Below are 57,671 nucleotides of genomic sequence, written 5' to 3' on the forward strand. Positions count from 1 at the left end.
GTCGCGATCGATCCGCTGAAATCTTGGCAGATCAATTTCGCTTGCGCCCTGATGTGACGCGCGCAGTTTTATTTAATGGTAATTACGGCCAGCACATGGCGATCTTAGCGGGCTTTCAGGCTAGTCGAGGTGATATCGTGGTCACATTAGATGCCGATCTACAAAATCCACCGGAAGAAATTGGAGCCTTGGTCGACAAAATGCGTGAAGGTTACGATTACGTCGGCTCTATCCGTCGCAAACGTCAAGACGCTGCCTGGCGCACTTACTTGTCAAAAGCGATGAATCGCATTCGCGAAAAGATCACTCGCATTAAAATTACGGATCAAGGCAATATGTTGCGAGCCTATGGTCGTAATGTGATTAATCTGATTAATCAATGCACCGAGGTCAACACCTTTGTACCCGCCCTCGCCTATACCTTTGCTCGTAAGCCGACCGAAATCGTGGTTGAACATGAGGAACGTAGTGCGGGCGAATCCAAATATTCATTCTACAGTCTGATTCGTTTGAATTTTGACTTGATGACAGGCTTTTCCATCATGCCTTTGCAGTTGTTTTCGATGATGGGCATGGTTTTGTCGGGGTTGTCTGGCGGCTTGGTGGTTTTGTTGTTGATCCGCCGTTTTTTGCTCGGAGCAGAAGCCGAAGGTTTGTTCACGTTGTTCGCGATTGCCTTCTTTATGATGGGTGTGATTTTGTTCGGTATTGGTTTATTGGGCGAATACGTTGGTCGCATTTACCAGCAAGTACAAGGCCGCCCACGCTTTGTGGTGCAAACGATCTTGGAAAATAAACCTGGAGATCAAGCTTAATATGATTGACTCCGGAATCAAGGATGCCGCTAATTCGGCAAAGCCGTCTGCAGTCGTTTTTGCTTACCATAGCGTTGGTGTGCGCAGCATCAAAACCTTGCTGGCGCGGGGTATCGATATCAAACTCGTCGTCAGTCATGAAGACAGTGCGACGGAAACTATCTGGTTTGAATCGGTCGCAGCGCTATGTGAAGAACGTGGCATTCCACGCATTACGCCGGACAATCCGAATACACCTGAAGTGATTGCACAAATTGCGGCACTACAGCCAGATTTCATCTTCAGCTTTTATTACCGCAATATGCTGTCCAAGGATATTTTGGCGCTGGCAAAACGCGGCGCTTACAACTTGCACGGTTCTCTCTTGCCAAAGTACCGCGGTCGTGTGCCAGTCAATTGGGCCGTATTGCATGGCGAAACCGAAACCGGTGCGACTCTGCACGAAATGACGGTGAAGCCGGATGCCGGTGCCATTATTGGGCAAACAGCAGTACCGATCTTGCCAGATGACACGGCATTTGAAGTATTTGGCAAATTAACCGTCGCCGCTGAGCAAACTTTGTGGAACGCCTTGCCAGCGATGATCGCAGGGACTGCGCCACGTATTCCCAATGATTTAAGCAGAGGCAGTTACTTCGGTGGACGCAAACCTGAAGACGGCCGTATCGACTGGAGCAAATCTGCACAAGACGTCTATAACTTGCACAGAGCGGTTGCACCGCCCTACCCTGGCGCTTTTACCGACATCCACGGCAAACATTTCATTATAGAAAAAGCACGCCTAATTAATCATTCCACCACAAAAGTGCCAGCAAATTTGCCGCAAGGAGTATCTGTAGTGGATAATGTCATTTTTGGCGTCTGTGGTGATGGCAAGGCGATTGAGATTTTAGCCTTGCAGCACGAAGGCAAAACACTGGACAAAGAAGCATTGAAGCTCTTTTTTGCCTAAGTCCTTGACTTCACTACAAAACGATGTTGCGTCGTTTATCTAGCGTGACGCTAGCCGAATCTAATATTCGAATCTACTACATTAATTTCTCAGAGAAACTACTATGAAAAAAGTCCTTATTCTTGGCGTGAATGGTTTTATCGGTCACCACCTGTCCAAACGCATTCTCGAAACGACGGATTGGGAAGTGTATGGTATGGATATGCAAACGGAACGTCTGGGCGATTTACTCAATCACCCACGTATGCATTTCTTTGAAGGCGATATCACGATCAACAAAGAATGGGTTGAATACCATGTAAAAAAGTGTGATGTGATCTTGCCTTTAGTCGCGATCGCAACGCCATCAACTTATGTAAAACAACCTTTGCGTGTCTTTGAACTCGACTTTGAAGCGAATTTGCCTATCGTCCGCTCAGCAGCGAAATACGGCAAACACCTAGTATTTCCGTCCACGTCTGAAGTGTATGGCATGTGCCATGACGAAGAATTCGACCCGGAAAACTCCGAATTGATTTGCGGCCCTATCAATAAACCACGTTGGATTTATTCTTGCGCCAAGCAATTGATGGATCGCGTCATCTGGGGCTATGGCATGGAAGGTTTGAATTTCACACTATTCCGTCCATTTAACTGGATCGGTGCAGGTTTGGATTCCATTCACACACCAAAAGAAGGTTCTTCACGCGTGGTAACGCAATTCTTCGGCCATATCGTTCGTGGTGAAAATATTTCCCTGGTCGATGGCGGTGCGCAAAAACGTGCGTTCACCTATATCGATGACGGTATTGACGCATTAGTACGTATCATCGCCAATAAAGACGGCGTCGCTTCCGGCAAAATCTACAATATCGGCAACCCAACCAATAATCACTCTATCCGTGAATTGGCGCACATGATGTTGGAACTTGCTGCTGAATATCCAGAATATGCTGAATCAGCGAAGAAAGTACAATTGACTGAAACGACTTCGGCAGCTTATTACGGTGGTGGCTATCAAGACGTACAAAATCGCGTACCAAAAATCACGAATACCTGTGAAGAGTTAGGGTGGGCACCAACTACGACGATGGCAGATTCCATGCGTCACATTTTTGATGCCTACCGTAGTCAGGTAGGACAAGCTCGCGCCTTGATGGACTAAATGCCATCTGTGTCAGGACTGGTGAAGAAAGCGAGTCCTGACAGTTTTAGATTCCAACTATTGTTTTCAAAAACCGATGCCCACTATCGTATTAAAGATTGATGTGGACACCTACCGAGGCACCCGTGAGGGCGTGCCAAATCTGGTGCGCATCCTCAAGCAACATCAAGCTAATGCCACGTTCTTGTTTTCCTTAGGTAAGGATCACACGGGATGGGCCTTGCGTCGCGCATTCCGTCCGGGTTTTTTCAAAAAAGTCTCTAGAACTTCCGTACTCGAACATTACGGTCCTAAGACTTTAATGTATGGTGTATTTTTGCCAGCGCCAGATATTGGTAAAGAATGTGTGGAAGAAATGCGCGCCACCAAGCGAGCTGGCTTTGAATGCGGCATTCACTGTTGGGATCATGTCGTGTGGCAAGATAATGTACGCCGTCGTGGCGAGGCGTGGACGCAAAAACAAATGTTAGCGGCCTACGAACGCTACAATGAAATTTTTGGCGCCCCGCCTAAAACTTATGGCGCGGCGGGCTGGCAGATGAATCCACATGCTTTCGCGCAATTGGATCAATTTGGTATGCACTATTCGTCCGACACGCGGGCGATGCTAAAGGAAGATGGCTCGCTGGCAAATCCGGCAGCAGGACCATATCGGCTCAGTCATGACGATCAGGTTTTTGATTGTGTGCAATTACCAACTACTTTGCCAACCTTAGACGAATTACTTGGCGTAGAAATTGATGGCGCTGTCGTCACCGAGTCAACTATTGCCTCAGTTATTTTAGGATTGACAGCTGAACCGAGAAATCATGTATTTACTATGCATGCAGAGCTTGAAGGACAAAAACTTGCCCCCATCTTAATTGAGTTGCTTAATGGATGGAGCGAACAAGGATATCTTTGCATTTCTATGGGGCAATATTTCGCCAACATTAGGGAACAAGAATTACCGGTCTATCCATTAACATGGGCTGAGCTCCCTGGACGCTCTGGAGAATTACTCGCGCTCGATGCGAAATAGCTCATCACCTCTCCAATTCACATCTTTTTTCTAGGAGATACTTGTGTCAGAAAGTCTCAATAAGGAAAGCAACGAGGCTGTAAGCGCCATTGGTTGTCAAGTTCCAACATTCTCAGCGTCGATGACTGGTGCCAGCGGTTTTTCGCTAGACACTTATCTTGGAAAGAAAGTGATTCTCTATTTCTATCCAAAAGATAACACCCCTGGTTGCACAACCGAAAGCATCGCTTTTCGTGATATTCACTCACAACTAATCGCGAATAATGCCGTCATTTTCGGAATTAGTCGCGACAGCTTGCGTTCGCATGAAGGATTCAAGAGCAAGCTAGAACTGCCATTTGAACTGATTACGGATCCGGATGAAACCCTGTGTTTGATGTTTAATGTGATGAAAATGAAAAACATGTACGGTAAACAAGTACGCGGCATTGAACGCAGCACGTTTGTTATTGACGAGTCTGGTAAGTTAGTGAAAGAATGGCGCGGAGTGAAGGTCGCCGACCATGCTCAAGCCGTGTTAGATTTTGTGAGTAGCCAAACTTAATTGAAATCAAATCATTATCAAATGAAAGCCGTTTCAGAAGACATCATGTGCTTCTCAAGCGGCTTTTATTTTTGTTATTTTCCTTTTCACATCACTATTTTTTCTAAGAGGTTCTAATGCCCCTGCCAAAAATGCCGACCAAACCGGCGGCCCTGCTTTCTCCGAAAGACTATCCTAAAGCAGATAAAGGAAAATTAAAACAAGCGGTCAGTACGGAAGTGAAGCCAACTTTGATAGCAAAACAAGCTTCGACTGCGAAAACTAGCCAACCCCAAGCGACACAAGCTAGGAAGGCTAGTGCGATAAAAACAAACGCGACGACACCAGCGATTGCCAGAAGCAAAACTGCACACAACACAGCTAGCCCGACGAGCACGGTACAGACAACAGATCACAAGCTAAAGAATAATCCAGCCAAATCACCGGTCAGTAAAGCTGCGGACAAAAAAGGCATTACGAAACTATTTGTTCTGGATACGAATGTCTTAATGCACGATCCAACCTCGCTGTTTCGTTTCGAAGAACACGATATTTATTTACCCATGATCACCTTGGAAGAATTAGATGATCATAAAAAGGGTATGTCAGAAGTCGCCAGGAACGCTCGACAGATTTCTCGCAATCTTGATGCGCTAGTCGGCGGTATCGAACATGAAGATATTGAGCTTGGCATTCCACTTTCCAAACTCGGCAATAAAGATGCCAAGGGACGCTTATTTTTTCAAACGAAATTGCAAGGCGTTACCTTGCCACAAGGACTGCCTCAAGGTAAAGCAGACAATCAGATTTTGGGCGTGGTACGCGCTTTAGAAGCCGAGTTTCCAGGACGCCCTATCGTATTGGTATCGAAGGATATCAATATGCGAATCAAAGCCCGTGCAATGGGATTGCCAGCAGAAGATTACTTCAATGATCACGTGCTGGAAGATTCCGATTTGCTTTATACCGGGATTGTGCAACTGCCTAGTGATTTCTGGAGCAAACATGGTAAAGGCATTGAAACTTGGCAAGAAAATAAAAATGGCATCAGCACCACTTTTTATCGTATTACTGGGCCGCTAATCCCTTCACTTCTGGTCAATCAGTTCGTATACCTTGAGCCCAATAACGGTGAGGCGTCTTTTTATGGGCAAGTTAGACAGATCAATGGAAAAACCGCAGTCTTACAAACCTTGCGTGACTACGGCCACTCGAAACATAGTGTTTGGGGTGTAACTTCACGTAATCGAGAACAGAATTTTGCCTTGAATCTCTTGATGGATCCTGAATGTGATTTCGTCACTTTGCTCGGCCAAGCGGGTACGGGTAAAACATTACTGGCGCTAGCTGCAGGTCTAGCACAAGTCTTAGAGACCAAAACCTACAATGAAATTATCGTGACTCGCGTAACTGTTCCAGTCGGTGAAGACATTGGTTTCTTACCTGGTACAGAGGAAGAAAAGATGTCTCCATGGATGGGCGCTTTCGATGACAATCTAGAGGTCTTAAATAAATCAGATAGCGATGCAGGTGATTGGGGACGTGCTGCGACACAGGATTTGATTCGTTCAAAAATTAAGATCAAGTCCTTGAACTTCATGCGCGGACGCACTTTCGTGAATAAATTTTTGATTATCGATGAAGCGCAGAATTTGACACCAAAACAAGTCAAAACTCTAGTCACTCGCGCTGGGCCAGGCACCAAAATTCTCTGCTTAGGCAATATTGCTCAGATTGACACACCTTACTTGACCGAAGGTTCTAGTGGATTGACCTATGTCGTTGATAGGTTTAAAGGATGGGCTCACAGTGGCCATGTCACTTTAGCGCGAGGTGAACGATCGCGCTTGGCAGATCACGCAAGCGAAATCCTCTAATTGGGATTTAGCAACAAAAAAAGCGCAATTCGAGTATGAATTGCGCTTTTTTTGTCTTAGATAGTTTGTATTTGGAAATAAACCTTACAATTGTTCTGGCCTAATGCGTACGTACTCGAGTCATTAGAACTTCAGAACTTGCAGAAACCCTCTTTGTTCATAGATGCAAATTAGTTACCTTGATTACACCTGACATTGAATGGTCGATTTCGGGCATGTGTTATCAAAATCAAGACCTAAGGACATAGAGGCGATAGCAGCGATGTTGTTTTTTTTGGTTTCAGTCTCATCCGTAGAATTCATTTATTAATATCTAACAGCCAGTGCCTAGCCCAGTTGAATCAAGTCGAAGAGCGCATGAATACTAATAACGTAGATGACACACTTCTGTTTCTGGAGGACGACACAGATGATGACCACGGCGAATCGACCGCCCGGCAAAACTGCTGGAACATTTTAATTATCGACGACGATCCGGATGTCCACTCAGCAACGATGTTTGCGCTGCAAGGTCTCAAAATACAAAAGCGCCGCCTACATTTTTTACATGCCTACACCACTGCAGAAGCCAGACAAGTTCTTATACACGAAGAGGATATTGCCGTTATTTTGTTAGATGTCGTCATGGAAAAGGACGATACGGGTTTGCAGTTAGTGACCTATGTAAGGGATACATTGGGGCTCAATGATGTTCGTATTATATTGCGTACTGGACAGGCTGGTTATGCACCCGAAATGGATGCTATTCGTGATTTCGACATCAATGATTACAAAAGCAAGACTGAACTCACACAAGCGAAGCTATTTACCGCAGTCACATCAGCAGTTCGTTCTTATGAGCAAATAAAGATTATTTCTTCGAGTAAGCAAGGCTTGGAATTGATTATCGGTGCCAGCAGTTTGCTAATGACGACGAATAACCTCAACGACTTCTCCAAACTACTGCTCGACTATATCTTTGAATTGCTTGGTTGCGAGGTAAACGCTTTCGTTTGTACAGCAAATTTCACCCAGATTCCTTTCCCGAGCAATATCGATTCTGCGCAGGGTCTCCGAGTAACCGCTTGCACAGAAATTTACCAAAGTTGGCTGGATCAACCTTTTGTGCAGGTAGCAGGTAAAGCAGAACAACAATGCATTCAGAAAGCGCAATTCGAACAGCGACACCTATTTACTGAGAACCAAACTGTCCTATATTTAAGCAATCTTGCCGGAGCCAATCTGACAATTTATTTGAATTGCGGAGTCACACAGAGTGCTAGCAAAATTCGAATTTTGGAGATGTTTTGCAGTAATGCTTCTGTCTGCCTAGATAACGTCATGCTAAATTCAAAAATGCATAATTTGGCGTTCTTTGATCCTTTAACAGGGCTAGCTAACCGACTTCAGATATTACAAAACTTGCAGCAGACTTTGAACTCACATCAACGCGCAGATAGCGTGTTAGCACTCATCGACATCGATCACTTTGCGGAGACGAATGACGCCTTAGGTCATCGATTTGGTGATTTTTTGTTGCGCTCGGTTGGCATCCGTTTGAGTAACCATTTTGGTGATAATTGCAAAATCGCACGCATCGGTAATGATACATTTGCCTTGCTTGGACATGAAGTTATCGTCTCACCTAAGCTCGTACTGAGTTTATTTTCACAGCCATTTACCGTTGATCATCAACAGGTTCAATTATCGGCAACACTCGGTTTAGTTAAATTTTCAGATTACGAACTAAGTGGCCAAGATGCCCTAAAAGACGCCAATATTGCTCTGAAGCGGGCAAAAATTTATCATCGAGCTGCCTATTGCTATTTCACCCGAGAGATGGGAGTCGAGATTCGAGAACGGGTTCGCATGATGCATGCCTTACGTACCGCCTTTGAAGATGAACGATTATTTGTGGTGTATCAACCTCAAATCGATATGCGTAACGGTAAGCCTTTTGGCGCAGAGGCGCTATTACGATGGAGAACAGAAGATGGTGATTTAATTTCTCCCGATAAGTTCATTCCCATTGCCGAATATTCAGGCCTCATTGTGAGCATCGGAGAATGGGTCTTACGGACTGCCTGCTATGAGCTCGATAAAATCTTAAAATCAGGTATTAAAGAGTTTCGAATATCGGTGAATGTCTCGCAAGCGCAATTTACTCACCCTTTATTTCTGCAAGTCATAGAGCGGGTGTTAGCTGACACGAAGATACCACCGGAATGCCTAGAATTAGAAATAACCGAATCGATGGCAATGGCAGACTTGGAAGTACTGACTTTAACCTTGGGGAAAATTAAGTCGAAAGGTGTCAGAATATCGATTGACGATTTTGGCACAGGATTTTCCTCGCTGAGTCATCTGCAGAAGCTCAACGTCGATAAGCTAAAAATTGATCGAGCATTCATCAATGAGATTACCAGCGGGACAAACGAAGGTAGCATCACCAAGATGATTATTCAATTAGCTCAAAGCTTACATCTTGAAGTCATTGCTGAGGGCGTGGAGAATCTCGAACAAGCAAATTATCTATTGCAATTTGGTTGTTATCAGGCTCAAGGTTTTCTCTATGCAAAGCCACAAAACAAAGTTGATTTCCATGCTTGGTTGCATGACCATCAATAGTGATAGCCTAGTCTTCTAGCCCTTGAAAACAAACTCGCAGCATGTTTTCGACGATGGCATTGGAGTCCATCTTGCTAAACCGCTGTAAATAGTCCACGGCAGGATCGCAGCTTCTCGCATAGTAACTAAACAAAATCACGTCGGAACTTAGCTTACTGCTCAAATCACCATTTTTTTGGGCAGCCACAACCAATTTTTCTAGTTGCGAATTGAGCTTAATCACACGCCCAACGTACTTAAGATTGCGCATCAACATTTCACGTACTGCATTGCTGGTTGATGGCAAAAATGGTAGCCCACCATCCAAGCGCACTCGCAGCGCCCATTCCAATAAGGCGGACAATTTTTCTTTTGCAGAGTATTCCGATGGAAACGACTCTAATTGCGTGGTTGCGCCGTCTAGCAAACGTATCATGGCGGCGCCCACCAAATCTTCTTTTGATTTGAAATGTTTGTATAGACTAGGTTTGGAAATGCCAATCAAATTAGCAACATCGTCCATTGTCATCAAGTCAAATCCTTTTGCTGCGAGAACATTACTTGTCGCGTCTAGAATCGCGTCTTCTCTCAAGCGAAACGCCTGATCTTTAAAATTTAGTTTGCTAAAGATACTCATAAGTATTAATATCTACCAATTAGTAGCGGTTTTTACAGGTTAGTATTAATCTTAACATTGAAGTAAAGCCCGCACAATCATTTCAAGCATCATAAGCGAGACAAGTTAGCTTCTGGTTCTTCTTTGGGAAAACGTATGACGCACAAAAAACAAAAAATCGCGGTAGTCGGCGCTGGCATTTCAGGTTTAGCCAGTGCCTATTTCCTACAACGACAACATGAGATCACATTGTTTGAGGCGAATAATTATCTTGGCGGCCATACCAATACCGTCGATATCGACTTAGATGGAAAAATATTGGTCGTTGATACAGGCTTTCTTGTGTTCAACGACCAAACCTATCCCAACTTAATCGCCCTATTTGCTGAATTGGGGATCGATAGTTATGGCACAGACATGTCCTTCGGCGTTTCATTGAATGATGGTGAATTAGAATGGGCAGGCACTAACCTAGACACTGTTTTCGCGCAAAGAAAAAACCTATTGTCGCCAAGTTTTCTAGGAATGATCAAGGATATCTTGCGGTTTAATCGTGATGCCGCGAACAATCTAAAATCGAGTATCGAGTCCGGCATCACACTCGGCCAGTTATTACGCGAACAGAAATATAATCCGGCGTTCGCCAATAATTACTTGATACCGATGGCAGCCGCCATCTGGTCAAGTTCACCAAAAGATATTTTAGAATTCCCGGCCCGTACGTTTTTACGTTTTTGTATCAATCACGCCTTACTGCAGGTGAATGACCGCCCACAATGGCGTACTGTCCAAAATGGCGCGCGCAGCTATGTTAAAAAGATCGCTGAAACACTCAAAGATATTCGACTAAAGAGCCCAGTTACCGAAGTAAAGCGCACTGAGCATGGTGTGATGGTGACGTCTAATGGCAACACCGAACTATTCGATCAAGTTATTTTTGCCACGCATGCGCCAGACACGCTGCGTATGCTGACTGATCCGAGTGAAGCGGAATTTCAATTACTTTCCAAAGTCCGCTATCAAGCAAATACGGCCTACCTGCACACTGACATTTCTCTGCTGCCACGTTCAAAAAAGGTGTGGAGTGCTTGGAATTATATTGGACATACTGGAAACGGAAAGACGACGGGGGCTTCAGACACCCAATCAGTTTGCGTGAGTTATTTGCTGAATCAATTGCAGCGATTAGATACACAGACACCAGTCATCGTTACCTTAAATCCTGTTCATGAACCACAAGCTGAAAGTGTATTTGCGCAATTTGAATATGATCATCCTGTGTTTGATCAAAAAGCGATTGAAAGTCAAGCTGACTTATCTTCCATTCAAGGTCACAATAAGGCTTGGTTCGCGGGCGCTTGGACTGGCTATGGTTTTCACGAAGACGGCCTAAAATCAGCACTTCGCGTAATCAAACAATTTGATTTGAGTCCAACTTGGGCTCGCACTGAGTAAAGCGAAAAAATGGCATCTTCCCTCATTCAAGCTTTAGTGATGCACCAGCGACTACGACCAGTGAAGCACAGGTTCGTTTATCCAGTATTCATGCTAAAGCTTGATCTTGATGCGCTAAATGATGTCGATGCCACTTCTGCTGCACTGCCAAAGGGCATGTTATTCGGCGTTAATTGTTGGAGACCCATCTCAATTCATACCAAAGACTACGGACCGCGCGATGGCTCAGATCTGAAACTTTGGATACAGAGCGTGTTACAGACGCACCAAGTTCCGCATATCGATAAAATAGAATTACTGAGTTTTCCGCGCGTCTTTGGCTATGCATTTAACCCGATCAGTATTTGGTATTGCTACGACAAGTTATCTCAGTTGATCGCCATCTTAGCCGAAGTAAACAATACGTTTGGCCAGCATCATTTCTATTTATTAAAGGCGGCTGATAATGCGGTTATCGATGCTGATACTCAGTTAATCAGCACAAAAATGATGCACGTGTCACCATTTTGTGAGGTGAAAGGTCACTATCAATTTAAATTTACTGAAACCAGTAAAAAAATCAACGTGAATATCGACTACTACGATGAGCAAGGCTTGCTGATTCAAACAGCGATCATAGGCAAACCGCAACAACTCACGACTAGACATTTAATGAGTGCATTAGCCAAGCAACCATTTTTGACCTTTGGTGTGTTCTTCAGAATTCATTGGCACGCCCTACATTTATGGCTAAAAAAAGTGCCTTTTCGGCGTCAGGTTCACTTTACTAATCAACAAATCACGACTGGCAAAACGATAAAACAGGAGCAGACAAAGTGAGTTCAATTCCAAGTACAACTAGCGAAATGACTAAGGATTCTAACGCGATTAATTCATCTGCAATGCCAGCCAGCGCCAAGCTTTTTCTCCGCATGCTTAGCAAGATTCAACACGGCAATTTGCACATAGTCACGCCCACTGGTGAGGTTCTAAAGTTCGGCGATCAACAAGTCGCACAATCGGTTATTTTGACGATTCACGATTGGCAAGCTTGCAGAAAAATTATGCAAGGCGGCGACATCGGTTTTGCGGAATGTTATGAAGCTGGATGGGTGAGTACAAGTGATCTGACCGCCCTACTTCGCTTAGCGATTCAAAATGACAGTGCCTTAGATAAGGCAATTTTTGGCGGTAAATTAATGGGCTTATGGTACAAGCTCAAACATCTACTTCGACCAAACACGCGCAAAGGCAGTCGCAAAAATATCCATGCCCACTACGATATCGGCAATTCCTTTTATCAGTTATGGCTAGATGCAAGCTGGACGTATTCAAGTGCGATTTTCTATGGCGATTATCAAATCAGTTTGCAAGAAGCGCAGTATCGCAAGTATCAGCGCATTATCGATGTACTCGGACTAAAAGAAGGTGATCGCGTTTTAGAAATTGGCTGCGGCTGGGGCGGCTTCGCAGAACATGCATCCTCACGCGGCATCCACGTGCATGGTGTGACGATTTCGCCCTCACAATTGGAAATTGCAGAGCAGCGTATTAAGCAACTTGAACGCCAAGATTTGGTGAAGCTTGAGCTTTGCGATTATCGTGATCTCGAAGGAAGCTACGATGCGATCGTCTCGATTGAAATGTTCGAAGCGGTGGGTGAAGAATATTGGCCCATCTATTTCAAGACCGTCAATCAACGCCTCAAAGCTGGTGGCAAGGCCTTGATTCAAACCATCACCATCGATGAGGCGCGCTTCGAACGCTATCGCAGCGGCACCGATTTTATTCAGCAATACATTTTTCCGGGCGGCATGCTCCCTAGCCCACCGCGTTTCGTGCAACTCGCGCAACAGCATGGCTTACAGACTCGCGACCAATATGCCTTCGGTAAAGATTATGCCGAAACCCTGCGTCGATGGAATCATGACTTTGAAAACAATATCGACGGCATTCACGGCTTAGGTTTCGGCACTGCATTCCAAAGAATCTGGCAACTGTATTTTTCCTACTGCGAGGCTGGCTTTGACGAAGGCCGTACCGATGTTTTTCAATTCCTATTACAGAAAAATTCATGATGCGCGCCTATCTTAAAATCATCTTTTTAGCGTCGGTAATGCTATTTACCGGCATTGCCAGCGCACAAACTTGGAAGCAACATTTACCGCAAGCAAAAATGCTAGGTGGAGGTGAGTTTCGTTGGTGGGGATTTTCGATTTACACTGCAAAAATTTGGCAACAGACTCCGAATAAAGATGGCGGTCTCGATCAAAGCGCGAGTTTTGCTTTGGAAATCACCTACAACAAGTCCATCAGTCGTGAACGATTTGTCGATTCCAGCATTGATGAAATCAAGCGCTTACACGGCAGCAAATACAATGCTGAAAAATTGGGCATGTGGCGCCAGTACATGGAAAAAGCTTTTATTGATGTGAAGTCTGGCGACCAATTGATTGGCGTTTATTTGCCAGGCATGGGCTGCCGCTTTTACAGCCAACAAACTCTATTGGCCGAAATTCCTGACGAGGCGTTTGCTAATGCCTTCTTCTCAATTTGGTTAGATCCGCGTACGAAAGACAGTAATCTGCGTCAACAATTATTGGGCAACAATAAATCCTCAGCGGCAATAACTGGTTCAACAATGTGAAGATCTCAGCGCTGATTTTTTATGGATTACTTGGACTGCCCTTAGCGATGGCGGCCTTGCCCGTGTATGTGCAGATTCCTAATTACTACACAGCGCAGCTTGGTCTACCTTTAGCTAGCACGGGTTTGGTGTTATTTTTCGCGCGCATGTTTGACACTGTTCAAGATCCATTTATTGGCCAACTGATCGATAAATTTGGATGCAGCAATCGCATTTGGATCATCATTTCCGCAGCCTTACTTTGTTTGACATTTACCGGCCTGTGGTTGCCGCCAGCATTTGCGCGGGATTCTAATACCATGTTACTGATCTGGTTAGGTGTCATGCTCAGTCTCGCCTACACCGCACACAGTATGCTCAATATCGCCTACTTGGCATGGGGTTCAAGTCTTGAGAGTAAAGGAACAACAGAAGATGGCGACGATAAGGCTTCATACCATCAACTACTTGGCGCATCGGCGTGGCGCGAAGCATTTGGCATGATCGGTGTGATCCTCTCAAGTGTCATCCCAAGTTGGATAATTCTGCAAGACAAAAACACTGCCGCAACACAATTAAGCCAATATGCAATCGGCTTTGCCGTTTTGGTCGGGATCGCCGTTTGTGCCCTGTTGGTCGGTGCTATCAAGCCCTTGCAGCGCAGTAAACACGCCCTCATCGCACTTCGCACTTTGCTCAAAAATCCCCGATTCGTCGCCCTTTTACGCATCTATTTCTTTAACTCTTTATCGGTTGCTATTCCAGCCAGTCTGATTCTGTTTTTTATCAATGACAGAATTCAAGCGCCCGAAAAAACTGGCCTCTTTTTATCCTCGTACTTTATCGCAGGCGCATGTGGTCTGCCGTTGTGGATACGCTTAGCGAAGCGCATCGGCGCACATCGATCCTGGCAGCTAGGTATGCTGATTGCGGTCTTGAGTTTTATTGGCGCCAGTTTGCTCGGCTCCGGTGATGATTATGCATTCTTATTGGTCTGCATCGCCTCAGGTTTTGCGCTTGGTGCGGATTTAGCTCTACCACCAGTTTTGCTCACTCTGGTGGTGAATGACAAAGACAATATGGGGGCTTATTTTGGTCTCTGGTCTTTGATAGGAAAATTCACTCTCGCCTTAGCCGGACTCAGCCTTTCCTTGCTCGCAATTCTCAGTTACCAACCCAGTCAGGTAAACCAAGCGAGTGGCTTAATGGCATTGACTTTCACTTATGCAGTCCTCCCCTGCGCTTTCAAGTTGATCGCGCTCTTTTTACTTCGTCATTTTTCTAAGAGCATTCCATCATGATCAAAAAAATCCTTCTCGCCCTTGGCGCAGTGTCATTGACATTTTTGCTCAGCGCCTGTGCCATCACCGACGTCAATCACTATAAAGACGTCAAACCTCAGCTCGACTTAGAGAAATTCTTCCTCGGCACGACCGATGCATGGGGCATGTTCCAACAAAGAAATGGGGCGGTCGTCAAACGATTTAATGTCGTCATCGACACCAAAAAAATCGGTGACGAATTAGTTCTCGACGAACGTTTTGTGTATGACGATGGCAGCAAACAACAACGTATCTGGCGCTTACGTAAAAACACAGATGGTCGCTGGATAGGCAAAGCGGATGACGTCAAAGGTGAAGCCATCGGTGAGATCGCAGGCAACGCATTGAAGTGGCAATACACTTTACTGCTACCCGTCGATGGCAGCATCTACGAAATGGCGATGGATGATTGGATGTACCTGATCGATGACAACACCATGATCAATCGCACCAAAATGAATAAATTTGGCTTTGAAGTCGGTGAAGTCACTTTATTTTTCCGTCGGAGAGGATGATGCGACTCCCATTCTTGCAGCCGCTCAATCGCCCGGTGCGTGATTGGCACAATCAAACGATTTGGATTATTGGTGCATCTAGTGGCATCGGTGCAGCGCTCGCCAAAGCACTACTAGTACAAGGCGCAAATGTAATCCTGTCCGCGAGACGTCAAGGCAATTTAGAGGCGGTGGCAAACGCGCACCCACAGGCGCACATTTTGGCATTTGATGTTGCTGACCAAAACGCCTGGCAACATGCGAGTGCGCAATTGCAAGATAAATTTCCTAGCATTGATTTGGTTATTTTTTGCGCCGCAAAATACCAACCTGAACGTAGCTGGGAAGTCGATGCCAATGACGCTGCGGACACTCTCAAGATCAATTTGGAAAGTGTTTATCACGGATTACAAACTGTTTTGCCAAACATGATTAAGCGCGGCAGCGGCGGGTTAGCAATACTTGCCAGTGTCGCCGGCTATTTGGGTTTGCCAAATGCCAGCGTGTATGGACCAAGCAAGGCAGCTTTGATCAACCTGACCGAGTTGCTATACAGTGATTTACACGAGAAAAATATCAATGTGTACTTGGTCAATCCCGGTTTTGTCAGTACCGAACTCACCAGCAAAAATGATTTCGCCATGCCGGCGTTACAAACGCCAGAGCAAGCTTCACAAGCGATACTCGCCGGAATCGCCGACGGTGATTTTGAAATCCATTTCCCCAAGCGATTTACCATGGGATTAAAGTTAATGCAGATGTTGCCCTACCGCTGGCGATTTGCGCTGATACGGCGCTTTGTGATCGCCTAAGCTAATCGCTCAAAATAACCATCACGAGTTAAAAAATGACGACACCGCAAGTACAAAACATCATGGGCTGGTACGCCAATCTCAGCCCAACTAGCCTAAAAAACATCGCCACTTTTTATAGCGAAGATGCACGTTTCAAAGATCCATTCAACGAGGTTCAGGGTATCCCTGCGATCCAAGCAATTTTCGAACACATGTTCAGCACGACGCAGTATCCTAAATTCATATTTGATGAGGTCATCGAGCAAGGATCAAAAGCTTTTCTCACATGGGAATTCCACTTCGGTTTACGCGGTAAAAGCTATATCGTCAAAGGTGGATCTATGCTCACGTTTAATGAGAATGGATTAATCACCGACCACCGTGATTATTGGGATGCTGCGGAAGAGTTGTGGGAAAAATTGCCGATTATCGGGGGATTGGTTGGATGGTTGCGGCGGCGGTTTAGGGTACAGACCTAAGACGCATAATTTTTCAAAAGAAAACGCCCTGAATGACTTGTTCAGGGCGTTTCGCTTTATCAATAATTCGTACAACTTTTTACTTCCAATCCCCACGCAATTCCTTCACCTGTTGCTGCAAACCTTCAGGTGAAATCTTGTCCGGATCTTGCGGTTCACCGACGATTAATTCCAAGCGCGAAAATGGGCCACGGCGGAATGAGCGATGAAATGGATTACCTTTATCGCGCGACAGCAGACTTCCCCACAAACCACGCAAGGCCATAGGAATCACTGGAACGGGAGTCCGTTCGACGATCTTCATCACACCGCCTTTAAACTCATTAATTTCACCATCGCGAGTCAGTTTTCCTTCTGGAAAAATGCAAACCAAATCTCCTTCATGCAAAGCTTGGGCGACGTCAATAAAGGATTTTTCCATGAGCCATGGATTCTCTTTTGCTGGGGCAATCGGGATCGCTTTTGCGGTGCGGAACACCCAAGATAGAAATGGAATCTTAAAGATATTGTGATCCATCACGAAGCGAATTGGGCGTGGGCTGTATGCCATGATGACGATCGCATCCATGTAACTGACGTGATTACAAACCAACACCGCAGCGCCTTCAGCTGGAATTTTATCGACGTTGACGCCTTTCACTCTATGCACGGTATGAATCAGAATCCATGCGACAAAGCGCATCAAAAATTCTGGCACCACACTAAAAATATAGATCGCCACCAAGGCATTTAAAATCGCGGTTGCCATGAAAATTTGTGGAATCGTGAATCCTTGCTTCAACATCAGCATTGCAGCCAATGCTGCCACGACCATGAATAAGGCATTCATGATGTTCATACCGGCAATCGTACGCGACAAATGTTGCGGATCGCAACGCGTTTGAATCAATGCAAACAAAGGCACGATATACAAACCACCAAAAATACCAATCATAAAAATATCGAACAAGATTTTATAGCTACCGACTTGATCGAGAAAACTCATCGCTGTCACTGCTGCCGTATTCGTGTACATCAAACTCGACAAATACAAATCAAATCCAAAGATCGATAAGCCGATTGCACCGAATGGAACCAAACCAATTTCAACCTTGTGTCCGGACAATCGTTCACACAACAAAGAGCCTGCGCCAATACCAAAAGAAAAAATCGTCAACAATAAAACGAAAACACTGTGATCACCGTGGAGATAATCTTTAGCGTAAAGAGGGAATTGCGCGAGCAAGATCGCACCATAAAACCAAAACCAAGAATTCGCTAATAGGGAGAGAAAAACCGGACGATTTTTTCTACTAAAACTAATGTTACGTACTGTTTCAGTGGCTGGATTCCAATTGATATTCAAATCGGGCACGGGTGCTGGTGAGGCAGGAATGCGTAAGCTAAACAACCAACCCAAAACCGCAATCAAAATACATCCGCCAGCGACCAGTTCAACGCCCCAAGGTTTATGCACGACCAACATGGCGCCTAAAATTTCACCTAAAAGAATACCAACGAAGGTGCCCATTTCAATTACACCATTACCACCGACTAACTCATCCGAACGCAAATGTTGTGGCAAATAAGCGTACTTGACGGGACCAAACAAGGTCGAATGAATACCCATGCCGGCGACAGCAGCAACCAAAATCCATATGTTTTTAGTCATCCAGCCATAAGCCGCGATCGCCATAATGACTATCTCTAGCAATTTAACGTAGCGCGCAACTTTTCCCTTTTCAAACTTATCAGCTAATTGACCCGAGGTCGCAGAAAATAAAACGAAGGGCAAAATAAACAAACCTGGAATGAGATTATTCAACAAGCCAACTTCCATCGTTGTCCAAGTCAAAGCATCGTAGGTCAAGACTGTGAGCAAGGCTGTTTTGAAGACGTTATCGTTAAATGCCCCAAAAAACTGCGTCCAAAAAAACGGCGCAAAGCGACGCTCTTTCAATAGGGTGAATTGGCTATGTTGGCTCATGTCAGAATAGACTCGCAAAAGCGACCATTAACAAAAAAGCCAATTCTAAAGTAATTAGCTTTGGAATTGGCTTATTTTTTAATGCACGAAAATTTACAGTGATTTGTTCATATGCACGTGTTGAATACCGGCTTCCATAAATAATTCGCCTTCGCGATTAAATCCTTCGCGCTGATAAAATGGTTCAGCCGAAATTTGCGCATTCAATTGCACGGCATGCATACCGCGCATTTTTGCTTGCGCCATTAACTGACGTAAGATCTCTGCGCCGACTCCACAACTGCGTGCAGTACTCAAGACAGCCATGCGACCAATGTGACCATCTGGCAAAAGACGCCCTGTGCCTATCGGCTTGCCTTGCGAATCGTAAGCAACCGCGTGCAGGCATTGTGCATCCATCACATCCCATTCGAGCTCGGCTGGGATTTTTTGTTCATCGACGAATACGGCCGTGCGCACGGCTTGCGCATCAGCCTGTAATTCTGACCATTCGCCGAGTTTTATTTGAATATTCGTATCCATATTGATCTCTTTGTCTTTTGCCAGTTATTCTGGAATCAAACGCACTAATTGTTTGCCAAGATTTTTGCCTTTCAGCAGACCGATAAACGCTTCTGGCGCAGTGGCTAAGTTAGGCGCAATACTTTCTCTAAATTTTAACTTACCTTGTGCGACCAACAAGCCTAATTCTTTCAAGCCTTGCGGCCACAAATCAAGATGTTCGGAAATAATAAACCCGCGCAAAGTCACGCGCATACTGAGTAAAATCCGCGCGTTCTGTATCGCCATGTCACCACCGTCATAGCCTGCAATCATGCCACAAAGGGCAATCCGGGCAAACGGATTCACACGGGCTAAGCAAGCATCAAAACTAGCTCCACCAACATTTTCGAAAATCGCATCAATACCATCCGGCGTTGCCGATGCGAGTTGTTGCTCCAAATCTCCAGCTTTGTAATCAACGCAAGCGTCAAAACCCAACTCATCGACCACATACCTACATTTTTCCGCACCGCGAGCGATACCAACGGCACGGCAACCACGCAATTTCGCAAGTTGTCCGACCACACTACCAACGGCACCACTTGCCGCTGAAACTACAATTGTCTCGCCCTCTTTTGCTTGCATGATTTGAGTCAATCCATACCAAGCGGTCATGCCCGGCATACCCACCGCACCGAGATAGGCAGATAAGGGAATATGCGTGGTATCAAGTTTGTGCAATAGTGCTCCGTCAGAGACTCCCATTTCTGCCCAGCCCATCATGCCGATAACCTTGTCACCAATCTGAAATTGTGGATTTTTGCTAGCGACAATTTCGCCTACCGTGCCACCAATCATGGTTTCGTTTAGGGCTTGTGGTGCAGCATAATTTTTCACGTCGTCCATGCGAACACGCATGTAGGGATCGAGCGAGAGGAAATGGTTACGGATCAGGACTTGGCCGTCATTGATCGTTGGAACAGGAACAGACTCCAAACGAAAATTATTTGGCGTTACTTCACCAATTGGACGTGAGGCCAAAACGATGCGTTGAAAATGGTCAGTCATATTTAGTTTTTCCTGTTTTTACATTCACTTCCAGGGCATGCGGAAGAAGGGTTGAAGAGTCAAAGCAAGCTCTGACGGTAATTCAGATAGAACAAAATGATCGCTTCAACTTTTGTAGAGTAGTTGCAAGCTGCGCTGATTGTAAGATGTTTACGGATACACTACGTTCTGGCGGCGCGGGTCGCACCCGCCCTAAGAAACAACAAAAAAATTCAAACTTAATCACTACCACCCATCTTCACCAAACCAGCTTTCGATTTCAGACTACGCAAATATTTGTACGTCCCCATCGCCTTTGCCACTAATTTGTCGCCACTCCAGATTTCACCATCGCAAAAACACATGGTGGTCGATTGATGAAAAGCGACACTGCGTGCTTCGAGACGCCCGCCCACAATGCCGCCAGGCTGCAGAAACGTAGTTTTCATCTCAACGGTAACCACACCTTTCTGATCATCATGTAAAGAGCGTCCCGCCATTGCCATCACGACGTCAAGCAGAGTCATTAAGACCCCGCCATGCGTGATTTGCCAGCTGTTCATGTGGTGGTGATGCAGATCCAAAGACAAATTCGCTTTGCCCTCTTTCATCTCACCTGAAACGATGCCGAGATAATCGAGGAAGGGGTTTTCAATTTGAGAAATCACACTAGAATTTTTGGTCGAATCAGACATCTTTTTAATCATCAAAATAAATTAGCTAACGCAAAAACGCGTTTATAAAACTTCAAACAGTCCAGCGGCACCCTGCCCGCCGCCGATGCACATGGTGACAACCACATATTTCACGCCACGACGTTTGCCCTCTAACAACGCATGTCCCGTTAAGCGGGCACCAGAAACGCCATAAGGATGACCAACTGCGATCGCGCCACCATTCACGTTTAAACGATCCATCGGAATACCCAGTTTGTCCGCGCAATACAATACTTGCACAGCAAACGCTTCATTAAGCTCCCATAGACCGATATCGTCCACCGTTAAACCAGCACGTTTGAGTAACCTAGGAATCGCGAGTACAGGGCCTATACCCATCTCGTCAGGTTCACAGCCCGCGACGGCAAAGCCACGAAATACGCCTAATGGCTGCAAGCCTTTGCGCTCGGCCACTTGGGCATTCATGACGATGGTCATTGCCGCGCCATCTGAAAATTGACTGGCATTACCAGCGGTGATCACGCCATCGGGCAAGGCTGTTTTGATTTTAGAAACGGCCTCCAAAGTTGTCCCAGCCCGTATGCCTTCATCCGCTGAAATCGTCACCTCGCGCAAATACTGTTCGCCCGTTTCCTTATCGGTCACCCGCATCGTCGTCATTACAGGAATAATTTCGGCATCAAATAAACCCGCTGCCAGGGCTGCGCTAGCGCGTTGTTGACTGCGCACGCCATATTCGTCCTGCCGTTCGCGTGAAATCTGATAACGCTTGGCGACAATCTCCGCAGTCTCTAGCATAGGCATATACACTTGTGGTTTATGCTGTTGTAACCAAGGATCACTGAGCATGTGTTTATTCATCTCATTTTGCACACAAGAGATAGACTCAACGCCACCTGCTGCGACGATATCGACTTCACCCGAGATCACGCGTTGCGCTGCCAAAGCAATGGATTGCAATCCCGACGAACAATAGCGATTAATCGTAATTCCAGGAACAGTCACCGGACAGCCAGCACGTAGGGCAATTTGACGTGCAATATTGCGACCATTTGCGCCCTCTGGAAAGGCGCAGCCAACCATCACATCTTCAATTTCGGGAGGGTCTAGCCGAGCTCTGCTCATTACCGCTGCTAGTGTTGGTCCGGCCATACTCGCGCCGTGCGTCATATTGAACGCACCTTTCCATGACTTTGCTAATCCGGTTCGCGCTGTCGCGACGATCACTGCGTCTGTCATCTTGTCTCCGATTTTTTAATTGATTAGTATTCTGCTGTGAGCCTTACTTGCGCGTCTGTGACCATGAGGCGTGCTGTTGAACCTTGCATCAAGCTGGCTTTATCATCGCAATGACCGAATGGAAGTCCCGTAATAATCGGAGTCGCAATGGTCGAACGTAAAAATTTCAACATTGCTGCAAAATCATAACCATTGTCTTGCGGTGCCAAACGGTAAGCTGAGAAATTGCCCAACACGATTGCCTTTTGTTTCGCTAATACACCCGCCATGTGAAGTTGCAATAACATACGCTCGACACGGTAAGGATGCTCTGCGATATCTTCAACAAACAAGATACCGCCTTCAACGTGTGGGAAATACTCGGTTCCAAGCAGATGGCAAATCATCGCTAAATTTCCGCCCCACAAAGTGCCTTCGAGATTTAAATCGGCACTTTGATCAGTCTCAAATTCCAGATCCGTTTTACGTTCGCGCAAAGCCTGTAAAAATTGGTGCTGGGTAAATGGACGCAATTCATCGCGGGTGAAATCGTTACACAGCATAGGACCACACAAACTCGCTGTATTCGTCTTCGCTAACATCGCCAATTGCAGGGCATTGAAGTCACTATAACCAACCAGCCATTTGCCGCTGCTTGCAGTCTTCTGCAAATCGATATCTGGCAATATGCGTGACACGCCATAACTACCGCGTAAAGCCATCACGATATCAACTTCGGGATGGTCAATGGCGGTGTGCAGTTGGGTTAAACGCATTTGGTCAGTCGCACCAAATCGTTCGAAACGATCCGCATGTTGGTAGTAGTTGATCACATTAAAGCCAGCATTTCTGAGCGAATCTAAGCCTGCATCAATATTGGTATCATCTAAGGCTGCACCACTGGGCGCTACGATGGCGATGCAAGGATGCTCAGGAAGTGTTTTGGGAAAAGAAATGGGCATCGCTAGTGTCTCATATTCTGTAATCAGCGATTGATATTGCGTATCACTCGCCGAGATTGCCTGACTGGGTACGCGATTCTACCGCGGCACGACGACGCTCAGCAAAAAAATCCTTGAGAACTTGCACGCATTCGTCTGCCAATACACCTGAGACAACCTCAGCGTGATGATTCAGCTTTTCTTCTTTGAATAAATCGACGATAGAGCCACATGCGCCGGTCTTGAAATCATGGGCACCAAAAATTATGCGGGAAAAGCGTGCGTGCATGAGGGCGCCAGAACACATGACGCAAGGTTCGAGCGTCACATAAAGCTCACAGCCGGGAAGACGATAATTACCAATGACCTCAGCCGCCGCGCGCATCGCGACAACTTCAGCATGTGCAGTCGGATCGTGTGTGCCTATCGGCTGATTAAAACCACGTGCAATGACTTGACCGTCTTTGACTACGACAGCACCTACTGGAACCTCACCAGCTTGCCATGCGAGATGAGCTTGTGCGATGGCTTCACGCATGAAAAACTCATCTGGACTTGTAGATATCGCTGCCGAGTTGGACACAATCGACATCTCTTACTTAACCGTCAATCTCCGCCCAACAATTTGGCGTTTCGTATAAGGTAATTTTAGTCAATGACAAATGACGACCGTAGCGATCGTGATAGACGTCTTTTAGCATATCGAATGCAATCTTTGCCAGATTTTCCACGGTAGGCACGCGATCAATCACAACAGTTTTGTGACCCGGCATACTTTCTAAAAATTGACGAACGACTGTATCTTTCTCGTAGACGATAAACGCGTGATCCCAAAGATCCACCAGATGTTTATTGGCTAGTGCTTTGATATCACCAAAATCCATGATCATACCGTTGTCAGATTCGCCGTCTTTTTCAACGACATCACCAGTCAAGGTAATCAGCAAGGTATAGCGATGCCCATGCAAATTGCGGCATTGGCTATTGTGATCGGGAATCCGATGTCCGGTGTCGAATTCTACTTTTCTGGTAATGGTTAACATGTATTGCCTGTGTACATAAGGTCTGGTTTGATGTCAGTTGACATCCAAAACGACGACCAATAAAAAAATAATTATTTAAGGGATTTGCAGCAATTTATGCGTCTGCAAACTCAATTTCCATTTTGGGTTGGCTTTGCAATAATCGATTGCTTTATGCAGATTATCCTGCAACAAAGGACCATCCATCGCTTGCAGATAATGGTGCTTAAAATCAAGCGCTTCATAAGCCTTCAAGTCTTGCCCCAATTGCGGAATCACCACCTTCAACTCATCGCCCTTGCGAACCACAAGTTGCGAGCCCATTTTGGGGCTCACGCAAATCCAATCGACACCCGTAGGTACTTCTATCGTGCCATTGGTTTCTATCGCAATCTCAAAACCTACATCGTGCATCGCATCGATTAAAGCCTCATCCAATTGCAATAAAGGCTCACCACCAGTGAACACGACAAATTTAGTCGCCGCATGTGTGTCAGGCCACAAAGCATTAATACGCGCAGCAACAGCCTGCGGCGTCTTAAATTTACCACCGCCTTCGCCATCGGTTCCGACGAAATCGGTATCGCAAAACTGGCAAACAGCCGAGCTACGATCCTCTTCGCGGCCAGTCCACAAATTACAACCAGCAAAACGGCAAAACACAGCAGGCCGCCCAGCATGCGTGCCCTCGCCCTGTAAAGTATAAAAAATTTCTTTGATGCTGTAGCTCACGTAGTACTTTCAGTCGAATTTTTATGAACTCTATGGAGCTTCGATGCGTTCAGAAATGCGTCAGTTGGGATGCAGCGCTAGGCGCCAAGCACAGCAATATGTCAATATTGCGCGCATTGGCAACAACGCGATGCGCCCAAATGACGGATTTATGAATGCAACGAAATTATTCCCATTCTATTGTCGCCGGCGGCTTTCCGGAAATATCGTAAACAACACGATTAATCCCACGCACTTCATTAATAATACGATTCGACACTTTACCCAACAGCTCATGCGGCAAATGTGCCCAGTGTGCAGTCATGAAGTCTTGCGTTTGAACCGCGCGCAAAGCGACAACATATTCATAAGTGCGGCCATCGCCCATTACACCAACCGATTTGACTGGCAAGAATACCGCAAATGCCTGACTCGTGGCGTCATACCAAGTTTGTGGTTTTTCAGCTTGTGGATCAACATAAGTATTACGCAACTCTTCGATGAAGATTGCATCAGCACGGCGCAGCAGGTCGGCGAAATCTTTTTTCACTTCACCCAAGATACGTACGCCCAAACCTGGACCTGGGAACGGATGACGATACACCATGCTATGCGGCAAACCTAAGGCCACACCGAGTTTGCGTACTTCGTCTTTAAACAATTCACGCAATGGTTCTAACAATTTCAGATTCAAAGTATCTGGCAAACCACCGACATTGTGATGACTCTTAATTGTGTGAGAACCCTTCTTGCCCTTACCAGCGCTTTCGATCACGTCTGGATAAATCGTGCCTTGCGCCAACCATTTTGCATTTTTGAGTTTGCCAGATTCAACTTGGAATACTTCGACAAATTCGCGGCCAATAATTTTACGTTTTGCTTCTGGATCGGTGACACCAGCCAGATGTCCCATGAATTGGGCTGTGGCATCAACGTGGATGACTTTAACACCCAGATTTTCAGCGAACATTTCCATGACCATCTTGCCTTCATCGAGACGTAACAGTCCATGGTCGACAAACACGCAAGTTAATTTATCACCAATCGCGCGATGGATCAAAGCAGCAGCAACACTACTATCAACACCACCAGACAATCCGAGAATTACTTCATCGTCGCCAACTTGAGCGCGAATCGATGCTACAGCTTCGGAGATGTAATCCGGCATATTCCAGTCAGATTTGCAGCCACAAATATCATGCACAAAACGGCCAATAATCGCTTCGCCTTGTATCGTGTGAGTCACTTCTGGATGGAATTGCACGGCATAAAAACGACGATCTTCGTCAGCCATCGCCGCGATCGGACAATTATCGGTGGATGCCATTAATTTGAAACCTGCTGGCATTTCATTGACTTTATCGCCGTGACTCATCCAGACTTTGAGCATGCCGTGACCTTCAGGTGTCACGAAATCATTGATACCATCTAATAATTTCGTATGGCTACGGGCGCGCACTTCAGCGTAACCAAACTCACGTACCTTGCCATTTTCAACTTTACCACCGAGTTGTTCCGCCATCGTTTGCATACCATAGCAAATACCGAGAACTGGCACGCCTGCATCGTATACAGCCAATGGTGCGCGTGGAGTATCACCTTCAGTCACACTGCTTGGGCCACCAGATAAAATAATGCCAGCAGCACCATAGTTGCGAATGAACTCATCGCTGACATCGTAAGGAAATACTTCAGAAAACACGCCAGCATCACGAACGCGACGAGCGATCAATTGTGTGACTTGGGAACCAAAGTCGAGGATAAGGATTTTTGAATGCATATTTTTTAAAATCATCAAAGGGAAATATCAAGCGATTCGGACTCTGCTTGAACGATACTATTACTTTCTAGACGTTGCGCACTGAGCAAAGCTTTTTCTGCATTCGCCACCAAAATTTCCGGGGTCACATTGGAAAATACGCTACTTGACGCAATTCCGACACTGATAGAAATGTCCAAACTTTCATCTTCTATTAACTCAGAACGCGCAATCACCGTTAAACGAATCCGCTCCGCAACTGCAGCAGCCACTAAATTCGATGCACCAGGCAATACGATCAAAAATGCATCACTATCGAAGCGTCCTAAAGCATCAAATGGGCGGATGCATGAACGCATACGGCTCGCGACTTTCAGCAAAAAACCATCACTAATACTACCGCCAAAACGCTCTTTTAAACTCTGATACTGATTAGTACTAATATACAAAAGCGAAAGTGGTTTTTCCGCTTTTTGGCAACGCTCTAACTCCAATCCTAAAGAGCGTGTGATCGCTGCGCGGTTCCACATACCGAGGACGGGATCCAAGAGTGCATCTCGTTTCAAATTACGAACCTGTTTTACCAGTTCCGAGTATTGTAACTTCAACGCACCCATCAGTAATTCACGTTCAACCATGACCGCCAGATCCGCCAATAATAGACGTGACTGATCGTCAAAGACATGTTCGACATAATCAATTAAATAGATGCAGCCTACACATTGATCATGTACATCAAACAAAGGATGCTGAGCACAAAATACAATATTCGGATCGCCCTTTACCGATGGGTGATCCGAATACATTTCTTCGAAGTGTAAATTATTAAAAACGCGTATCTGGTCGCAGAACCCGAGCATGTCACAGAAGGCTGCCTCGATGGACACCATCGATTGCTCACTACGATCAAATCGCTCACGTAAATTACCAAAACTAACAATACAATTAGCAACACTAAATAAGTGAATACCAAGCCGTTCGAACCGTGCAATTTTTACTTCGTACTTATCAGGATCGGTACGAGAATTTCCTGCTCCATCCAAAAACAAATCCATACGACTAGCGCCTTCTACTGGTGTCGCCATTGCATGCTCCGTATTTAAGACACTGGTTCTAACAACTCGGAATTAAACCTTACTTATTCAGCGCGGTAATTTGGCGCCTCTTTCGTGATTTGTACATCATGAACGTGCGACTCGCGCATGCCAGCCGAAGTGATCTCAACGAACTCAGCCTTATCATGCAAATCCTGGATCGATGCGCAGCCACAATATCCCATGGAAGACCGCACCCCACCGACCATTTGATACAAAATCGCCAGCACACTGCCTTTGTATGGCACGCGACCTTCAATTCCTTCAGGCACTAACTTATCTGCATTATTGGCTGCATCTTGAAAGTAACGATCTGCAGAACCATCTGCCATCGCACCTAAACTACCCATGCCACGATAAGACTTATAACTACGGCCTTGGAATAAAATCACTTCACCTGGTGCTTCTTCAGTTCCCGCAAACATACTGCCCATCATGACAGTCGAAGCACCGGCAGCTAAAGCTTTTGAAACATCTCCAGAAAAACGAATACCGCCGTCGGCGATACATGGCACACCAGTACCACGCAGTGCATCAGCAACATTCGCGATCGCGGTAATTTGTGGCACACCCACGCCAGCAACAATCCGTGTTGTGCAAATTGAACCAGGACCAATGCCCACTTTCACAGCATCCGCACCGTGCTCAACTAACGCCAATGCAGCGGCGGCAGTTGCGATATTGCCGCCGATGACTTCGATGTGCGGATAATTGGTTTTAACCCAACGAACACGATCAAGTACGCCTTTTGAATGACCATGTGCAGTATCGACCACAATCACATCGACGCCAGCCTTGGCTAGCAAATCGATACGTTCATCATTGTCAGCACCTACACCAACAGCTGCACCAACGCGTAATTTACCCAAACTATCTTTGGAAGCAAAAGGATGCTCTGTCGACTTTTGAATATCTTTCACTGTAATCAAGCCGCGAAGCTCGAAAGCCTCATCTACGACTAGAACTCGCTCCAAGCGATGCTTATTCATTAAGCGTTTTGCTTCACTTAAATCATCACCCTCTGTCACATAAACTAATTTTTCACGCGGCGTCATTTTGGCGCGAACTTCCGCATCTAATTCTTGCTCAAAGCGCAAATCTCGGTTAGTAATAATACCCACGACCGTTTTGCCTTCGACCACAGGAAAACCGCTAATGCCGTGCTGTTGACTTAACGCAATCACGTCGCGAATCGTCGTGGTTGGGGCGATCGTGATAGGATCACGCAACACACCAGACTCAAAACGCTTGACTTTCGCGACTTCACGAGCCTGCTCTTTAGGGGTCAAATTCTTATGAATAATCCCGATACCACCTTCCTGTGCCATGGCAATCGCTAAGCGCGCCTCTGTCACGGTATCCATTGCGGCGGATACTAAAGGTATATTCAGTTTAATGTTGCGAGTCAAATTCGTCGCAAGAGACGTGTCTTTTGGGAGAATATTTGAGTAAGCTGGAACGAGTAACACATCATCGAAAGTGAGTGCTTTTTGGAGGAGACGCATAGTATTTCCTATAGGCGCAAAAGTAAATTATACAGAAAACTTGCCGATCCGTCTCGTTCCGTGTAAAACTCCTTCTAATTTCATAAGAAAATAATGCCTCACCTCATATCAAATCGAGCAAATCATGCAAAAAAATCGCACCTTTTTATTATCGAGTTTTATCGCCTCGTTGATACTATCCAACATCGCAATGGCACAATACATTTGGCTAAACGATAAAGGCATTAAGCAATATTCCGACACCCCACCACCAAAATCGGTACCTCGCGACAAAATCATTAAAACACCAGCCGGCAAGGTACGAGGTGCGGAAACGAATGCACCATCTGAGGCCAATGTGAAAAGCGAAACAAATAAACTAGAGAAGCCAGTAACCCTAGCAAGCCAAAACGAGGATTTTAATAAACGCAAATTAGCTCGCGAAGAAGCAGAAAGAAAAGCCGAGGCAGATAAACAAAATGCCGACGCAAAAGCAAAAAACTGCGAACGTGCCAAATCTTACAAACAGTCTTTGGATGAAGGTGCGTTAATTATGACACGCAGCAAAGAAGGCGAACGCATGCCCCTAGATGAGGCGCAACGAGCAAAAGAGTTGGCAGACGTAACCAAGGCACTAACCAACTGTCGGTAAGCTATTTCAACTCACATTTTTCCTGATTTGTGCTCGCGTTTGGCCCGGCGTCGGCGAGCACTCATAGGATCAGCTTTCAAAGGGCGACAAATTTCTAAGCGATCTCCTGCCGACACAATGTAATCGTTGTTTTTTTTCTTGCCAAAAATTGCACATGCGCTTTGTAGCAAAAGTTGACTCTTAACCTCAGAAAAATATGGCTCAGGTAGACTTGCTAGTACTTGAGCGATACTCGAATGCTCTGCGACTTCAAGTACTATTAACAGCGGCGACACATCGGCCGGTGCATAACAAATAGTCAGGGGTATCTTCGAACGTGAGAGACTATGATCCATAGACTTGTTCGGCCCTTTCACAAAAAGCATCGACAAAGCTATTGGTGATCTTACTAAATACTGGGCCAATTAAATGCTCCAGCAATTTACTAGAAAACTCATATCGCAAGTCAAACTCAATTTTGCAGGCGTCGGCTCGTAGCGCGGTGAACGTCCAGCAACCTTGAAGCTGCTTGAATGGACCATCTACCAGATGCATTTCCATACGATACGGCGGTGAATTCAAATTCTGCGTAGTAAAACTTTGTTTGATGCCGTGATAATTGATGGATAATGTTGCTTTCAGTTGTGTATCAGTTCGCTCAGCGACACTAACACCACCACACCAAGGCAGAAATAAGGGATAGTCTTCTACTTTTTCAACAAGTGCGAACATTTGCTCGACACTAAAGGATACAAGAACGTTTTTTTTGACGACTGCCATTATCTCAAGTCATTTGGTATGATCACAAACCGAATTTTAACTGAAACACCGCTCTTCACGGGGATTAAGCGCAAAATTGCCCTTCATCGATCTTGAAGTCACCACAAGTATAAATAAAATTAGCATGAGAGCAGCATGAGTATTGCAGATAATAAAAAAGCTTTTCACGACTTTTTCATAGAAGAACAGTTTGAAGCCGGAATTGTGTTACAGGGTTGGGAAGTTAAAGCCATCCGCGCTGGTCGCGTGCAATTAAAAGAAGCCTATGTGATTATCAAAGGTGGAGAAATCTTCTTATTTGGTGCGCACATTGGAGCATTACCGACCGCATCGACTCACATACATCCTGATTCCGTCAGAACCCGAAAATTACTTCTGCATGCAGAGGAAATTAAAAAACTGATCGGAAAAGTTGAGCGCTCTGGCTACACAATGGTGCCGCTAAACATGCACTATTTAAATGGTCGCGTCAAATGTCAGATAGGCTTAGCCAAAGGCAAAAAGCAACACGACAAACGCGAAACAGAGAAAGAACGTGACTGGCAACGCGAACAACAAAAAATTATGAAGCAACATCGGCGCTAAATCGTAGAGCTATTCATCTTTACTCTCGATCCGTCGCTGATAGATATCAATTCTTGCTTGGCGAATTTGTCTTCTTAAGGCAATTCTTTCCTCTGGACTTAGCCGATTCGCCCTTTCCAAAGGGCGTTCATTTTTTCTTAAATTAAATGTCGAGCGCAGGATTTCTCGACGCTTTTCTTGCGCATTTTTTTCTGCGACTTGATCTTCATCCGTTTTCTTGCTTTGCAGTCGAGAAAGGCGCGAATTTTTTAATACTGGCAATTCTCGCGATTGAACATCTTGTGCTTCGGCATTCTTATTGAATTGAGAATGACGAATTTGTTGTGGCCAAGCGTGTGCTTGATCGCACATGAGGAAAGCGATCAACAGCAGCAAATTTCTTTTACTATTTATAAAACTCACGATAGACCTTGAGATAAATCATTTCCGTGCGTGGCGACAGGAAGCACGATAAATTATTCGGCATTTTATGCGCAAAGTAGCTTCGCGCCGAATAATTTTGCAACAAGTCGAAGTGTAACTATGGATCGCAAGTACACCAAGACATTTTCTGTAAGCACTGTAACAGTTTGTAATCTTTAATAAAGTTCGTATTTAAACGCCTATTTTCACAGTAAGATTAGTACTTCTCACACCCTAAAATATCGGTAAGCATCATGCCTGAATCTAAAGTCAAAATCCTTGTCGTCGATGATGATCTACGATTGCGAGATCTACTGCGACGTTATCTGGGAGAGCAGGGTTTTCAAGTATCTGTCGCTGAAGATGCACAGGCAATGAATAAACTCTGGATACGCGAACGTTATGATTTGTTGGTGCTGGATTTGATGCTACCTGGTGAAGATGGATTATCGATTTGCCGCCGACTTCGGGGCGGCAACGACACCACACCTATTATTATGCTAACCGCCAAAGGTGAGGAAATCGATCGTATCGTAGGATTGGAAATGGGCGCTGACGATTATCTTCCAAAACCATTTAATCCTCGTGAATTGGTCGCCAGAATTCACGCTGTATTGAGAAGACGACAGCCTGAAAACGCCCCAGGGGCACCATCGGAACAAGGTCAAACCTTTCAGTTTGGCGATTTCATTCTCGACTTAGCGACCAGAAATCTGAAGAAAAATGGGGAGCATATTAATCTCACGACAGGTGAATTTTCCGTCCTAAAGGTATTTGCTAGACACGCTCGGCAGGCGCTATCGAGAGAAAAATTGATGGAACTAGCGCGTGGACGCGAATATGAAGTGTTCGACCGCAGTCTCGATGTGCAGATATCGCGCTTGAGAAAGCTCATAGAAACCGACCCGACAAATCCTCAATATATTCAGACCGTCTGGGGCCTTGGCTATGTATTTATACCAGATGGACAATCTCGCTGAAGTCATCGCTTACGATGCCAACATCTATGCACATCCATTATTAAACAATTCATGCGAAATTATTTTGCACGTATCAGCTGGTTTCAAAGCGGTCTTTTTTGGCGTACGTTTTTGCTGTTGGCGTTGCTTGTCACCGCCAGCATGGCCACTTGGATCGTCAGCATCAAATTACTAGAGCGAAAACCAAAAGCGCAACAATTAGCTGGACAGATCGGCACTATGGTTTCCATCACCAGCGCCGCCCTCACCCACTCCGCTGAGGATAAACGTCGAGAATTGTTGATCGAGCTAGCGCACAACGAAGGTATTAGTATTTATTTACTGGAAGAAAATGACGAAATCGTTAAACCAGATAACGACGCCATGTTCGCGGAATTAAAGGAACTAGTCCAACAAAAATTAGGTAAACAAACACAGTTTGCCAAGAGCGTGAATGGCGAAATAGGATTTTGGGTGAGTTTTCGAATTGATGAAGATCAGTTCTGGTTACGGGTGGAGTCTGATCGTTTGCAAACTGACTCAGGCTTACAGTTTTTAGGCTGGGCAGCAATCAGTTTACTTCTAGCATTAATCGGAGCGGCTTTCATCTCACGCCGGATCAATGCCCCTTTATCGAATCTCAGTCTTGCAGCACGACAATTAGCCCTCGGCCAAAATGTAAAGCCATTACGAGAATCAGGACCTCGCGAAATACGTGAAACCAATGCTAGCTTCAACCATATGATGGCAGACTTAGCCCGTATAGAATCTGATCGCACTGTCATTTTGGCTGGCATTTCTCATGATCTTAGGACACCACTGACTCGCCTGCAGTTGGAGTTGGAAATGGCTGATCTAAAGACGGACATCCGTGAAGCTATGCAAGGTGATTTGCAGCAAATGGACAATATCATTCAGCAATTTCTTGATTACGCAAAACCGTTGAACGATGCTAGTTTTAGTTCTTTCAACTTAAGTGATTTACTTGAAAAAATCCATACTGATTTATCGCGCGATCCGACGATCTCGATTGATGCCAACATAGAAGCCAATATTCACTTTGTAGGAATACAGGTAGAAGTTCAAAGGCTACTGAGCAACCTCATCGAAAATGCCTTGCGCTATGGACGTAACATCAACACTCTACAATTAAGCCTAGAAATAGATTGCCGACTGCAACATCATGCGGCCGGCACTAGTGTTGCGATTCGTTTGCGAGATTTTGGTCCTGGCATTCCAGAATATGATATTGCTCGATTGCTTCGGCCTTTTGCTCGAGGTGAAATTGCTCGCAGTCATGCCAATGGGTCTGGTTTAGGATTGGCAATTGTTGATCGTATCGTAAAACGTCATGCCGGGAAGATTCACATCACGAATCATGCGCATGGTGGGATCGAGATTCACTTAGCATTTCCATACAATAAAAATTAATTCCCCCTCAAATGCTATGTCCTAACGATATCTTCATCCACCCGAAATCTGGCTTTTTTCAGTGTCACTGAAAATTACATTACCTTCGCTGTCGGCTCGTCATCTTCTTTTTTCAGTTGATAAGTCATCTGTAACTTCTCCTGTGCAGTGGCATCCGTGAGCGCATCGCTTCTTGTAGTTTTCATGTTTGTCTTCCCTGTCGAAATTTTATCCACATCTGCAGCATTGCTTGTTTGTGCTTGCAACATTCCCCAGCTTGCTGCCCCTACCATGCCGATGCTCATCAATACACTAAATAGGACTGGTGAACGCAAGCTTCGGCGCTTATTCACTGGCGAAAACACATTTGGCTCAACAGGTATCGGTGATGCCTGCAAAACCTCTTTAGCACGATCACACCATTGTTGATGATTGCCTTGCTCTAACGTTAAACGGTCCAATAACTGCTTAGTCAGTTCTTCTGCAGCTTGTTTTTCGCTTTCGGCTTGTTGTTGCAAAGCAATGGATGCTTCTTTTTGCGAACTCACCACTTGCTGCAATGTTGTTTCCAATACCTTGCTTTGCTCAATTAGCTCTTGTTCTTGCGCACACTTTTGATTCGCCAACGTTAAGGCGGTTTGTTCTTGCTGCATACGCTCTTGCATCAATGCTTGAGCTTCTTGCTCGCGTTGCAGACGCTCCGCATTAGTTTGACGAACTGCTTGTGCATCAATGATTTGTTCCGCCAATAATCTAGCGATCCGTTTTTCAGTTTCTGCATTGTCTTGCTCGAGTTGCGCCAATTCCGCTTGTTGGTCGCGATTTTTCAGCATCGTGTCAGTCTGCACAAGATCTTGTTCCGATTTGGCATTGGCAGCCAACGTCAAAGCTAACTCCATTTCAAACTTTGCATATTCATTGTCAATTGCACGGCGTTCCGCTTCTAAGCGTGTTTGTGCCTGAACCAATGTTTGCGCTTCCAATTCAGCACGACGTTTAGATTCTTCAATCAGCATCGTTTCTGCCTCGAGCTTCAATTCGATGTCACGTAATGTCGCCAGATGCAACGCGCTCAGTTCTTCATCTGCTGCCAATTGCGCCGCAACTTGACGCGCTACGTCTGCTTCGAGCTCTAGACGATTCATTTGCATTTGTTGCGCTCTTAATGACTGATTTGCATTTTCTTGCGCCATGACAGCTGCTGTTGTATCCAGCTCTGCCTGCTGCTGTGCCAGAACCTTAGCCTCATTCTCAGCCGCCAAACGGTTTTGCATGGCAATTTTTGCTTCTTGCTCAGCACATAAACGACGTTCACACTCAGCTAAATAGGCTTGTTCCGCATCGATACGTTTTTGTGTTTCTTCGGCTAGCAATTGTTCCGCCACCGTTTTTTGCGCTAGCAGTTGAAGCTCTTGATTTTCAGCCGCGATCCGTTGCTCTTCAAATTGTTTCAATGCCAAGGCTTGTGCTAAACGTGAATCAACCAAACTTAAGGCTGTTTTTTGTGCTTCTGCATGTTCACGCGAAGTTAACAGCAAGGCATTTTCGGTGGCAAATTTTTCTTGAATAATTTGCGCCGCCAATTCCTCTTCTTCAGCACGTTGACGTTCCGCTGTCGCCAACATGGTTTCCAAGCGCAAACGCTCATTCAAAGCAAGCATAGCGCGCCGTTCATCTTCAATTTTTTGTTGAATTTCAGCGTTTAATTCTGACTCAGTGCGAGCATGTTCCTCAGCGACCGCCAATGCGATTTTTAATGATTGGTTTTTTTGCTCCAAAGAGGCACTTGCTTGTTGTCTAGCGATACCTTCCTTCTCAGCAAGAGCGAGATAATTCAGCTCTTCCGCATTGAGCTTCTCAAGTTCAATGCGTGCATGTTCATCTTGCTTTTGACGTTGAACTGCCAAAGATAATTTTTCTTGCTCTATTGCTTGCCGGCGAATCGCCTCGTCCAACGCGGTCTTTTCGGCTAACTGCGAACACGCCAATGCCTCTAAAGCTTGCATCTCTTGGGTGATGCGCTCTTCGTGTAAACGATGTAGCTCTAATTCTTCATCGACACGCTGCTGCATGATTCTTGCAAACACATTTTGTGCTTCGGCATTCGCCGCCAATGCCTCGTGTAAGGCGAGTTCTTTATCAAGCGCACGGCGACCATCTTGTTGTGCGGTCGCGGCCAGCTCTTCGTTGATGATGGCATTCTTCAGCGCCTGTTGTTCCGCTTCTTGTTTTTGCGCCAAAGTGACTAGCGTGGTTTGTTCGATCGCCAACTTTTCATTCGTTGTCAGCAGCAGGGCTTGATCTGCAGCGTAACGCGCTTGTGCCGTTTTTTCTAGTTCTGAGATACGCTGCTTCTTTTGAATCAGTACTTGGCGAGCATGATCTTGTAGATCGGCATAAGCATGCGCTTTGGTGTGCAGTTCCTGCTCTTGTTGCAACTTGTCTTGTTCGAACAGTTTTGCGTTCATTTCTGCTTGCGCACGTTCTTCGGCCAGCTTGGCATTTTGTTTTTCTAATACCAATTTTTCTTCTGCATCTGCTGTCGCTTTACGCTCTTGCTCGACACGTTGTTGTTGCAGCTGCAGCTCAAGCAAAGCAGCTTGCTTCTGTTGTTGCTCTAAGTTGGTGATTTCTTCCAGAGTTTTTAGGGCAGTCTGTTGAGCTTGCAACTTGGTCTTTTCAATCTCCGCCAATTCACACGCCCGTTTCGCACGTAATTCGGTCGCTTCTTTGATCTGCTGTTCAAGTTGAATTTTTTCTTCGGCCTGCGCTAGCAATTCTTGTTCTGCTTGCGCTTTCTCTTCTAATGCGGATCGTATCTTCTGCTCGGCTGCCAAGCGTTCCTGATTTAGTTGAATTTCATTTTTTTCTGCTTCTGACTTCGCCTGAATTTCCGCAATCAATTGCTGTTCAATGGCTTTTTTCTCTTCGATCAAAGCGAGCTTACGCAACTCCTCTTGCTCGCGTTGGCGCATTAATCTTGTTAGTTCGACAGCTTCGTTTGCTTTCGATTTTGCAACATCTGCGGTCTGTCTTTGCAACTGCGCGTGCTCTGTCATTTTTTGCAAACGCAGTTGCTCAGCTTGTAGCAATTGCTGACGAACAAGTTTAGACTCTTTCTCTTTTTCCTGACGAGCAAACAGCATTTGCGCATGCTCACGATCTGCCTTGGCGCGCGCCAAAACTTGCTCTGCGGCCTCGCGTTCCGCCTCGAGTTTTTCTTGATTCGCGATAGCCGCATTGCGTTCTGCCTCAATGCGCAATTGTTCAGCCTTAGTCATCTCAACAACCTGACGTGCTTTTAATAAGGCTAATGCGGCCGCTTTGCGTTGCAATTCTGCCTGCACCTGCCCCTGCGCGATGGCCTGGCGCTCAGCTTCTGTACTCGCCTCTAATGCTTGCTGATGTTGTCGTTCCAATTCTTCTTTTTTTGCCGCCAATGCGATTGCCGCTTCCTCAGCTTGCAGACGTGCTGCTGCTGCTGACTCTGCATCCTTTTCGCTTGCAAGCTTTTCTTGCGACGCTTGGAGTAATCTTTCAGCTGACTCCGCACGACGCATCTCTACAGCGAGTTTTTCCTGAATTAGTTCAAGAGCTTTGCCTTCTGCCTCGACACGCGCTTGCTGGGTTTCCAATAGGACTTGAGAATCCTGATTTTTTTGGATCGCGATCATTGCCAATTGCTGGCCTAATTTGACATTCTCTACCGCGTTTTCTAGTGTGATTTTCTCTGCAACGACTTTAGTTTCTTGCGCTATCCGGATCGCTTGTTGCGCCTGGTGTTGCATACTCAAAACCTCTGCCTGAGTTTCTTCAACTTTAGCAATCGTTTCAGCTTCTGCTTTTACTTTTTGTTCAACCAGCACCTTTGCTTGTATGGCCTTCGCAGCACGCTGTTCAGCTTCAGCGCGCATTTTCTCCGCTTTCGCCAATTCAATCACGCTTTTGGCTTTGGAATTTGCAGCTTGATTTGCTTGCTTCAAATATTCCGTTTGCAGAGCAATTGCCGCGAGTGCTTTTTGTTCAGCGTCGGCTTTTTCTCTAGCCAATTGCACGGCTTCTCGCTCTAAAGCGGCCTTCTCTTTGGCATATTTTTCGGCACGCTCTTCTTCTTCACGGCGTTGTTTAGCAACCTGCGTGGCTTCCAACTCTGCTTGGCGACGACGTTTCGCTTCTTCATTGGCTTGTTCTTCTGCTTCCAAACGAGCACGCGCATTCGCATCGGCGTACTGTTCGGTTTCGACTCGCATCAGCGCTTTCGTTTGTAATTCTTTTTCCGCTTCTATGCGTGATTCGGTTGCATACCGGATTTTTCCTTCAGCTTCGCTGCGTGCTAAAGCCGCTTCTGCTGCAATTTTCTCGGCTTGTTCGCGGCGATTTGCCGCCGCAAGTAAGGCTTCTTCCGCCTGCAAACGTAATTGAATAGCATCAGCAGCACGTTTTTCGGAATCAACTCGCGCTTGGGCAATTGCCTCGTATTCCTTCTCCAACACGGCGCGACCTCGCGCCTCTTCACGGGCGCGAATTTCCAGAGGAGTACGACTTAACGACACTTCCAAGGCTATTGCTTCCGCCTGATCACGTTCACGACTGATTTGTTGCGATTCATTTCGCACTTTTGCCAATCGTTCTGCATTCAGACGCGCTTCGCGATCTTGCCGTTCGCGTTCTCTGGCTTGCTCGGCAATTCGCGCATCCACTCTGGCGCGTTCTATCGCTTCTTGTTTTGCCGCATAGGAAGCTGCTGCGCGTTCGGCAGCCCATTGTTTGGCATTCTCAGCTTCAGTAGCGAGCTGCTCCGCATCGATTTTCGCTTTGAAATTAAGTTGCGTATCAATCTTAATTTGTTCTATCACCAGCTTCTTTGCTGCTTGCTCATTTTTGTAGCGCAAGCCAGCTTGATATTTCGCCTCTTCTTTCAGGAAACCATGCTCTTCAGAATCAGCATGTGCATCAGGCGCCAAGTGATTCGTCGCCCCTGAAACTAATAATGTCGGAGCGGGCTTGCTTGCTGCCTCCTGCACTGGCGTTGACGCTTCCTCTGCCTGCGCTTCTACACGGGCAATTGCCGCGCGAATACCTTTAATATCGATACGAGGATGTGCAGCCAGACTTTCATCATTAACCATATCGAGCGCATAACTATGTGCGTCGTCAACAGCATCCAAAGCCATTGCGCCCATAGAGAGTCGGTTGAGTATCATTTGATTGTCGTTCATTGCACACCTCATCGTTGAGTGATGATAAATTCCCAAGTGGTGGGATTTATATAGCTTGAATTATCAAGCAATCGCTTAAAAACGAAGCGTGAAGAAGAATGAGAAAAAGCCTGCAATTCCGCCCTTTGTGTTGAAACTAGGAAAGACGGTCTAATGCATAGTGAAAACGTTATGAGCTTATAGTCAGATTATCTAAGTTGCAGATATCTCGATACCGAAACTACAAGTAAAATCGTCGGCTTCTTCGCTAACACAACAATCAAATCATCGACACCTATGGAAATCAATCAATCGCATTTAATTGAGTCTAAATTACCCGAAGTCAAAACGACAATTTTCTCAAGCATGTCGGCCTTGGCACAACAGCACCAAGCTATCAATTTGGGGCAAGGGTTTCCGGATTTTGATTGTGACCCACAACTGATTAACTACGTTCATCGGGCAATGACAGCTGGCCAAAATCAATACCCACCTATGCCAGGGACGCAGATATTGCGTCAAGAGATTGCTTCTAAAGTTAGCGCGCTTTATCAAGCCCACTACGACGCCGAGACGGAAATCACAATCACGGCAGGGGCCACCCAAGCGATCATGACGAGCATACTGGCGTGTGTACACTCAGGTGATGAAGTCATTGTGATTGAACCTGCTTATGACAGCTACATTCCAACAATCCAACTTGCCGGGGGTATTCCGGTGCTTGTGGGAATGCGCTTTGAAGACAATCGATTTTCAATTGATTGGGATTTGCTCGCCTCAAAAATTAGTTCAAAAACCAGACTCATAATCATTAACTCGCCACATAATCCAACGGGAATGACACTGTGCAAAGCTGATTTAGACACCTTGGCGGCCATTATTCGCGATACAAAAATTCTACTAATATCAGATGAAGTCTATGAACACATGGTATTTGACGGTCAGTCACACCAATCGGTCGCCTCGCATCATGCATTAGCGCAACGTAGCTTCATTATTTCTAGCTTTGGGAAAACTTACCATGTCACAGGCTGGAAAGTCGGCTACGTTTTGGCGCCCAAGTTGATGAGCACTGAATTTCGCAAAATTCATCAATTCAATGTGTTTACAGTAAACACGCCTATGCAAGTGGGGATCGCGCATTTTATGCAAGATCACCAGCACCACTTAAATTTATCCCGTTTTTATCAACAAAAGCGGGATTATTTCCGGGAGGCTTTAGCCAACTCAAAATTCCGACTATTACCTTGCGAAGGAACTTACTTCCAATGTGTGGATTATTCGGCGATTTCGAATCAATCGGAGCTTGATTTCGCAACTTGGCTCACCAAAGAAGTCGGTGTTGCCGCAATTCCGGTATCTGCTTTTTATCGTGAGCAAAAACAAAATAAACTAGTGCGTTTTTGCTTCGCGAAGCAATCGAACACCTTAATAAATGCGCTACAGCGTCTACAACAAATCTAAGGAAGTACAAAAACGTCAATGATCTAAGCAGAAAATTAGAATCTCAGAGATTGTTGTTATTCGCCATTATTGAAGCGCCTGATTCATCATGTTTTTTGTTTTATCTGCACGAGTACGCCGCAAAAATGATTTGGCATCAATACTAATTGCCCGCAGAATGTCTTGTAATTCGCGTCGTTTCAGCCTAACTTCCTGCAAACAAGAATTGGTAAAGAAATGATCAAGGCAGGCAGATTCGCGTTCCTCTAACTGCATTTGCAATTTATTTTGCACAGCATCAAGTTTGCTAAGTGCCAATTCCGCCAACTGCGCAGAAGAAATGCCACCTTTTGCAAATTCTTTCTGTAAAGCGAATACATCTGGCTCAACTGTTAATTTTCTAGCCTCATTTGCATACACAAGAGAGGCCGACATCAAGGTGATAAAGCCTAGCAATAACGAGAAAAAGCATCTTTTAATCATATAATTTATCAAGTTTTGCCTGTTTCCAACATCGCTACGATTTCTCTCTGATCTGCATCCATATAGTCTTGTGATTGCATTTCGATGATGCGCGAGACCGTACGATGAAACTCATTTGATAAAGTTCCTTGCATGTACAGCAATTCCGGTGCGACCTCTGCAGACATAATCAATTTCACTTTATTATCGTAGAAAACATCAATTAACCAAGTAAAGCGCCGTGCCTCTGATGACATGCCGGCAGACATTTGCGGAATCGACGATAAAATAACGGTATGAAATCGACTCGCAATTTCTAGATAATCATTTTGCGAACGCGGACCGCCACACAGGGTAGCAAAATCAAACCAAATCGTTGTCCCCGCGCGGCGCAGGGCTTTTAGGCGACGTCCTTCGATATCAACGTGCTGGTCTTCTTCCTTCGTCTCAGCCAGACGAGTGAAAGCCTCGCGTAGTTGTCGATCCGTATCGGCACCTAGCGGAGTTAAATACACTTCAACCTGTTCCAAGGCACGTTTTCGATAATCATTGCCTGAGTCCACATTCAGCACATCCATGCGTTCCTTAATCAAAGCGATGGTTGGCAGCATACGATCACGATGTAAGCCATCAGGATAGAGTGTGTCTGGCTGATAGTTCGAGGTCATGACAAAAGAGACCCCATTATCAAACAAAGCTTTCATTAAGTTATATAGGAGCATGGCATCAGCCACATCCGAAACATGAAACTCATCAAAACAGATCAAACGATATTTCTTAGCAATGCGTGCAGCCACTTCATCTAATGGATCAGCAACACCCTTGAGTTCGTCTAATTCTCGGTGTACCGCGCGCATAAACTCATGAAAATGCAAACGTGTTTTTCGTACAACTGGCACAACTGAATAAAAGCTATCCATCAAAAATGATTTACCCCGTCCGACACCACCCCACATGTAAACACCACGCGGCACTTCAGGGCGACTAATTAGCCGAACTAGTCGATTTGAACGCTTAGATTTATATGCCACCCAATCGTCATAGGATTGTTGCAGCCTGTCCACTGCACGTTTTTGCGCAGCGTCTACTTGAAAACCACGCTGGTCGATTGCTTCTTGATAAAACTGATGAACGTTCATGCTTGGGCTATGGTGATCGGTAGAATACTCAATTGGGGTGGCTACAAACTTAAAAGCGGAATAGATGATCAAAAATCTATTCCGCTTCTTGCTTAGAACTTTGAACTTAGCGATTAAAAGTTCAGGGAACGTTTGTCTACCGCAAGTGCTGCTTCTTTAGTTGCTTCAGATAATGAGGGATGTGCATGGCAGATGCGTGCAATATCTTCGGCAGATGCACGGAATTCCATCGCCACTACCGCTTCAGAAATCAATTCAGACGCCATCGGGCCTACGATGTGTACGCCCAAGATTTCATCTGTCGTTGCATCAGCTAAGAATTTGACCATACCAGAAGTATCTCCCAATGCACGCGCACGACCATTCGCCATGAATGGGAAAGTACCCGCTTTGTACGCGACACCATCAGCCTTCAATTGTTGCTCTGTACGACCAACCCAAGCGATTTCTGGCGAGGTATAGATTACCCAAGGAATCGTGTTGAAATTCACATGACCATGCTGGCCAGCGATACGCTCCGCCACAGCAACGCCCTCTTCTTCTGCTTTGTGTGCGAGCATAGGGCCACGCACAACGTCGCCAACTGCCCATACATTTGGCAAGTTCGTTTTGCAATCGCCATCGACCGCGATAAAACCGCGTTCATCCAAAGCTAAGCCAACCGCTTCAGCATTCAAACCGTTGGTGTTTGGCGTACGACCGATAGAGATAATCAGTTTATCAAAAACAGCTTTGTGCTCAGCACCTTTGTCGTCCGTGTAATTGACTGTGACATCACTTGCACCTTTAACGATTTCACCGATCTTAACGCCGAGGTTGATAGACAAACCTTGCTTCACAAATAATTTATGCGCTTCCTTAGCGATTTGCTCATCGACTGCACCGAGGAAAGTTGGCAATGCTTCCAATACGGTGACTTCCGCACCGCAACGACGCCATACGCTACCCATTTCTAGGCCGATAACACCAGCGCCGATTACGCCTAATTTCTTAGGTACTGTACCAATTTTCAATGCACCATCATTCGATAAAATCAATTCTTCATCAAACGCTGCCCCTGGCAATGCACGTGCATTCGAACCAGTTGCCACAACAATGTGCTTACCAGTGATGGTTTCTTCAGTCTTACCTGCAACTTTGATTTCGTAACCAGCGTCAGCCGCCTTAACGAAAGAACCGTGACCGTGGAAGAAAGTGACTTTATTCTTTTTAAACAGATAAATGATGCCATCGTTATTTTGCTTAACGATAGTGTCTTTGCGCTTTAGCATTTTTGCGACATCTAATTCCAAACCACTAACGCTGATGCCATGATCCGCAAATGCGTGGCCAGCGTGTTCGTAATGTTCAGAAGATTGCAATAAGGCTTTTGATGGGATGCAACCTACGTTGGTGCAAGTACCACCGGGTGCTGGTCCACCCTTGTCATTCGTCCATGCATCGATACATGCTGTAGAAAAACCCAATTGTGCCGCACGAATTGCAGCGATATAACCGCCAGGACCGCCGCCGATCACGACGACATCAAATTGTTTGCTCATAGTCTTACCTTGCCAGGTTTACTGAATTAAAAATAAATGAAAAATGAGCGCAGCAATGAATCGTAAAGACTCTCGTCTGCGCTCAAAATTTTTGTTGAGTTATGCTTCCTCTGGAATAAAAATCCAGGCCAACAAATACGCGACAACACCGAAACCAAAACATGCGACAAACAGGAAAAACATCAGGCGCCAGATCCAGGTTTCCATCCCTGTGAATTTACCCAAACCGCCACAAACGCCACCTAGCCACTGATCGGTTTTGGAGCGACGCAATTGATTTAGATGCGCGAATGGATTTTCCCCATTAGCACCGGCTTGCGAGGCATTGGCATTCAGTGATGAAAGTAACTTCTCTTTGGCCTGAGCGAATTCTGCATCAGTCAGTGCGCCCGACTGATGCAATTCGTGCAGACGTTTAATTTCGTCAGCAATATTCATATTTTGGTGTGATAGTAATTGTTAAAATTACAGATCCAACAACAAACGAGCTGGATCTTCCAGTGCTTCTTTCATTGCGACCAAACCTAACACTGCTTCACGACCGTCGATGATACGGTGATCGTAAGACATCGCCAGATAGTTCATTGGGCGAATCACGATTTGACCATTTTCAACCACTGCGCGGTCTTTAGTCGCATGTACGCCCAAGATAGCAGATTGTGGTGGATTGATAATCGGTGTCGACAACATCGAACCGAAAGTACCGCCATTGGAAATGGAGAAAGTACCGCCAGTTAAATCATCCAAAGTCAACTTACCGTCTTTCGCTTTCGCACCGAATTCGCCAATTTTCTTTTCAATTTCAGCGATAGACATTTGATCAGCATTACGCAAGATTGGCACTACCAAACCGCGTGGAGAACCGACGGCGATACCAATGTCGAAATAACCGTGGTACACGATGTCATTGCCATCGACGGATGCGTTGATGATTGGGTATTTCTTCAACGCAGCAACAGCGGCTTTAACGAAGAAAGACATAAAGCCCAATTTCACGCCGTGTTCTTTTTCGAATTTGTCTTTGTACTTGTTACGCAAGTCCATCACTGGCGCCATATTGACTTCATTGAAAGTCGTCAAAATCGCGTTAGTGGACTGTGATTGCACCAAACGTTCAGCGATACGTGCACGCAAACGGCTCATAGGAACGCGTTCTTCTGGACGATCACCGAGGTTTGCAACTGCAGGTGCAGAAACCTGTTGCAATGCTGGTTTTGCAGCTACCGGAGCAGCTAAAGGCGCGACTGCTGGCGCGGCTTTATTCGCCACCGCAGCTAAAGCATCACCCTTAGTTACACGACCGTCTTTACCCGTGCCATCGATCGCACCAGCAGACATATTATTCTCAGCCAAGATTTTTGCTGCGGCTGGCATCGCTATGCCTGCTGCTGAATTCGCTGCAGCAGAGCTACTTGTTGCGGCCGCAGCGGCCACCGGTGCGGCTACTGCCGCAGCTGCTGCTGGAGCACTTGCGACTGCGCCAGCAGATGCTTCTGTATCCAACATTGCGATGACTTGACCTGCAACAACTGTGCTGCCATCACCGCTAATAATTTGCGTAATAACGCCCGCTGCAGGCGCAGGTAATTCCAAAACTACCTTGTCGGTTTCTACGTCCACCAGATTCTCATCGCGTGTGACTGCTTCACCCACTTTTTTATGCCAAGTCAGCAAGGTCGCTTCTGCGACAGATTCAGATAACTGAGGAACTTTTACTTCGATAATTGCCATGTTTTTTCTCCGTGTAGGATGTCTAATTGGTGCCGCACTTTCGTTTTTATTAGCGGCACCACCTAAGATTATTTAGTCAGAATATAACCTTTAAGTTTCGAAAAGGCTGCTTCAAGCAATGCTTTTTGTTGCGCATAGTGCTTGTCGTAGTAACCGACAGCAGGCGATGCACTTGCAGGGCGACCTGCATAAGCGAGCTTCTGACCTTCATCCAAACTTTCAAAGATATTGTGTTGAATCTGGAACCATGGACCTTGATTTTGTGGCTCATCTTGCGCCCAAACCAATTCCACCATATTCGGGAACTTCTTCAATTCGGCCACGAAACTCTTATGTGGGAATGGATAGAGTTGTTCAACACGAATAATCGCTGTGTCAGACTGACCGCGTTCTTTACGAGCATTGACCAGATCGTAGTAAACCTTGCCGGAGCAAGCCACAACACGTTTCACTTTTTTCGCATCGATAGTTTCATCGACTTCACCGATCACAGTGTGGAAACTACCTTTTGCCAATTCAGACAAAGGTGAGCCAGCATCTTTGTTACGCAGCAATGATTTTGGTGTCATGATCACCAAAGGCTTGCGGAACTGACGGATCATTTGACGACGCAACAAATGGAAAATCTGTGACGCTGTAGTCGGTTGAACCACTTGCATATTATTATCTGCACACAATTGCAAGAAGCGTTCTGGACGCGCAGAAGAATGTTCTGGCCCCTGACCTTCATAGCCGTGTGGCAGCATCATCACGAGACCACAAGCACGACCCCATTTCACTTCGCCTGAGCTAATGAATTGGTCGATCACAACCTGTGCGCCATTCGCGAAGTCGCCGAATTGCGCTTCCCAGATCGTCAAAGTATTTGGTTCTGCGCTGGAGTAACCATATTCAAACGCCAAAACTGCTTCTTCTGACAAGACAGAATCGATCACTGTGAACGGTGCTTGTTTGTCTGAGATGTTTTGCAGAGGAATATACGTACCTGCGTCCCAACGTTCACGTTTTTGATCATGCAATACCGCATGACGATGAACGAAAGTACCACGACCAGCATCTTGACCTGTCAAGCGGATGGCGTAACCAGAAGATACCAGAGAAGCGAAAGCTAAATGTTCGCCCATACCCCAGTCCAAATTCATTTCACCACGCCCCATCGAAGCGCGATCTGCCAATACTTTCTCGACGAGACTGTGTGGCTTGAAGTCGGCTGGAATGGTGGTAATACGTTCAGCTAAACGTTTCAATTCGGTCGTTGGAACAGCTGTATCTGCAGCATCGGTCCATTTCTTGTTCAAGAATGGAATCCAATCAACTGCAAATTTATTCTTGAAGTTAGAAATAACTGGATCAACAGTATGCTTGCCTGCATCCATCGCATCACGGAAGGCTTTGACCATTTCATCACCGACTTCGGTGGCGATCGTACCTTGCGCCGCTAACTTGTCCGCGTACATCTTACGAGTACCTGGATGTTGCGCGATTTTTTTGTACATCAATGGTTGCGTCAATGCTGGCGTATCTTGTTCGTTATGACCCAATTTACGGTAGCAGATAATGTCGACAACAACGTCTTTCTTGAAAATCATACGATAATCAAGCGCGATTTGTGTCGCCAAAACGACCGCTTCTGGATCATCCGCATTGACGTGTAAAACCGGAGCTTCGATCATTTTAACAACGTCTGAGCAATACAGAGTTGAACGTGCGTCACGTGGATCAGAGGTTGTGAAACCAATTTGGTTGTTAATAACGATATGTACTGTACCGCCTGTGCCATAGCCACGTGTTTGGGCGAGATTCAAGGTTTCCATGACGACACCTTGACCGGCAAAAGCTGCATCACCATGAACCAAGATTGGCAACACTTGTGCGCCATCTTTATCGCCACGACGCTCCATGCGTGCTTTGACTGAACCTTCTACCACTGGATTAACGATTTCCAAGTGAGATGGATTAAACGCTAAAGACAAATGAACCGGACCGCCTGGCGTTGACACATCGGACGAGAAGCCTTGGTGATATTTAACGTCACCCGCTGGCAAATCATCGCCATGTTTTCCTTCAAACTCAGCGAACAAATCTTGTGGCATTTTGCCCAAGGTATTGACCAACACGTTCAAACGACCGCGATGCGCCATACCGATAACGATTTCTTCCACGCCGCGCTCACCAGCGCGTTGAATCGTCTCGTCAATCGAAGCGATAAAGCTCTCGCCACCTTCGAGTGAGAAACGTTTTTGACCAACGTAACGTGTATGTAAGTAGCGTTCCAAGCCTTCTGCTGCGGTCAAACGTTCCAAGATATGTTTTTTCTTCTCAGCCGTGAAGTTTGGCGTGGAGCGAATCGATTCGAGCTTTTCTTGCATCCAGCGTTTCTCCGCTGGGTCACCAATATACATAAACTCTGCACCGATAGAACGGCAATATGTATCGCGCAAAGAATTGAGCAAGTCGCGTAAAGACGCGGTCTCTGCTCCAAAATAGGTGTTACTAATATTGAACTGTGTGTCCATGTCAGCATCAGTAAAACCATAGAAACTTGGTTCTAACTCTGGCAATGGTGGACGCTCTTGGCGCTGTAATGGATCCAGATTTGCCCAGCGACTACCTAGGAATCGGTAAGCGGCAATCAATTGCTGAGCGGCGACGCGCTTGCGTCCCATTTCAGCATCACCCGCAGCACTTACGGTACGAATCGGACCTTGTTTTGCACGTTCGGCAAAAGAAGCGATGACTGGCGCATGTGCGACGTCAGGCTTGGCAGAACCATCAACAGCGGGAACGTGTTGCATGGCGTCGAAATACGCACGCCAATTATCTGGCACGGAGCCAGGGTTATTCAGATACGCCTCATACAGTTCTTCGACATACGGTGCATTACCACCGAACAGATACGAGTTAGCGTTATATTGTTGCATCATATTGCTCACCTTTCTTCGCGCTTCGCGAGATTAGCGGGTTAATCTAACCTTCCGCGACACGGCCTGACCGGTTAGCGGATTGCACATCAAGTTGTGGGGAAGGACTCATTGGAAATTCTATTTTCAACCTAAATTTTGACTCGGCAGGAAAACAAATACCACTTCAAATAAAACAGGAGGAATATTGACTTTCAACATCAAATGCGAGAATAACATATTTCGCCATAAAAAAAGCGAGTAATTTCTACTCGCTTTTATAAATTATATTTAATTGCTTAAATATTTAATATTGTGGTTTCTGATTACCACTTTACATTTGCAGTTCAGATTAACGCTTATCCATTGCTGGCACATCACGCTGAGGCGAACCAACAAACAATTGACGTGGGCGACCAATTTTTTGCTCTGGGTCAGAAATCATTTCTTTCCATTGCGCGACCCAACCTACTGTACGCGCCAAGGCGAAGATACCTGTGAACAATGCTGTTGGAATGCCTAATGCACGTTGCACGATACCAGAGTAGAAATCAACGTTTGGATACAACTTGCGTGAAACAAAATACTCGTCTTCCAATGCAATTTTTTCTAATGCCATTGCCAACTTGAACAATGGATCATCTTGCAAACCGAGCTCGTTCAAAACTTCGTAACATGTTTCGCGCATTAATTTTGCACGTGGATCGTAGTTTTTATAAACGCGATGGCCGAAACCCATCAACTTCACACCAGAGTTTTTATCTTTGACTTGTTCGATAAAATGAGGAATGTTATCGACTGAGCCGATCTCTTCTAGCATACTCAACGCAGCTTCATTCGCGCCACCGTGGGCAGGGCCCCATAAGCAAGCAATACCAGCCGCAATACAAGCAAATGGATTGGCACCAGATGAACCTGCCAAACGCACTGTTGATGTTGAAGCATTTTGCTCGTGATCTGCATGCAAAATCAAAATACGATCCAAAGCACGCACCAATACTTCGTTAACTTTGTATGGCTCACAAGGATTCGAGAACATCATATACATGAAGTTCGCACTGTAAGATAAGTCATTGCGTGGATACACGAATGGTTGACCGATGGAATACTTGTATGCCATCGCCACCAAAGTTGGCATCTTAGCGATCAAGCGAATTGCAGAAACTTCACGATGATGTGCATCGTTAATATCTAAGGAATCGTGGTAGAACGATGCCAAAGCACCGACTGTACCAACCAATACCGACATAGGATGCGCGTCGCGGCGGAAACCACGGAAGAAAAATTGCATCTGCTCATGAACCATCGTGTGCTTGGTTACGGTATCAACGAATTTTTGCTTTTGCTCTGCATTTGGCAACTCGCCATTCAACAACAAATAACAAGACTCTAGGAAGTCGCCACCATTCTGCGCTAATTGTTCAATCGGATAACCGCGATATAACAACTCACCTTTATCACCGTCAATGTAGGTGATAGAGGAATTACATGCCGCAGTAGACATAAAACCTGGATCATAGGTAAATTTACCCGTGGCACCGTACAACTTGCGAATATCGATTACATCAGGTCCGATGGAACCCTTGTAAATAGGCATCTCGATCGATGGGGAGCCATCAGAGAATGATAGCGTTGCTTTTGTTTCAGAGTTAGTCATGGCTCTTCCTTCGTTGCAGGTGAGTCGTTAATGAAAAATGCGCAAAAAACGCGTTCAAAAGGTACAAAAAATTAAGCGGCGCGTAATCGCGTCAGTAAAGCTTTAACATGAGGTAAATCGAGCTGATCTTCTGGCTCGTTTTTTCCCATTAATAAATCCATGAGTGCGTTATCGGAGATATCCATGAGTCGACTAAAGGCATCAACTTCTTCATCCGACATTGTTTCTTCATGCGCATCTAAAAAGCGCGTCAAAATCAAATCATTCTCCAACAAGCCGCGGCGCGCTCGCCAACGAAGTCTTGCTCGATTTACTGGATCGCTTTGATGCAAACCAGACATTACACCTGACATGATTTTCCCTATCAATTTAACTGGTCAGATTTTTCTAAATGTAGAAAGAAAAATCTGACGCAGATTTCTACTTAGCGCACAACAAAAGCACGCAAATTGACAACAATTAAACTGCGCGACGCACCATTAATTCTTTGATCTTACCAATTGCACGGGTAGGATTAAGGCCTTTAGGGCAGACATCAACACAATTCATAATCGTATGACAACGGAACAAACGGTAAGGATCTTCTAAATTATCCAAACGTGCACCTGTCGCTTCGTCACGTGAGTCAGCGATAAAACGATAAGCTTGCAACAAGCCCGCTGGACCAACGAATTTATCCGGATTCCACCAGAATGATGGGCATGACGTAGAGCAGCATGCGCACAAAATACATTCATAAAGACCGTCTAATTCTTCACGCTCTGTTGGAGATTGCAGACGCTCCTTTTCAGGCGGAATGCTGTCATTGATCAAATACGGCTTGATCGAATTGTATTGCTTGAAAAATTGCGTCATGTCGACGATCAAATCGCGGATCACTGGCAAACCAGGCAATGGGCGCAAAATAATAGGCTCAGACAACTCGTTTAAGTTTGTTGTGCAAGCCAAACCATTCTTACCGTTGATATTCATCGCATCAGAGCCGCACACACCTTCACGGCATGAACGACGCAGAGCCAAAGAATCATCAACGTCCGCTTTGATGCGTTGCAAAGCGTCGAGCAACATTTTGTCTGTGTCTTGCAATTCCACCGTCAGGTCTTGCATGTAAGGCTTCGCATCCTTGTCCGGATCGTAGCGATAGATTTGAAATTTTAATGTACGTGCCATAGTGATCTCTTTAGAATGTACGTGCTTTAGGTTGGAAGGTTTCCACCGTAAGCGGCTTAGTCACAACTGGTTTGTAATCTAAGCGATTACCCTCTGAATACCACAAAGTGTGTTTCATCCAGTTTTCGTCATCACGTTTTTCGTAGTCGCGATGCGCATGCGCGCCACGAGATTCTTTACGCGCATTCGCGGAAGTAATTGTCGCTTTCGCTGTCTCGATCAAGTTATCCAACTCCAGTGCTTCAACACGTGCTGTATTAAATACTTTGGATTTATCTTTGAAAGAAACGTGTTTGCGACGCTCATCCAATTCCATAATCTTGCCTAAACCGGTTTGCAACAACTCATCCGTACGGAACACGCCGCAATACTGCTGCATCGTGCTACGAATTGCATTCGCAACGTCTTGGACTTTCTCTGTGCCTGTACTGTTTTCGAGTTTAGCTAAACGCGACAAGGCCAAATCTGCTGCATCTTTCGGCAAATCTTTATTGCTGCGCGATTTCAAATTACTTGCAACAACGTGATTACCAGCAGCGCGACCGAAAACGATCAAATCCAACAAGGAGTTAGTTCCCAAGCGATTCGCGCCATGCACGGATACGCAAGCGCATTCACCGATTGCATACAAACCGTTGACGACTTCATTCACACCGTTCTTAGTCGTAACGACTTGACCGTGAATATTCGTCGGGATACCACCCATTTGATAATGAATCGTTGGAACGACTGGAATTGGCTCTTTAGTCGCATCAACGTTCGCAAATTTATGACCAATTTCCAGAATCGATGGCAAACGCTTTTGAATCGTATCCGCACCGATGTGACGCAAATCGAGCATGACGTGATCTTTATTTGGACCGCAACCGCGACCTTCTTTGATTTCCTGATCCATAGAACGAGAAACGAAGTCACGAGGAGCCAAATCTTTCAACGTAGGCGCATAACGTTCCATGAAGCGCTCGCCTTGGCTATTCACCAAGATACCGCCTTCACCACGCACACCTTCAGTAATCAATACACCAGCACCTGCAACGCCAGTTGGGTGGAACTGCCAGAACTCCATATCCTGCAAAGGCAAACCAGCGCGCGCCGCCATACCCATACCATCACCAGTATTGATAAATGCATTGGTTGAAGCCGCAAAAATACGACCAGCGCCGCCTGTAGCAAACATCGTGGTCTTAGCTTCCAACATCATCACTTCGCCAGTTTCCATTTCGAGTGCAACTACACCCAAGACGTCACCTGAAGCATCGCGAATCAAATCGATTGCCATCCACTCAACAAAGAAATGGGTACGGGCACGTACATTGCGCTGGTACAGCGTATGCAACAATGCGTGACCAGTACGATCAGCAGCTGCACATGCACGCTGCACTGGCTTCTCGCCAAAATTTGCAGTATGACCACCGAATGGGCGTTGATAAATAGTACCGTCAGCATTACGATCAAATGGCATACCAAAATGCTCTAATTCGTACACGACTTTCGGAGCTTCACGACACATGAATTCGATCGCGTCTTGATCGCCGAGGTAATCGCCACCTTTGACAGTGTCGAACATGTGCCAGAACCAATTATCTTCGGACATATTACCCAGAGATGCACCGATACCACCTTGCGCAGCGACTGTGTGAGAACGGGTTGGAAAAACTTTCGACAGAACTGCCACATTAAGACCAGCTTCTGCCAATTGTAAAGATGCGCGCATACCGGATCCACCGGCACCGACGATGACCGCATCAAAGCGACGGGAAGGGATTGCAGACTTGATTGCAGCCACGATTACACTCTCCACAAAATCTGTGCGGCGTAGCCAGCACAAGCGATCAACCACACGATAGTGGCGACCTGAAACAACAAACGCAATACGACTGAATGCGTAACATAATCCATCCAAACGTCACGCATGCCTACCCATACGTGGTAGAGCAAAGCGATAATGACCGCAAACGTCAACAGCTTGAACCATTGCATCGCGAAAATACCACTCCAAGCAACATAACTAGATTCACTCGAAGTTAAAAACAAAACCAATAGTACGATGGTATAAACCGCCATTAAAATCGCTGTAACGCGTTGCGCCAACCAGTCGCGCATACCATATCCTGCGCCAACAACCAGGCGTTTTGACCCAATATTATTATTCGCCATTTTTAAAACACTCCAAACAATTTCAATGCAACGAGAGCCGTCAAGCCTATGCTCACGAACAATACCGCGACTGCTGATTGACGACCACTGTCTTTATCTAAACCGATATGAAAATCCATCAGCAAGTGACGCACGCCTGCAGAAAAATGGTGCAAATACGCCCACACTAAAGCCAACACAACGAGCTTGACTGGAATCGATGCAAAGAAAATATGCAACATGGCGAATGAAACTTCAGAGCGAAGACTTTGATCAAGCAAGTACAAAGCGAATGGCAATAGCAAACACATCAACATGCCACTAATACGATGCAAAATCGACACAAATCCTGCTAGCGGTAGTCGGTAACCACCAAAGACTGCATCAGAAAGGCGCATCACACCGAAACGCTTCTTATTTTTAACAACTTCAGACATAAATAAACTCCCCCAAAATAACTCAGCACTACAACTCTATAATTTTCGCCTATTTTGATGCATTGCACCAACAGATTTGACGGTTTTCTGAGAATTATTATTCAATTTGATCAAGATTTAAGCAAATAATCTGGTTCAATCTCATTCAAGCATGCGGTTCAACTCAATTCATTCCGATAGTGATGCGCATTCGTTAAGTACAAACCGCGTCGCAACTCCACCGCTCTATCGCCATAAGTAAACGAAATTCGTTCCACACTCAGCAAGGGCGCACCAACGGAAACCTGCAACAAATCTGCAACGTCGACGCTTGCGCAAACCGCACGAATCTCTTCTTGAGCACGAATCATGTGCGTACCAAACTCAGACTCAAAAAGCGCGTACATGGGGCCTTTATACTCGTTTAAACGTTCTATCGTTAAACCTTTAAAAATCGAACCTGGGAGCCACAATTCTTCCAGAATAGTTGGTACTCCAGAGAAAGATTGTACACGCTTTAGAAAAACGACAGATTCCCCCGATTTCATTTCCAACAGACGCGCAACTTCTGCTGGCGCACGAAGACGCTTAACTTCAATGATTTTATTTTCTGGATAAGCGCGCTCACCACTATCAGGCACAAGGCGCAAGAAACGAAATTGTGAGCGAGCCTCATGGTGAGTAGCAACAAATGTCCCCTTCCCTTGCCTGCGCACGACCAAGTTTTCAGCGGACAATTCATCAATTGCCTTGCGCACCGTACCCTGACTGACCTTGAATCTCGCGGCGAGTTCGATCTCACTAGGAATCAACTCACCGGGCTTCCATTCACCAGTTTGCAAGCTTTGCGTAATCAATCCCTTAATTTGCTGATACAAGGGGCTGAAGGTCGGTGCTGCAGAAGAATACGAATCCGCATCGGAAGTTTGCAAACTTTTCGACTCATTGGGCTGCATAGTTGATGACACCGTTGGATTCATAGTCCGCAATTTCACCACAAAAGCAGATAGAAAGTCTAGAGAAAAGTAAAAAACTTATCATGTCTTATATAAGACATAAGATATCGATTGACACAAGCTAAGTGGCGCAATAAACTTCCACCAAGTGGGATGATCTAGCTCAACATTCATAACAATTTTTGACAAATTTAAAGCTAAATAGGCCGCGCAATAAAAAATTCAATCGCATGCGAGTGTCATTCAGCGTTATCATTTCAGCCGCTCATTTCATTTGTTTTCGATTTGGATGAAATAGATTCTTAAAAAGACGTTTCAATCTAATTCTTGGATTAAAGCATTACAATATTATTTTTACACCACTGCGGAGAAATACCATGTCTAAATCCCCTATGCGCGTTGCTGTTACTGGCGCAGCTGGCCAAATCGGCTATTCCCTTTTGTTTAGAATCGCTAACGGCGACATGCTAGGCAAAGATCAGCCAGTCATTTTGCAATTGTTAGAAATCCCTGACGAAAAAGCACAAAAAGCGCTGAAAGGCGTCATGATGGAAATCGACGATTGCGCATTTCCTTTATTGGCAGGTATGACAGCGCACAGCGACCCAATGACAGCGTTCAATGATATCGACGTTGCCTTATTGGTTGGCGCACGTCCACGTGGACCAGGCATGGAACGTAAAGACTTGCTCGAAGCGAATGCACAGATTTTTACAGTACAAGGTAAGGCATTAGATGCAGTTGCATCACGCAATGTCAAAGTATTAGTTGTTGGTAACCCAGCGAATACTAATGCTTACATCGCAATGAAATCGGCACCAAATCTGCCATCCAAAAATTTCACAGCGATGTTGCGCTTAGATCACAACCGCGCCTTGTCACAAGTTGCGGCAAAAACCGGCAAAGCAGTTGCCGATATTGAAAAATTATGTGTTTGGGGCAATCACTCCCCAACAATGTACGCTGACTACCGTTTCGCAACAGTCGCTGGCGCGTCTGTCAAAGACATGATCAATGATCAAGAGTGGAACAAAGACGTGTTCTTGCCGACAGTCGGCAAACGCGGTGCAGCGATCATCGAAGCACGTGGCTTGTCATCAGCAGCTTCCGCAGCGAATGCAGCGATTGACCACGTACGTGACTGGGTACTCGGCACAAACGGCAAATGGACAACCATGGGCATTCCATCTGATGGCTCTTATGGCATTCCAGAAGGCACCATGTTTGGCTTCCCAGTGACAACAGAAAACGGCGAATACACGATTGTTCAAGGTTTGGAAATCGATGAATTTTCTCGTGAACGCATCAACGTCACTCTCAAAGAATTACAAGAAGAGCGTGATGGCGTGAAGCACTTGGTTGGTTAATTGACCTAAAACGGGGCTTGTCGACGAAGACAAGCCCTTTAGTTTGTGTATGAACTCGCTTGATTTGAACTTCGCTAAAACGTAGTTTGAATTCAAGTAGCAAGATTTAACATCCAATATATCGTGCGACGATTTTTCGTACGATGATTTATTACAAGATCGATTAATGACATCACCGCTGATGCATCCATCCCAAGCATTATTTCAAGATCAAGCAGCGCCGATTTTTTTACCAGTGTGTGATCACTATGCTGGATCAGAAAAATTGATGTTGAAGTCATTGAGTCTGCAAAACGAGCTCGGACCAGTATTTGATATTACATTTGACTGTGAAGATGGCGCAGCCGTTGGCAATGAATTCGCTCACATACAAATGTTGACGCAGATCATTGCGTCTGACGACAATCAATTTAATCGTATTGGCGTGCGCGTTCACCATCTCGACCATCCATCATTTCAGCAAGATATCGAACAACTTTTGCGTTCCCGCGAAGCCTGTGAAAAACTCGCTTACATTGTACTTCCTAAAGTGAATACGGCGAATGAAGTCCGCACAGCCATTGATACCATAAACCAGTTATCGCAAATCCATAACCGCAAAGCGATACCAATACATCTACTGATAGAAACACAGAGTGCATTGGCAAACGTGCAGGCCTTAGCCGCAATCCCTCAAGTTGAGTGTTTGTCATTCGGCATTATGGATTTCGTATCATCTCATTGGGGTGCCATTCCAGCTAGCGCAATGCGTTCGCCAGCTCAATTCACCCATCCACTTGTGATGCGTGCAAAACTTGAAATCGCAGCAGCTTGTCATTTGTATGGCAAAGTGCCATCCCACAGCGTCACCACGGATTTTAAAGACCCATCGATCACGCTCAGTGATGCAACCAGAGCGAGTCAAGAGTTTGGTTTCGCGAGGATGTGGAGTATCCATCCTAATCAAATTAAACCGATTGTTAAGGGAATGGCACCACGTAGTGCCGAAATTAATGAAGCAGTCGCGATTTTGACCTCTGCGCAAGAAAATCAATGGGGACCAATAGAATTACACGGTCGCCTGCATGACAGAGCCAGTTATCGTTATTATTGGACTGTCTTAAAGAAAGCAAGTATGAGTGGCGTCAATCTGCCTGAAGGTGCACAATACTTGGTCTAAGCAATCTCTTAGTCGGAACCTAAATCGCAATTTTTGAAATACTGAAGGGGCATCATGAAAACATCACCATTATTACAGCAGACACTGGCCAAATTACTGATCACTTTATGTGCTTCTGGCTTATCAGTATCTGCAGTCGCATCCGATGCGACAACTAGCCCTAGCTCGGTAAAAAAACAAGTCAAAGCAAAACCGACAAAAGTTGCTAAGGCAAATAACAAAAATACAGAGACCGATACATCTGAACCAGAGCCAAATATCGAAAAAAGTGCAGACACCGAATACAAATGCGAACTTGGGAACTCACTGGTAATGTATGAGCATCCAGAAGATAACCAAAGTTTAGCCATGCGCTGGAGAAATCGTCTGTACAAATTAACTCGCGTGGAAACTTCCACTGGTGCACATCGCTTTGAAAATCAAAAAATTGGTTTGGTGTGGATTAACATTCCATCAAAAGGCATGTTGCTCGACTCACGCCGCGGCCAACAATTAGCGAATGAGTGCAGAAGTACAAAGATCGCAAGCTTAGAAACAAGCGACA

Annotated in this window: 53 protein-coding genes (2 of these 53 only partly in view); 23 read left to right on the top strand and 30 right to left on the bottom strand. The window is 45.6% G+C overall.

The window, feature by feature from the left end; translation table 11 throughout:
• From H8K52_RS01715 to H8K52_RS01745, 7 genes are all read left to right on the top strand, one after another.
• Positions 1-815: the 3' portion of a glycosyltransferase gene (locus H8K52_RS01715; protein ID WP_186920773.1), read on the top strand. The gene continues 142 nt to the left of window position 1, outside the view; the window shows 815 of its 957 coding nt (coding positions 143-957); the start codon falls outside the window, past its left edge; its stop codon occupies positions 813-815.
• Between the two features lies 1 nt (position 816).
• Positions 817-1,767, top strand: coding sequence for a formyltransferase (locus H8K52_RS01720; protein WP_186920775.1), 951 nt, complete (start codon positions 817-819; stop codon positions 1,765-1,767).
• Positions 1,768-1,870: 103 nt separating this feature from the next.
• Positions 1,871-2,911, top strand: coding sequence for a bifunctional UDP-4-keto-pentose/UDP-xylose synthase (locus H8K52_RS01725; RefSeq protein ID WP_186920777.1), 1,041 nt, complete (start codon positions 1,871-1,873; stop codon positions 2,909-2,911).
• Positions 2,912-2,987: 76 nt separating this feature from the next.
• Entirely contained in the window at positions 2,988-3,932 is a 945-nt protein-coding gene (locus H8K52_RS01730; protein WP_186920779.1) for a polysaccharide deacetylase family protein, read from the top strand.
• Between the two features lie 43 nt (positions 3,933-3,975).
• The gene (locus tag H8K52_RS01735) at positions 3,976-4,476 is read left to right on the top strand and encodes a peroxiredoxin (protein WP_315468293.1); all 501 of its coding nucleotides are present in this window, start codon (positions 3,976-3,978) and stop codon (positions 4,474-4,476) included.
• 116 nt (positions 4,477-4,592) lie between these two features.
• Positions 4,593-6,332, top strand: coding sequence for a PhoH family protein (locus tag H8K52_RS01740; RefSeq protein WP_186920781.1), 1,740 nt, complete (start codon positions 4,593-4,595; stop codon positions 6,330-6,332).
• 357 nt (positions 6,333-6,689) lie between these two features.
• Positions 6,690-8,939, top strand: a complete 2,250-nt coding sequence (locus tag H8K52_RS01745; RefSeq protein WP_186920783.1) for a bifunctional diguanylate cyclase/phosphodiesterase — start codon at positions 6,690-6,692, stop codon at positions 8,937-8,939.
• 7 nt (positions 8,940-8,946) lie between these two features.
• Here H8K52_RS01745 and H8K52_RS01750 read toward each other — a convergent pair whose 3' ends face one another.
• Positions 8,947-9,555: a TetR/AcrR family transcriptional regulator gene (locus H8K52_RS01750; RefSeq protein WP_186920785.1), complete on the bottom strand. Its 609-nt coding sequence runs from the start codon at positions 9,553-9,555 to the stop codon at positions 8,947-8,949.
• A 135-nt stretch (positions 9,556-9,690) separates the two neighbouring features.
• Between H8K52_RS01750 and H8K52_RS01755 the strand changes: the two genes are divergently transcribed.
• Genes H8K52_RS01755 through H8K52_RS01790 form a run of 8 tightly spaced genes read left to right on the top strand, consistent with a single transcriptional unit; the run spans position 9,691 to position 16,683 of the window.
• Positions 9,691-10,989 carry an NAD(P)/FAD-dependent oxidoreductase gene (locus H8K52_RS01755; RefSeq protein WP_186920787.1) on the top strand — a complete coding sequence of 433 codons (1,299 nt, stop codon included), beginning with the start codon at positions 9,691-9,693 and terminating at the stop codon, positions 10,987-10,989.
• A 9-nt stretch (positions 10,990-10,998) separates the two neighbouring features.
• The gene (locus tag H8K52_RS01760) at positions 10,999-11,808 is read left to right on the top strand and encodes a DUF1365 domain-containing protein (RefSeq protein ID WP_186920789.1); all 810 of its coding nucleotides are present in this window, start codon (positions 10,999-11,001) and stop codon (positions 11,806-11,808) included.
• Positions 11,809-11,834: 26 nt separating this feature from the next.
• Positions 11,835-13,046 carry an SAM-dependent methyltransferase gene (locus H8K52_RS01765; RefSeq protein ID WP_186920791.1) on the top strand — a complete coding sequence of 404 codons (1,212 nt, stop codon included), beginning with the start codon at positions 11,835-11,837 and terminating at the stop codon, positions 13,044-13,046.
• The gene (locus H8K52_RS01770) at positions 13,046-13,615 is read left to right on the top strand and encodes a chalcone isomerase family protein (protein ID WP_222613641.1); all 570 of its coding nucleotides are present in this window, start codon (positions 13,046-13,048) and stop codon (positions 13,613-13,615) included. The genes H8K52_RS01765 and H8K52_RS01770 overlap by 1 nt, the downstream gene beginning before the upstream one ends.
• Entirely contained in the window at positions 13,612-14,895 is a 1,284-nt protein-coding gene (locus H8K52_RS01775; RefSeq protein WP_186920793.1) for an MFS transporter, read from the top strand. The genes H8K52_RS01770 and H8K52_RS01775 overlap by 4 nt, the downstream gene beginning before the upstream one ends.
• A complete protein-coding gene (locus H8K52_RS01780) occupies positions 14,892-15,431 on the top strand; it encodes a DUF3833 domain-containing protein (protein ID WP_222613642.1) in 540 nt (179 codons plus the stop codon). Before H8K52_RS01775 ends, H8K52_RS01780 begins: the two co-directional genes overlap by 4 nt.
• Positions 15,431-16,222 (top strand): SDR family NAD(P)-dependent oxidoreductase, encoded by a 792-nt coding sequence (locus H8K52_RS01785; protein ID WP_186920795.1) that lies wholly within the window; start codon positions 15,431-15,433, stop codon positions 16,220-16,222. The genes H8K52_RS01780 and H8K52_RS01785 overlap by 1 nt, the downstream gene beginning before the upstream one ends.
• Before the next feature lie 35 nt (positions 16,223-16,257).
• Positions 16,258-16,683, top strand: a complete 426-nt coding sequence (locus H8K52_RS01790; protein WP_186920797.1) for a nuclear transport factor 2 family protein — start codon at positions 16,258-16,260, stop codon at positions 16,681-16,683.
• Between the two features lie 79 nt (positions 16,684-16,762).
• On the opposite strand, the gene H8K52_RS01795 is transcribed toward H8K52_RS01790, so the two are convergent.
• From H8K52_RS01795 to guaB, 12 genes are all read right to left on the bottom strand, one after another.
• Positions 16,763-18,649: an MFS transporter gene (locus tag H8K52_RS01795; protein ID WP_186920799.1), complete on the bottom strand. Its 1,887-nt coding sequence runs from the start codon at positions 18,647-18,649 to the stop codon at positions 16,763-16,765.
• Positions 18,650-18,742: 93 nt separating this feature from the next.
• The gene (locus H8K52_RS01800; RefSeq protein WP_186920801.1) at positions 18,743-19,171 is read right to left on the bottom strand and encodes a GNAT family N-acetyltransferase; all 429 of its coding nucleotides are present in this window, start codon (positions 19,169-19,171) and stop codon (positions 18,743-18,745) included.
• 24 nt (positions 19,172-19,195) lie between these two features.
• On the bottom strand, positions 19,196-20,200 hold the full coding sequence (locus tag H8K52_RS01805) for an NADP-dependent oxidoreductase (RefSeq protein ID WP_186920803.1): 1,005 nt from the start codon (positions 20,198-20,200) through the stop codon (positions 19,196-19,198).
• Between the two features lie 218 nt (positions 20,201-20,418).
• On the bottom strand, positions 20,419-20,874 hold the full coding sequence (locus H8K52_RS01810) for a PaaI family thioesterase (RefSeq protein WP_186920805.1): 456 nt from the start codon (positions 20,872-20,874) through the stop codon (positions 20,419-20,421).
• A 42-nt stretch (positions 20,875-20,916) separates the two neighbouring features.
• Positions 20,917-22,095 carry an acetyl-CoA C-acyltransferase gene (locus H8K52_RS01815; RefSeq protein ID WP_186920807.1) on the bottom strand — a complete coding sequence of 393 codons (1,179 nt, stop codon included), beginning with the start codon at positions 22,093-22,095 and terminating at the stop codon, positions 20,917-20,919.
• Between the two features lie 23 nt (positions 22,096-22,118).
• Complete coding sequence (locus tag H8K52_RS01820; protein ID WP_186920809.1) at positions 22,119-23,036, bottom strand: LD-carboxypeptidase; 918 nt, start codon at positions 23,034-23,036, stop codon at positions 22,119-22,121.
• A gap of 43 nt (positions 23,037-23,079) precedes the next feature.
• Positions 23,080-23,607, bottom strand: coding sequence for a tRNA adenosine(34) deaminase TadA (gene tadA, locus H8K52_RS01825; RefSeq protein WP_186920811.1), 528 nt, complete (start codon positions 23,605-23,607; stop codon positions 23,080-23,082).
• 7 nt (positions 23,608-23,614) lie between these two features.
• Positions 23,615-24,058, bottom strand: a complete 444-nt coding sequence (queD, locus tag H8K52_RS01830; RefSeq protein WP_186920813.1) for a 6-carboxytetrahydropterin synthase QueD — start codon at positions 24,056-24,058, stop codon at positions 23,615-23,617.
• Positions 24,059-24,133: 75 nt separating this feature from the next.
• Positions 24,134-24,769 (bottom strand): 7-carboxy-7-deazaguanine synthase, encoded by a 636-nt coding sequence (gene queE, locus H8K52_RS01835; RefSeq protein WP_186920815.1) that lies wholly within the window; start codon positions 24,767-24,769, stop codon positions 24,134-24,136.
• Positions 24,770-24,935: 166 nt separating this feature from the next.
• Positions 24,936-26,528 carry a glutamine-hydrolyzing GMP synthase gene (gene guaA, locus H8K52_RS01840; RefSeq protein ID WP_186920817.1) on the bottom strand — a complete coding sequence of 531 codons (1,593 nt, stop codon included), beginning with the start codon at positions 26,526-26,528 and terminating at the stop codon, positions 24,936-24,938.
• Between the two features lie 14 nt (positions 26,529-26,542).
• The gene (locus tag H8K52_RS01845) at positions 26,543-27,592 is read right to left on the bottom strand and encodes a GGDEF domain-containing protein (protein ID WP_186920819.1); all 1,050 of its coding nucleotides are present in this window, start codon (positions 27,590-27,592) and stop codon (positions 26,543-26,545) included.
• Between the two features lie 53 nt (positions 27,593-27,645).
• A complete protein-coding gene (guaB, locus tag H8K52_RS01850) occupies positions 27,646-29,106 on the bottom strand; it encodes an IMP dehydrogenase (protein WP_186920821.1) in 1,461 nt (486 codons plus the stop codon).
• Positions 29,107-29,230: 124 nt separating this feature from the next.
• On the opposite strand from guaB, the gene H8K52_RS01855 reads away from it, so the two are divergent.
• Positions 29,231-29,737, top strand: coding sequence for a DUF4124 domain-containing protein (locus H8K52_RS01855; RefSeq protein ID WP_186920823.1), 507 nt, complete (start codon positions 29,231-29,233; stop codon positions 29,735-29,737).
• An 11-nt stretch (positions 29,738-29,748) separates the two neighbouring features.
• Here H8K52_RS01855 and H8K52_RS01860 read toward each other — a convergent pair whose 3' ends face one another.
• Both H8K52_RS01860 and H8K52_RS01865 read right to left on the bottom strand, forming a co-directional pair.
• Positions 29,749-30,072, bottom strand: coding sequence for an RnfH family protein (locus tag H8K52_RS01860; protein WP_186920825.1), 324 nt, complete (start codon positions 30,070-30,072; stop codon positions 29,749-29,751).
• Positions 30,062-30,496 (bottom strand): type II toxin-antitoxin system RatA family toxin, encoded by a 435-nt coding sequence (locus tag H8K52_RS01865; protein ID WP_186920827.1) that lies wholly within the window; start codon positions 30,494-30,496, stop codon positions 30,062-30,064. The genes H8K52_RS01860 and H8K52_RS01865 overlap by 11 nt, the downstream gene beginning before the upstream one ends.
• 135 nt (positions 30,497-30,631) lie before the next feature.
• Between H8K52_RS01865 and smpB the strand changes: the two genes are divergently transcribed.
• A complete protein-coding gene (gene smpB, locus H8K52_RS01870) occupies positions 30,632-31,081 on the top strand; it encodes an SsrA-binding protein SmpB (RefSeq protein WP_186920829.1) in 450 nt (149 codons plus the stop codon).
• A 9-nt stretch (positions 31,082-31,090) separates the two neighbouring features.
• On the opposite strand, the gene H8K52_RS01875 is transcribed toward smpB, so the two are convergent.
• The gene (locus H8K52_RS01875) at positions 31,091-31,483 is read right to left on the bottom strand and encodes a hypothetical protein (RefSeq protein WP_186920831.1); all 393 of its coding nucleotides are present in this window, start codon (positions 31,481-31,483) and stop codon (positions 31,091-31,093) included.
• 254 nt (positions 31,484-31,737) lie between these two features.
• On the opposite strand from H8K52_RS01875, the gene ompR reads away from it, so the two are divergent.
• Both ompR and H8K52_RS01885 read left to right on the top strand, forming a co-directional pair.
• Positions 31,738-32,463, top strand: coding sequence for an osmolarity response regulator transcription factor OmpR (gene ompR, locus H8K52_RS01880; protein ID WP_186920833.1), 726 nt, complete (start codon positions 31,738-31,740; stop codon positions 32,461-32,463).
• 51 nt (positions 32,464-32,514) lie between these two features.
• A complete protein-coding gene (locus tag H8K52_RS01885) occupies positions 32,515-33,873 on the top strand; it encodes an ATP-binding protein (protein ID WP_186920835.1) in 1,359 nt (452 codons plus the stop codon).
• Between the two features lie 74 nt (positions 33,874-33,947).
• Here H8K52_RS01885 and H8K52_RS01890 read toward each other — a convergent pair whose 3' ends face one another.
• Positions 33,948-39,071 carry a hypothetical protein gene (locus H8K52_RS01890; RefSeq protein WP_186920837.1) on the bottom strand — a complete coding sequence of 1,708 codons (5,124 nt, stop codon included), beginning with the start codon at positions 39,069-39,071 and terminating at the stop codon, positions 33,948-33,950.
• Positions 39,072-39,347: 276 nt separating this feature from the next.
• On the opposite strand from H8K52_RS01890, the gene H8K52_RS01895 reads away from it, so the two are divergent.
• A complete protein-coding gene (locus H8K52_RS01895) occupies positions 39,348-40,514 on the top strand; it encodes a pyridoxal phosphate-dependent aminotransferase (RefSeq protein ID WP_186920839.1) in 1,167 nt (388 codons plus the stop codon).
• A 66-nt stretch (positions 40,515-40,580) separates the two neighbouring features.
• Here H8K52_RS01895 and H8K52_RS01900 read toward each other — a convergent pair whose 3' ends face one another.
• The 13 genes from H8K52_RS01900 to H8K52_RS01960 all read right to left on the bottom strand — a co-directional run bounded on the left by H8K52_RS01900 (position 40,581) and on the right by H8K52_RS01960 (position 54,601).
• Positions 40,581-40,976: a hypothetical protein gene (locus tag H8K52_RS01900; protein WP_186920841.1), complete on the bottom strand. Its 396-nt coding sequence runs from the start codon at positions 40,974-40,976 to the stop codon at positions 40,581-40,583.
• An 8-nt stretch (positions 40,977-40,984) separates the two neighbouring features.
• Positions 40,985-42,094: a cell division protein ZapE gene (gene zapE / locus H8K52_RS01905; RefSeq protein WP_186920843.1), complete on the bottom strand. Its 1,110-nt coding sequence runs from the start codon at positions 42,092-42,094 to the stop codon at positions 40,985-40,987.
• 113 nt (positions 42,095-42,207) lie between these two features.
• The gene (lpdA, locus tag H8K52_RS01910) at positions 42,208-43,635 is read right to left on the bottom strand and encodes a dihydrolipoyl dehydrogenase (RefSeq protein WP_186920845.1); all 1,428 of its coding nucleotides are present in this window, start codon (positions 43,633-43,635) and stop codon (positions 42,208-42,210) included.
• A 99-nt stretch (positions 43,636-43,734) separates the two neighbouring features.
• The gene (locus tag H8K52_RS01915) at positions 43,735-44,073 is read right to left on the bottom strand and encodes a PspC domain-containing protein (RefSeq protein ID WP_186920847.1); all 339 of its coding nucleotides are present in this window, start codon (positions 44,071-44,073) and stop codon (positions 43,735-43,737) included.
• A 27-nt stretch (positions 44,074-44,100) separates the two neighbouring features.
• Positions 44,101-45,366: a 2-oxoglutarate dehydrogenase complex dihydrolipoyllysine-residue succinyltransferase gene (odhB, locus tag H8K52_RS01920; RefSeq protein ID WP_186920849.1), complete on the bottom strand. Its 1,266-nt coding sequence runs from the start codon at positions 45,364-45,366 to the stop codon at positions 44,101-44,103.
• A gap of 68 nt (positions 45,367-45,434) precedes the next feature.
• Positions 45,435-48,290 carry a 2-oxoglutarate dehydrogenase E1 component gene (locus H8K52_RS01925; protein ID WP_186920851.1) on the bottom strand — a complete coding sequence of 952 codons (2,856 nt, stop codon included), beginning with the start codon at positions 48,288-48,290 and terminating at the stop codon, positions 45,435-45,437.
• Between the two features lie 328 nt (positions 48,291-48,618).
• Positions 48,619-49,923: a citrate synthase gene (gene gltA / locus H8K52_RS01930; protein ID WP_186889509.1), complete on the bottom strand. Its 1,305-nt coding sequence runs from the start codon at positions 49,921-49,923 to the stop codon at positions 48,619-48,621.
• 71 nt (positions 49,924-49,994) lie between these two features.
• Positions 49,995-50,264, bottom strand: a complete 270-nt coding sequence (locus tag H8K52_RS01935; protein ID WP_186920958.1) for an FAD assembly factor SdhE — start codon at positions 50,262-50,264, stop codon at positions 49,995-49,997.
• A gap of 118 nt (positions 50,265-50,382) precedes the next feature.
• On the bottom strand, positions 50,383-51,093 hold the full coding sequence (locus H8K52_RS01940; RefSeq protein WP_186920853.1) for a succinate dehydrogenase iron-sulfur subunit: 711 nt from the start codon (positions 51,091-51,093) through the stop codon (positions 50,383-50,385).
• A gap of 10 nt (positions 51,094-51,103) precedes the next feature.
• Positions 51,104-52,879, bottom strand: coding sequence for a succinate dehydrogenase flavoprotein subunit (sdhA, locus tag H8K52_RS01945; RefSeq protein ID WP_186920855.1), 1,776 nt, complete (start codon positions 52,877-52,879; stop codon positions 51,104-51,106).
• 2 nt (positions 52,880-52,881) lie between these two features.
• Positions 52,882-53,250, bottom strand: coding sequence for a succinate dehydrogenase, hydrophobic membrane anchor protein (gene sdhD, locus H8K52_RS01950; RefSeq protein ID WP_186920857.1), 369 nt, complete (start codon positions 53,248-53,250; stop codon positions 52,882-52,884).
• 2 nt (positions 53,251-53,252) lie between these two features.
• A complete protein-coding gene (gene sdhC / locus H8K52_RS01955) occupies positions 53,253-53,666 on the bottom strand; it encodes a succinate dehydrogenase, cytochrome b556 subunit (RefSeq protein ID WP_186920859.1) in 414 nt (137 codons plus the stop codon).
• Positions 53,667-53,824: 158 nt separating this feature from the next.
• Entirely contained in the window at positions 53,825-54,601 is a 777-nt protein-coding gene (locus tag H8K52_RS01960) for a GntR family transcriptional regulator (protein ID WP_186920960.1), read from the bottom strand.
• A gap of 377 nt (positions 54,602-54,978) precedes the next feature.
• Between H8K52_RS01960 and H8K52_RS01965 the strand changes: the two genes are divergently transcribed.
• The 3 genes from H8K52_RS01965 to H8K52_RS01975 form a co-directional block, all read left to right on the top strand.
• The gene (locus tag H8K52_RS01965) at positions 54,979-55,968 is read left to right on the top strand and encodes a malate dehydrogenase (RefSeq protein ID WP_186920861.1); all 990 of its coding nucleotides are present in this window, start codon (positions 54,979-54,981) and stop codon (positions 55,966-55,968) included.
• A gap of 166 nt (positions 55,969-56,134) precedes the next feature.
• Complete coding sequence (locus tag H8K52_RS01970) at positions 56,135-57,127, top strand: HpcH/HpaI aldolase/citrate lyase family protein (RefSeq protein WP_343044118.1); 993 nt, start codon at positions 56,135-56,137, stop codon at positions 57,125-57,127.
• A 54-nt stretch (positions 57,128-57,181) separates the two neighbouring features.
• Positions 57,182-57,671, top strand: partial view of a hypothetical protein gene (locus tag H8K52_RS01975; protein ID WP_246464192.1) — the 5' portion only. Its footprint extends 14 nt past the window's final position; the window shows 490 of its 504 coding nt (coding positions 1-490); its start codon is at positions 57,182-57,184; its stop codon lies beyond the right edge, outside the window.

It is taken from the genome of Affinundibacterium seohonense (assembly GCF_014284305.1).
GTDB lineage: Bacteria > Pseudomonadota > Gammaproteobacteria > Burkholderiales > Burkholderiaceae_D > Undibacterium > Undibacterium seohonense.

What these genes read in the sequence shown, in the direction of transcription:
- H8K52_RS01720 (WP_186920775.1), top strand. Translation starts at nt 817, where the DNA reads ATGATTGACTCCGGAATCAAGGATGCCGCTAATTCGGCAAAGCCGTCT.
- H8K52_RS01725 (WP_186920777.1), top strand. Translation starts at nt 1,871, where the DNA reads ATGAAAAAAGTCCTTATTCTTGGCGTGAATGGTTTTATCGGTCACCAC.
- H8K52_RS01730 (WP_186920779.1), top strand. Translation starts at nt 2,988, where the DNA reads ATGCCCACTATCGTATTAAAGATTGATGTGGACACCTACCGAGGCACC.
- H8K52_RS01740 (WP_186920781.1), top strand. Translation starts at nt 4,593, where the DNA reads ATGCCCCTGCCAAAAATGCCGACCAAACCGGCGGCCCTGCTTTCTCCG.
- H8K52_RS01745 (WP_186920783.1), top strand. Translation starts at nt 6,690, where the DNA reads ATGAATACTAATAACGTAGATGACACACTTCTGTTTCTGGAGGACGAC.
- H8K52_RS01750 (WP_186920785.1), bottom strand. Translation starts at nt 9,555, where the DNA reads ATGAGTATCTTTAGCAAACTAAATTTTAAAGATCAGGCGTTTCGCTTG.
- H8K52_RS01755 (WP_186920787.1), top strand. Translation starts at nt 9,691, where the DNA reads ATGACGCACAAAAAACAAAAAATCGCGGTAGTCGGCGCTGGCATTTCA.
- H8K52_RS01760 (WP_186920789.1), top strand. Translation starts at nt 10,999, where the DNA reads ATGGCATCTTCCCTCATTCAAGCTTTAGTGATGCACCAGCGACTACGA.
- H8K52_RS01765 (WP_186920791.1), top strand. Translation starts at nt 11,835, where the DNA reads ATGACTAAGGATTCTAACGCGATTAATTCATCTGCAATGCCAGCCAGC.
- H8K52_RS01770 (WP_222613641.1), top strand. Translation starts at nt 13,046, where the DNA reads ATGCGCGCCTATCTTAAAATCATCTTTTTAGCGTCGGTAATGCTATTT.
- H8K52_RS01780 (WP_222613642.1), top strand. Translation starts at nt 14,892, where the DNA reads ATGATCAAAAAAATCCTTCTCGCCCTTGGCGCAGTGTCATTGACATTT.
- H8K52_RS01785 (WP_186920795.1), top strand. Translation starts at nt 15,431, where the DNA reads ATGCGACTCCCATTCTTGCAGCCGCTCAATCGCCCGGTGCGTGATTGG.
- H8K52_RS01790 (WP_186920797.1), top strand. Translation starts at nt 16,258, where the DNA reads ATGACGACACCGCAAGTACAAAACATCATGGGCTGGTACGCCAATCTC.
- H8K52_RS01795 (WP_186920799.1), bottom strand. Translation starts at nt 18,649, where the DNA reads ATGAGCCAACATAGCCAATTCACCCTATTGAAAGAGCGTCGCTTTGCG.
- H8K52_RS01800 (WP_186920801.1), bottom strand. Translation starts at nt 19,171, where the DNA reads ATGGATACGAATATTCAAATAAAACTCGGCGAATGGTCAGAATTACAG.
- H8K52_RS01805 (WP_186920803.1), bottom strand. Translation starts at nt 20,200, where the DNA reads ATGACTGACCATTTTCAACGCATCGTTTTGGCCTCACGTCCAATTGGT.
- H8K52_RS01810 (WP_186920805.1), bottom strand. Translation starts at nt 20,874, where the DNA reads ATGTCTGATTCGACCAAAAATTCTAGTGTGATTTCTCAAATTGAAAAC.
- H8K52_RS01815 (WP_186920807.1), bottom strand. Translation starts at nt 22,095, where the DNA reads ATGACAGACGCAGTGATCGTCGCGACAGCGCGAACCGGATTAGCAAAG.
- H8K52_RS01820 (WP_186920809.1), bottom strand. Translation starts at nt 23,036, where the DNA reads ATGCCCATTTCTTTTCCCAAAACACTTCCTGAGCATCCTTGCATCGCC.
- tadA (WP_186920811.1), bottom strand. Translation starts at nt 23,607, where the DNA reads ATGTCGATTGTGTCCAACTCGGCAGCGATATCTACAAGTCCAGATGAG.
- queD (WP_186920813.1), bottom strand. Translation starts at nt 24,058, where the DNA reads ATGTTAACCATTACCAGAAAAGTAGAATTCGACACCGGACATCGGATT.
- guaA (WP_186920817.1), bottom strand. Translation starts at nt 26,528, where the DNA reads ATGCATTCAAAAATCCTTATCCTCGACTTTGGTTCCCAAGTCACACAA.
- H8K52_RS01845 (WP_186920819.1), bottom strand. Translation starts at nt 27,592, where the DNA reads ATGGCGACACCAGTAGAAGGCGCTAGTCGTATGGATTTGTTTTTGGAT.
- guaB (WP_186920821.1), bottom strand. Translation starts at nt 29,106, where the DNA reads ATGCGTCTCCTCCAAAAAGCACTCACTTTCGATGATGTGTTACTCGTT.
- H8K52_RS01855 (WP_186920823.1), top strand. Translation starts at nt 29,231, where the DNA reads ATGCAAAAAAATCGCACCTTTTTATTATCGAGTTTTATCGCCTCGTTG.
- H8K52_RS01860 (WP_186920825.1), bottom strand. Translation starts at nt 30,072, where the DNA reads ATGGATCATAGTCTCTCACGTTCGAAGATACCCCTGACTATTTGTTAT.
- H8K52_RS01865 (WP_186920827.1), bottom strand. Translation starts at nt 30,496, where the DNA reads ATGGCAGTCGTCAAAAAAAACGTTCTTGTATCCTTTAGTGTCGAGCAA.
- smpB (WP_186920829.1), top strand. Translation starts at nt 30,632, where the DNA reads ATGAGTATTGCAGATAATAAAAAAGCTTTTCACGACTTTTTCATAGAA.
- ompR (WP_186920833.1), top strand. Translation starts at nt 31,738, where the DNA reads ATGCCTGAATCTAAAGTCAAAATCCTTGTCGTCGATGATGATCTACGA.
- H8K52_RS01885 (WP_186920835.1), top strand. Translation starts at nt 32,515, where the DNA reads ATGCGAAATTATTTTGCACGTATCAGCTGGTTTCAAAGCGGTCTTTTT.
- H8K52_RS01890 (WP_186920837.1), bottom strand. Translation starts at nt 39,071, where the DNA reads ATGAACGACAATCAAATGATACTCAACCGACTCTCTATGGGCGCAATG.
- H8K52_RS01895 (WP_186920839.1), top strand. Translation starts at nt 39,348, where the DNA reads ATGGAAATCAATCAATCGCATTTAATTGAGTCTAAATTACCCGAAGTC.
- H8K52_RS01900 (WP_186920841.1), bottom strand. Translation starts at nt 40,976, where the DNA reads ATGATTAAAAGATGCTTTTTCTCGTTATTGCTAGGCTTTATCACCTTG.
- zapE (WP_186920843.1), bottom strand. Translation starts at nt 42,094, where the DNA reads ATGAACGTTCATCAGTTTTATCAAGAAGCAATCGACCAGCGTGGTTTT.
- lpdA (WP_186920845.1), bottom strand. Translation starts at nt 43,635, where the DNA reads ATGAGCAAACAATTTGATGTCGTCGTGATCGGCGGCGGTCCTGGCGGT.
- H8K52_RS01915 (WP_186920847.1), bottom strand. Translation starts at nt 44,073, where the DNA reads ATGAATATTGCTGACGAAATTAAACGTCTGCACGAATTGCATCAGTCG.
- odhB (WP_186920849.1), bottom strand. Translation starts at nt 45,366, where the DNA reads ATGGCAATTATCGAAGTAAAAGTTCCTCAGTTATCTGAATCTGTCGCA.
- H8K52_RS01925 (WP_186920851.1), bottom strand. Translation starts at nt 48,290, where the DNA reads ATGATGCAACAATATAACGCTAACTCGTATCTGTTCGGTGGTAATGCA.
- gltA (WP_186889509.1), bottom strand. Translation starts at nt 49,923, where the DNA reads ATGACTAACTCTGAAACAAAAGCAACGCTATCATTCTCTGATGGCTCC.
- H8K52_RS01935 (WP_186920958.1), bottom strand. Translation starts at nt 50,264, where the DNA reads ATGTCTGGTTTGCATCAAAGCGATCCAGTAAATCGAGCAAGACTTCGT.
- H8K52_RS01940 (WP_186920853.1), bottom strand. Translation starts at nt 51,093, where the DNA reads ATGGCACGTACATTAAAATTTCAAATCTATCGCTACGATCCGGACAAG.
- sdhD (WP_186920857.1), bottom strand. Translation starts at nt 53,250, where the DNA reads ATGGCGAATAATAATATTGGGTCAAAACGCCTGGTTGTTGGCGCAGGA.
- sdhC (WP_186920859.1), bottom strand. Translation starts at nt 53,666, where the DNA reads ATGTCTGAAGTTGTTAAAAATAAGAAGCGTTTCGGTGTGATGCGCCTT.
- H8K52_RS01960 (WP_186920960.1), bottom strand. Translation starts at nt 54,601, where the DNA reads ATGCAGCCCAATGAGTCGAAAAGTTTGCAAACTTCCGATGCGGATTCG.
- H8K52_RS01965 (WP_186920861.1), top strand. Translation starts at nt 54,979, where the DNA reads ATGTCTAAATCCCCTATGCGCGTTGCTGTTACTGGCGCAGCTGGCCAA.
- H8K52_RS01970 (WP_343044118.1), top strand. Translation starts at nt 56,135, where the DNA reads ATGACATCACCGCTGATGCATCCATCCCAAGCATTATTTCAAGATCAA.